Below are 44774 nucleotides of genomic sequence, written 5' to 3'. Positions count from 1 at the left end.
CGGTGACGGGCCGATGCTCGCTGCTGCGCCAAGCGTCGATCAGCCAGGAGCGACCACCGCTGGCGACTTCGTCGCGGACGCGGTGGTCGCGCAAACGCGAGCCGGGCCGCGAACGGCGCATGCTCGGGCGCCTGAGCCAACGGTTCGTATTCCCGAGCGAAGGCCTGCCGAGGTGTGCGAATGACCTCAGGCGTGGCTGCCCCACGGGCCGCTGCCGCGGCATAGGGTCGGGATCATGAGCGAGGAGACGCAGTACCGCATCGAGCACGACACCATGGGCGAGGTCCGGGTTCCGGTGGACGCTTTGTGGCGGGCGCAGACCCAGCGGGCCGTGGAGAACTTCCCGATCAGCGGACGCGGCTTGGAGCGGGCACAGATTCGCGCGCTCGGCTTGCTGAAGGCCGCGTGTGCCACGGTCAACCGCGATTTGGGGCTGCTCGATCCCGTGAAGGCCGATGCCATCATCGCCGCGGCGAACGAGATCGCGCGTGGCGAACACGACGATCAGTTCCCGATCGACGTCTTCCAAACCGGTTCCGGCACCAGCTCGAACATGAACGCCAACGAGGTGATCGCCTCGCTCGCCAAGGCGAAGGGCGTCACCGTCCACCCGAACGACGACGTGAACATGTCCCAGTCGTCCAACGACACCTTCCCCACCGCAACGCATCTCGCCGCCACCGAAGCGGTCATCACCGATCTGGTTCCCGCGCTGGAGCATCTGCGGCTGGCGTTGCTGGACAAGTCCACGGAATGGCGCACCGTGGTGAAGTCCGGCCGCACGCACCTGATGGACGCCGTCCCGGTGACCCTCGGCCAGGAGTTCGGCGGCTACACCCGGCAGGTCGCCGCGGGCATCGACCGCATCATGGCCACGCTCCCGCGGCTCGGCGAGCTGCCCATCGGCGGCACGGCGGTCGGCACCGGGCTGAACGCGCCCGAGGGTTTCGGCGCGAAGGTCGTCACGGAACTCGTGCGCGCCACCGACATCGATGCGCTGCGCGAGGCCGAGGACCACTTCGAGGCGCAGGCCGCGCGCGACGGTCTGGTCGAGGCGTCCGGCGCGCTCCGCACGATCGCGGTGAGCCTGACCAAGATCGCCAACGACATTCGCTGGATGGGCTCTGGTCCGCTCACCGGCTTGGCCGAGATCCAGCTGCCGGATCTGCAACCGGGCAGCTCGATCATGCCCGGCAAAGTGAACCCGGTGCTGCCCGAGGCGGTGACCCAGGTGGGCGCGCAGGTGATCGGCAACGATGCCGCGGTGGCGTTCGCGGGCGCGAACGGCGCATTCGAGCTGAACGTGTACATCCCGGTGATGGCGCGCAACCTGCTGGAGTCGATCCGCCTGCTGGCCAACGTCTCCCGGCTGTTCGCCGACAAGTGCGTGCGCGGCCTGGTCGCCAATGTCGAGCACCTGCGCACGCTCGCCGAGTCGTCGCCTTCGATCGTGACGCCCCTGAACTCGGCGATCGGCTACGAGGAGGCGGCGGCGGTCGCGAAGGAAGCGCTGCGGGAGAAGAAGACCATCCGCCAGACGGTCATCGACCGCGGCCTGCTGGACGAGAAGCTGACCGAGGAGGAACTCGACCGCCGCCTCGACGTGCTCGCCATGGCGAAGGTGAAGGAGCAGGACTGACCCGCGCCGAAACGAACGCCACCTCGGTAGCCGGAAGGCTGTCGAGGTGGCGTTCGTGCGCTGCGCCCGGGGATGCGGATCAGTCGCGCAAGTGCGCGAGCTCCTCGCGCGCCTGCTCCCCTTCCGGACCGAAATCGGTGCGGGTGAAGATGTTCCACCGCTTCAGCAGCGGGGCGAACACCAACTCACCCTCCTTGGCGCGGTCGTAGATGCCCGCCTCGGCGAGCACCACATCGCTGTCGCGGCCGTCCGGCAACGTCACCGTCGGGACCTCGAAGCCCGCGACCCGGTCGGCGATGGCCCGCACGGTCTGGTCCGGCGCCAGATCGAGCGCGGCGGAGACCAGGTCGGCGAAGAACACCGACTGCAGTTCGTCGTCCAGCGCGATGCGCTCGGCGATGGCGGTGACCAGGGGGTTCTCCTCGAGCGCCGCGATGTTGCGGTGCCGGATCGCGCTGGCGGCCTCTTCGAACGCGCAGGTCGCCAGCACGTCGAGCAAGTGCATCGCCGGGCGGCGGAAGCCCTTGGTCATGTGCTCCATGCGCAGCCGCTCCAGTTCCACCGGATCGACGGACCTGGTCACCATGAGGTAGTTGCGGATGGTGATCTCGTGGCGGTTCTCCTCGGCCGTCCAGCGGCCGACCCAGCGCCACCACGCGCCGGTGCGCAGGTACTTGCCGATCTCGCGGTGATACGAGGGCAGGTTGTCGGCGATCAGCACCGAAACGGTCAACGCCAGCTTGGCGGTTTCGCCGAGCTCGGACTGCTCCGCCGCCCAGTCGGTACCGCCGAGGAAGGCGAAGTTGCGCCCGTCGTCCCACGGCACGAAATCGTGCGGCTGCCACCCATCGGCGGCGTCCACGTGCTTACGCAGCAGCAGTTCTACGTCCACCGCGAGCGATTCGAGCAATTCGCGATCGGTCAGGAGAGTTTGCACCGAGATAACCTAGCGGCTTGGCCCGCGGAGCGGGGCGGATGGATGGGATTCACAGGCAACCGAGACCACACCGCGATCCCGGACGCCGAGTATCTGGTTCCTACTTCGGCGTGACCGTGATAGTACCGTTCACCCAGGTGATGGTGCCGCCGGTGAAGTCGCTCTGCTTGCCGCCGGGGATGTCCTTCTCGTCGCTGATCGGGTAGCCGAGCTGTCCCTGCGCGCCGCCGTTGTCTTCCCAGGCCTTGCGGATCTCACCCCAGACGACGTGCGCTTCGCCCTCCTTGGGTTCGTAGATCGTGCCGCCCGTGAAGTCCTGGTAGTGCCCCTCGTCGGGTGCGTCCTCTTCGGCCTGCAGCGGTGCGCCGAGCGGACCGGTCGGGCCGCCGAGCTGCACATACTTGTCGTAGATGGCGCCGGAGACGGCGATCTCCCCCGCCGGGGTCGCGATCTTGGTCGTCGCCTCGGCCGCGCCCGTGGTCGTCGGGCCGGCGCCGGTGTGCGTGGTCATCCCGGCGGTGGTGGTGGGGCTCGCGATCGAGGTGACCATACCGGTCATGCTGGCCATACCGGTCTTGGCGCCGTTGTCTTTGTTGTCGTCGCCGCCGCAGCCGGCCAGGACCAGCCCTGCCGCGGCGAGTACTGCGGTGAATCCAGCCGTTCGTCGAGCGAAGTGGTGCATGTCCATCCTCTCGCTGTGGGCTGCCGGCGCACCACGGATTCCGTGACGACGCCGCGCATAGTCTCGGCCGTTGGTCAGACGATGACCCGGTGACCGACGAGCGGCCACCGGGTCATATCGAACTGCTATCGCGGCCGATGATACCCACCGGACATGCGGTGAAACACGCCGTCGAACGGCGTCGCGGGATCAGGCGTTGGGGCCGTACTCCTCCAGCATCTCGGTGACCAGCGCCGCGATCGGCGAGCGCTCGCTACGGGTCAGCGTGATGTGCGCGAAGAGCGGATGGCCCTTGAGTTTCTCGACCACCGCCGCGACCCCGTCGTGCCTGCCGACGCGCAAGTTGTCGCGCTGGGCCACGTCGTGGGTGAGCACCACCCGCGAGCCGGTTCCCAGACGGCTGAGCACCGTGAGCAGCACATTCCGCTCCAACGACTGGGCTTCGTCCACGATCACGAAGGAGTCGTGCAGCGACCGCCCGCGAATGTGGGTCAGCGGCAACACCTCCAGCATGTCGCGGCTGAGCACCTCCTCCATCACCTCGCGGCTGGCCAGCCCGTCGAGCGTGTCGAAGACCGCTTGCGCCCAGGGGCCCATCTTCTCGCTCTCGGTGCCGGGCAGATAGCCCAGGTCCTGGCCGCCCACCGCGTACAGCGGGCGGAAGACCACCACCTTGCGCTGCGTGCGCCGTTCCAGCACCGCCTCCAGGCCCGCCGTCAACGCCAGCGCCGACTTGCCGGTCCCGGCCCGGCCACCGAGCGAGACGATGCCGACGCTCTCGTCCAGCAGCAGGTCGAGTGCGATGCGCTGCTCGGCGGAACGCCCGTGCAGCCCGAACGCCTCGCGCTCGCGGACCAATTGCACCCGCTTGTCCGGCGTGATCCGGCCCAGCGCACTCGAGCTGACGCCGAGCAGCCGGACGCCGGTGTGGCAGGGCAGTTCTCGCGCTTCGTCGAGATCGATCACCGACTCGGCGTAGAGCTGATCGATGCGCGCCGTGCTGACGTCGAGCTCGACCATGCCGGACCAGCCCGAGGTCACCACGTCCTGCGCGTGGTACTCGTCGGCGTGCAAGCCCACCGCACTGGCCTTGACCCGCAGCGGAATGTCCTTGGACACCAACACCACTTCGCGGCCCTCGGCCGCGAGATTGAGCGCACAGGCCAGGATCCGCGAGTCGTTGGTGTCGGTGCGGAAGCCGACCGGAAGGACCGCGGGATCGGTGTGGTTCAGTTCCACCTGCAACGTTCCGCCCTCGGTGCCGATCGGCACCTGCTGATCCAGCCTGCCGTGTTGCAGGCGCAGATCGTCCAGATTGCGCAAAGCTTCTCGCGCGAACCAGCCCAGCTCGTGGTGGTGCCGTTTGGCTTCGAGTTCACTGATGACCACCAGGGGTAACACCACGTCGTGTTCGCCGAACCGCGTGAAGGAACCGGGATCCGACAGCAGGACGGAGGTGTCGATGACGAAGGTTTTGCCGGGTAATTGCGAGGGGCGGGCCCCCTTCGCGGCGGCTCCGCCTTTCGCGGAGCGGGAGTTCGCCGAGGGAGCGGAAACGGAGCGTGCAGCAGTCACGGTGGGCTCCTCTGTGTTCATGCGGCAGTCGCACGAACGATCTCGCTGGACCGGTCCGTCCTGATGGACCCGACGTTGCCGTCAGATGCCACGAGGGCCGGGCTCCGGCCCCCTCGTACTGAGTAGCTCAGTCACGGTCAGGACCTCCCGTACGAGCCACACCGCCGCGGCCCGCACACCCGACGCTACCTCCGATTCCGGTGTCCGCGCTCGGGGACTGCGAGGCGTGTCCGTGAACATGTCGTAAACCCGCACGTCGCGAGGGTTCAGCGCAGCACGTCGAGCAACACCGGAACATGGCTGTGCGCCGGATCCTGTACGGCCGTGAGCAATGTCACCGGAGCTTCGGCTGCCAGGGCACGCAAATCCCGCAAATCTTGCTGAACCTCCGGCGCGGCGAGTTCGGCACGGTAGCGGCGGGCGAATTCCGGGCCGCGCGCGTCCCGGTCGGCGTGGAACCAGCGCCGCAATTCGGTGGTCGGGGTGAGCGCTTTGGGCCAGCGATCGACCCGCGCTTGCGCTTTGGTGATGCCCCTCGGCCAGAGCCGGTCGACCAGCACCCGGGTGCCGTCGTCGGGGTCTGGATCGTCGTAGACGCGCTTGATCCGGAAGCCGGGCCGGGGTTGCGGTGTCATAGCGGTTATCGCAGCACGACGTCCGGGCCGGGACGGGATTCGCCACGCGGTCGCTGTCGCCCGATTCGGCGGATAGAGTCGCTGGTATGTCCGGTAACGAGGATTTGGAGAAGCTGTCGTCGAAGGAGCTGCACGACCGGGCGATGAAGCTCGCCGTGCGGCGGGGGGATGTGAAGTTCCTGTGGCGGCTGCTCACGTCGATCCCGGCCGCGGAGGCCGCCGCGGGCAATGTCGGCGAAAGCGAGGCGGACATCAAGTACGTGCTGCCCATGCTCGACGACTACGTCCACGCCGGTGACGGCGCGGTGGCCGAGGTGCTGCGACCGGTCTATCTGGACTACCTGGCCCAGCACTCCTGAGACCAGGTCAGCGGCGGGTGAGCGCCGCGCGCCAGAGGCCGACAGCCGTGCCGCGCAGGAAGTTCGCCCAACCGAAGTGGTCGTGCCACAAGATGATTCGGCCGTCGCGTAGCCGGAAGGTGCCGGTCACCCAGAACCCGACGCGCACCGGACCGAAGCGCAGGTAGTCGGTGCGGTCGGTGAGCACGACGTCGCCGTCGGCGGCGATGTGGTGCATGTCCACTCCGAAGCCGAGCCAGTCGCGGCGCAGGCCGCGCAGCACGCCGCCGACCCGGCGGATGCCCTTCACATCGGGCAGCGAGGTGTTCTTCCAGACGATGTCGGGGTGCAACAGGTCGATCGCCTCCTCCGAGGCGCCCATTTCCAGCGCGGCGAAGAACTCCCGCACCGTGGTGGTCGAGTCCTGTTTCAGGTCGGGTTCGTCGGTCATGGTCCGAGCGTAGGCCGCTGCGGTCACCCGCGGCGCGCGATGAGCACGGCCAGTCCGTCGAGGATGCGCTCGATGCCGAACTTCAGCGCGCCGTCCCCGCCCGCGGCCGCGCCGCCCTCGGCGAACGCGGCGACCGCGGCCGGATATCGATCGGCCGCGGCGGCCACCATTTCGGCGAACTGAGCCGCTATCTGCTTCTCGAATTCGTCGGCGTCCGCCAGTCGCACCTGCTGCGCCAGGCTGCGGGCATGCCCGGTCAGCAGGACGATCGTGTCCAGCCGTTCGGCGGCGGTGAGCCCGGTCCCGGCGAGCGCGCCGAGCGCGGACTCCATCCATGCGACTTCATTCGGGCCGACCGGCCGCAAACCGACCGACACCTCCATCGACCAGGGGTGGGCGCTGAAGCGCGCGTAGATCGTCTCGCACCACACGCGCAGCAGGTCGCGCCAGTCGTTCTCCGACGCCTCCTCGCCCGCGCTCAGTTCCGGCGGCGCGCCCAGCGCCGTGTCCAGCATCAGTGCGACGAGTTCGGCCTTGCCCGGCACGTAGCGGTACAGCGACATCTTGGTGAAGCCGAGGCGCTCGGCCAGCCGCTGCATGGACAGGTTCGCCAGCCCTTCGGCGTCGGCCAGCGCGACGGCCTCCGCGACGATCCGCTCCAGCGACAGCGCGGGCTTCGGTCCGCGCTTGGGCCGCTGACCGGTACCCCAGAGCAGTTCCAGTGTGGTCGGTGTCGGCATGCCCGAAATCCTTCCGGAGAACGTCTTGACGTGAAACTGTGTCTACCATACGCTAATCAGCGTCCATCGGATACAGTTTCCATCGGACGCAGATTTGAGACGAGGAGAACTCCATGCGCAACACCACCGTGCTCATCTCCGGCGCGAGCGTCGCCGGACCCGCGCTGGCCTACTGGCTGCACCGCTACGGCTTCGCGGTCACCGTCGTCGAGCGCGCTCCGGCGTTGCGCCCCGGCGGTCAGGCGATCGACTTCAAGGGCAGCACCCACCGCACCGTGCTGGAACGGATGGGCGTGCTGGACGACATCGAGCAGCGCAAGACGGGCACGACCGACACCGTCTTCGTGGACGAGCGGGGCGCCGAGCTGGCGCTGATGTCGGGTGATTTCACCGGCGGCGATGTGGAGATCCTGCGCGGCGACCTTGCCGAGATCTTCTACCGGCGCACCGCCGACCGTTGCGAATACCTGTTCGGCGATTCGGTCACCGCGCTCACCGAGACCTCGGCCGGCGTGCACGTCGAGTTCGAGCACGCGGCCGCCCGCACCTTCGATCTGGTCTTCGGCGCCGACGGCATCCACTCCCGGGTCCGCAGGTTGGCGTTCGGTCCCGAGCGGGACTTCGTGAAGCACCTGGGCTACTACTACGCCGTCGCGGGCGCCAGCCCGTGGAGCGGCAAGACCACCGGACCGCGCGAGCGGGTGGTCGCCCGCGGCCACAACGCTCCCGGCCGACTCGCGGTCAGCGGCGGACCGAAGGCGCAGCAGATGTACATGTTCGCCGCGCCCGAGCTCGACTACGCCCGCGACGACATCGCCGCTCAGCAGCGCATCCTCGCCGAGACCTTCGCCGGAGTCGGGTGGGAGGTGCCGCGAATGCTCGCCGAACTCACCCAATTCGGCGACTTCTACATGGACTCGATCAGCCAGGTCCAGATGCCCGACGGTTACACCAAAGGACGTGTCGCGCTGGTCGGCGACTCCGGGTACGGGAACACCCTCGGCGGCTTCGGCACCGGGCTCGCCGTGGTCGGCGCGTACGTCATCGCGGGGGAACTGGCCTTGGCGGGCGGCGACCACACTGTCGCCTTCGCTCGCTACGACGAGCACATGAAGCGCTACGCGAAGATCGCGGGCAACAGCAACGCGGGTCGCTTCCTGGCCCCGAAGACCGCGCGGGGCATCAAGATGCGCAACTGGTTCCTCGGTTCCCGGATGTTCGCGCTGATGGCGAAATTCGGCGACAACGCCGCCAACGACATCGATCTGCGGGACTACCCCGCGCTGGTCGCCGCGGCGAACGCGCGCTGACCGCTCGTCAGCGGCCTTGACAGCGATCGGCCCCGCCGCACCCGCCGGGGCCCGGCACAACATCCCAGTTGGGAACCGTCGCGCGGCCGACGACGAGCGGCGCGACGGGGCGACCAGAGGATTCGGCTGTGTTTCGATGGAACCGGAGCGAGACGGGTTGCGTCTATAAGGTCAGACGGCACTGACGGAAGGGGCGGCAATGGCGGACAGCCCGTTTCCCGGGTACATCGAAGCTGCGAAAACCGGGGCGTTGCGGGTGCGGATGGACCCGCAAGCCTTCGTGGACATCGACCGGGCCTGCCAGGAGTTGATCGACACGCTCGTCGCGGCACAAACCGACGCGCGCGAGCTCGGTGAGCGGCAGCGCTGGGGGCTGGGCGAAGACAATCCGAAGCTGACCTCCGCCCTCGAACTGGTGCGGCTGTTCCGCGAAAAGGCCTTCGGTGGCCCGAACAACGCCTTCGACACCCTCACCGAGTACATCTCCGTGGCGCAAGAGATCAAATCCATGTTCGAAGCCATCCGCGACGGCTACGTTCGGACCGATACGGAATTCGCGGCGGCACTGCGGGAGCTCAGCGTATGAAGGCCGGAACAGCCTTTCGAGCAATCGGATTCGTCGCGGGAGCGGCGAGCTCGGTCCTGCTCTCCGGATGCGGCGGGACGACATCGAACGATCCGGCCACATCGGCCACCGGCGCGACCGAGTCCCGTTCGAGCGCATCACCACAGACGAACGCACAGCCCGCGTTCGATCCCTGCACCGCACTCACACCCCATTTGCTCGCGGAGCGCCAGTGGGACTCGAGACCCCCGGAACCCAAACAGGACAGCCAGGGCGGCGTCACTTGGAGGGGGTGCCGGTATGTCGCACGGGCCGGGTACGGATTCGTCGTCGAGACCACCAACGGCACCATCGAACAGGTACGCAGCAAATACCCTGCTGCCGTGGATATCTCGGCGGGCGATCGGAAAGCCGTCCGCTACGAAGCCCGTCCGGACGTACCGGGCGGCTGCACGATCAACGTCGAAATGAGGTCCGGCTCGCTCTACATCCTGACGAATGTGCCGCAGACGTCGGCGAACAAGCACCTCGTCGCCTGCGATATCGCCACCGATATCGCCAGAGCAGTCGCACCGCTGCTGCCCGCGGGCAGCTGAACACCGGGGGAAGCGATCATGAGACAGACCGACGGACGCGCGATCACCGATCCGGAGAACGCGCAGAGTTTCTCACACGCGGAGATCAAACAGGCTGCCGAGGCGATGAATCCGGCCGCGCTCGACGGTGCGTTCGCCGCGTGGTCGGCCATCGCCGCTGCGGTGACGAACGCGGGCCAGCGCTTCGAGGACGCGATCAAGAACGCGGTGGAACAGCACTGGGAGGGGGCGGCGGCCGACAGCGCGGTCCGCGGCGTGCGAGATTACGCGGCGCGGGTGGGCGAACTCGGTGACGCACTCGGCGCGCAGAGTCTGCCGCTGTCGGCGGCGGCGGACGCCGCGGCGAAGTTCAAGCTGTCGGTGCCGGATGTGCTGGACACCTCGAATGGCACGGCCGATCCGGCACAGCGCAATTCGCGGGAGGAGCAGGCCCGCGACGAGATGAACACCCAGTACATCCAGCCGTACGGGGCCACCGCTCCGGCTATCCCGACGCTCCCGCCCCCGGTCGCTCCGGCCGCCGCGGCGCCGATCGGTGCCGAAACCGGCACGGGCGTGGAGACGAGCGCGGACGTCGGCTCGCAGGCCGTGGCGGGCGCCCGGTCCACGGACAACTCCCCATCCGGCAGCTCGCCTTCGGCCGCGGACACCGCCTCCCCCGCCGGTTCGGCGGACGACGGCGAGCAGGCGGACCAAGCGCAGCCGGAAGCCGAGAACACACCGCAAACCGTCACGTCTCAGGCGGTTTCCCAGAGCCAGGACGCCACGCCGACCACTCCGGCATCCACCGCCGCGAGGACGCCGACGTCCACTTCGGCCACATCGGTCGCGCCCTTCTCCTCGCCGCCGCCGCAAACGACGCCCACCACCGTCGTCCCGACCTCGTTCAACGGCAGACCGAACGGCACGCCGAGCAAGCCGGCCACCCCGGGCACGACCGGAACCCCGAACGCCTCGGACAACCAAGCGCGCCCGGGCACCTCTCGGCCCGCCCAGCCCACCGTCCCCGCCGCGGCGAACGGGCAACCCGCCGCACCGGGGCGCCCGGGAGCGACGGGCGCTTCGGGGTACCCGGGCATGATGCCGCCGGGGATGCGCGGCAGGCGCACGGACGACGACGAGCACAAGTCGCCGAAGTACCTGCGCACCGAGGAGCACGCGAAAGAGTTGCTCGGCGAGGTGAAACCGACGGTGCCGCCGGTACTCGGTGAGCAATGACGGCGCAGTGGTCACTGTCGGCCGAGCAGTTCGCCGCGGCGTGGTTCGCAACGGGCTTGGACCGCATGCCGTTTCCGTTCCGGTTCACCAGCCGCTTCCCCGGACTCAACGAGTACCAGGCGTATCAGCAGCAGTTCCGCGCCGAGCTCGGGCGGGACGAACGGCTGCCACTGCGCAGCGCGATCAGCACGCTGGCCGTTCCGGACTGGCGTATCGAGCTGTTCGGCTACGACAACACGCGTGCGGGCGTCGAACTGCGCGCCGTCGCCTGCGGCACCCGTTCCGGCTCCGGCGTGCTCGCCGTGCAGTCGCCCGCGCCGGACGGCGGCCGAGTCCGGTTGCGCCGCTGCCGGGTCGATCAGCTCGCCACCGAAGTGGTGCGCTTGCTCCCGGACGCCACGGCGGGAACGGTGGGTGAGAAGAGCTTCCTGCTCGACGATCTCAACGACGAGCGCCCCGATGTGTTCGGCAACGCGCCCGCCAGCCAGGCGAAAGAGCGTTACCGGCGCTTCTGGCGGCAGTCGTGCGCCACCCGCGGCACCGCCGTCGTGCTGCTCGGGCCGCGCAACGCCGAACCGCTGCGCACCGGCCGCCTCCGCTGGATCGACACGCCCGACGGCCGCTACTGCGAAGTGCCCGCGAACCGCGCCCTGATGATCCGGCCGGGTACCAGCGCCGATATCGCCCGGTACCTGGACGAGGCGATCGTGCGGGCGAAGGCGCGCATGGACAGGTAGTACCGGATCACCGCGCCGCGAGGTGGGCGGTGACGAGGGTGTCGAGCAGCACGTCGAGATCCGGCCACGGAAAACTCGGGCGATCCTGGCGCAGCATCACCAGACCGTGCAGGGCCGCCCACAGGCAAGCCGCGGTAGCGGTGGGATCGGCGCTGCCGGTGGCCGCCACCGCATCCACCAGGTGACGAAAAACCGGCAGGCCGGGCAATTGAGCATCGGTCGGTTCCCAGCCCGGGGTGCCCGCGGTCGCGAACAACACGCGGTAATGGCCGGGATGGTGCAAGCCGTATGCGCAGTAGGCCCGGCAGATCTCGCGCAGCCGAGTGGCAGCATCGCCGTCCGGCAGGGCCGTCAGCACGGCGCCGAACTCGGCGAAGCGAGCCTCATAAACCGCCGTCAGCAGTTCCCGTCGATCCGCGAAGTGCAGGTAAATGCTCTGCGGCGCGATGCCCACCGCGCGCGCGACGGCGCGCATCGATAGCGACTCCTGACCGTCCAGCGTCTCCAGCAGGCCACTCGCGGCCTCGATCAAGTCCTCGCGCAGTTTGCTTCCCGCACCGCGGGGGTTTCGATTCCTCTTCGGTGGCGGCACCTTGACAGATTAACAAGACGGGTGTCCACTAACAACTGTCAGCAGACACCCGTCTAGTCAGGAAATTCGATGTCGGTCAGTGTGACTCGCGTAGTGCATGCCAGCGTTCTGCTCGACTTCGGGGGAGCGAGAATTCTCACCGACCCGTGGCTGTCCGAGCGGCCCTTCTATCGGCAGGGTGAGCCGCGCAGCATTGCCACCGCCGCGGACCTGCCCGAACTGTCGGGCATCGTGATCAGCCACGGCCACTACGATCACTGCGATCTCGGCGCACTGGCGGCCTACCCCGACAAGTCCGTCCCGTTCGCGGTCGTCCGCGGCCTCGCATCCCGGGTCCGTGCCGCCGGATTCCGCAATGTCGTCGAGTTGGATCCGTGGGAGCAGACCCACCTCGGCCCGATCGAGGTCACCGCGGCGCCCGCACGTCACGGCGTACCGGAGATCACCTTCGTCCTGCGCGCCGACGGCACGAGCGTCTTCTTCGGCGGCGACACTTTGCGCATCGCCGAATTGGATGAGGTGGCCGTGCGCTATCCGGAACTCGACCTGGCGCTGCTACCGGTCAACGGTTTGCGCATCCGCCCCGCGTTCAACCGGCAGGTCGTCATGGACGCCGCGCAGGCCGCCGAACTCACCCGAGCCCTGCGCCCGCGCCTTGCCGTTCCCATCCACTACGCGTTCACCAGCGGCCCGATCGGCGACCGCGTGATGACGAAGGCCCAGCGCGACCCCGGGCTCTACATCGACGCATCCGCCGCTATCGCACCGGACACGTCCGTCCACGTCCTCGCCCCTGGACAACCGTTGATCGTGTCGTCCTGAGCGCTCGGCGATTCAGCCCAGCAGGCGCCAGTCCTCCAGGCCGTCGTACAGCGGGACGTCCTTGGCCAGCTTGCTCACCCGGGCGCGCAACGCGTCCAGGTCGGCGCCACCGGCCAGCGCGCTCGCGATGATGTCGGCGACCTCGGCGAACTCGGTGTCGCCGAAGCCGCGGGTGGCCAGCGCGGCGGTGCCGATGCGCAGGCCGGAGGTGACCATCGGGGGACGCGGGTCGAACGGAACGGCGTTGCGGTTCACCGTGATACCGATCTCGTGCAGCAGGTCCTCGCCCTGCTGGCCGTCGAGTTCGGAATTGCGCAGGTCGACCAGCACCAAGTGCACGTCGGTGCCGCCGGTGAGCACGCTGATGCCCTTGCCCTTGACGTCGGCGGCGGTGAGCCGCTCGGCCAGGAGTTTCGCGCCGGACAGGGTGCGCTCCTGGCGATCCTTGAACTCCGCGCCCGCGGCGATCTTGAACGCGACGGCCTTGGCGGCGATGGCGTGCATGAGCGGGCCGCCCTGCTGGCCCGGGAACACCGAGCTGTTCAGCTTCTTGGCGTACTCCTGCTTGGCCAGGATCAGGCCGGAGCGGGGACCGCCGAGGGTCTTGTGCACGGTCGAGGACACCACGTCGGCGTAGGGCACCGGCGAGGGGTGCAGACCGGCGGCGACCAGACCGGCGAAGTGCGCCATGTCCACCCAGAGGTAGGCGCCGACCTCGTCCGCGATCGAGCGGAACGCCGCGAAGTCCTGGTGGCGCGGGTAGGCCGACCAGCCCGCCACGATCACCTTCGGACGCGCCTGCAAGGCGATGTCGCGCACCTCGTCCATGTCGACGCGGTGGTCTTCCTTGCTCACTCCGTACGAGTGCACCTCGTAGAGCTTGCCGGAGAAGTTCAAGCGCATGCCGTGGGTGAGGTGACCGCCGTGCGCGAGATCGAGACCGAGCAGCTTGTCGCCCGGGTCCATCAGCGACATCAGCACCGCGGCGTTCGCCTGCGCACCGGAATGCGGCTGCACGTTGGCGAATTCGGCGCCGAACAGCGCCTTGGCACGGTCGCGCGCCAAGGTCTCCACCACGTCGACGTGCTCGCAGCCGCCGTAGTAGCGCCGCCCCGGGTAGCCCTCGGCGTACTTGTTGGTCAGCACGCTGCCCTGTGCCTGCAGCACCGCGCGCGGCACGAAGTTCTCCGAGGCGATCATCTCGAGCGTGTCGCGTTCGCGGGCGAGCTCGCCTGCCATCGCGGCAGCGAGCTCCGGATCGAGCTCACCGAGAGACTGGGAATTGACAGAGGCGGTCGTCTGCGTCACGTGCCTCAGTCTATGGGCCGTCGGCGTTGTCCTCGAGCAGGGGGTTCACCCCTCTCGGTCGGCACAGGCTCGGCACGCGGTCCGCCGGACCACACTCGATCCGGTGGACAGGCGCTCAGCGGGACGCGCCGCCCTCCGGCAAGTAGTTCTCCAACAGCACCGCGAGATGCCGCTGGGCGTCTTCCAGCGGCCGGGTGGACTTCATCGCCCGCGACTGGACGATGGCTCCCTCCAGCGCGCTGAACACGAAACTGCCGAAGGAGCGCGCCTCTTCGGCGGACATACCCGCATCGGCGAGCGCCGAGCCGAGCCGCTCGTGCCAGTCGGCGAACACTTCGCCCGCCGCGGCCTGCACTCGCGGCTCGGACTCGGCCAGCGCCGCCCCGAGGATCGGGCACCCGGCGCGGTATCCGGTCCGCTCCAGTGTGGTGACCCACCAGCCGAGCAACGAATCGAACCAGCCCGGAGGCGGCGCGGCGGTGATCTTCTCGACCACTCCGGCGATCCGGGCTCCCGCGACCCGGGTGGCGGCCTCGACCAACTCACCTTTGCCTGCGGGAAAGTGCTGGTAGAGCGAGTTGCGCGAGGCCTTGCCGCGTTCGAGTAAGGCGGCCAGTCCGGCGGCGTGCACGCCCTGCTCGCGAACGAGTTCGATGGCGCTTTCGATCAGCCTGGTGCGCGGCCCTGCGGTCATGCGAGTTCCTTGCTCACTGTTGCGTGAACCGATCGGTCCATGTTGCAATCATGTCAGATGTGGACCGATCGGTTCATCGAAAGGATGCGATTCATGTCCGAAACCACCGTCGACCCGACTCAGCTGTCCGGTCTGGAACTCCTGCGTGTCGCGATGACCAGAACGGATCGCCCGCCGTTCATCGGTGACCTGCTCGGCATGGAGGTCGATGAGCTCGAGCACGGCAAGGTGGTCTTCGCGCTGCGCACCCGGCCCGATTTCGCCAACCCGCTCGGCACCACACACGGCGGCATCTGCGCCACCCTGCTCGACTCGGTGATGGGCTGCGCGGTGCACACCACCCTGGAGCCAGGCGTCGGCTACACGACGCTGGAACTGAAGATCAACTACATCCGGGCCGTGCCCACCGACGGACAGCGGCTCACCGCCACCGGCACCACGATCCACCTCGGGCGCACCACCGCGACCGCCGAGGGACGCGTGGTCGACGAGCAGGGCCGCCTGGTCGCGCACGCCACCACCACCTGCGCCATTTTCCGCCCACATCGATCCTGAGGAGAACTGTCATGGCGGGACGAACACCGAGCGCCGCGGTACGCAAATTCCGGCGCGAACGCCTCATCGGCCGCTACCTGGTGAACCCGGCCGTCGGCCTGCTCGACCGGCTCGGCATCCGGTCGCCGCTGATCGCCGAACTGGAGACGGTCGGCGCGAGATCCGGTCAGCCCCGGCGGGTGCCGGTCACCGCGTCGATCGACGAGACCGGCGCGTGGCTGATCTCGCAGCACGGTTATCGGTCCGGCTGGGCCCGCAACATCGCCGCCGACCCGCACATCAGGCTGCGGCTGGGCACAGAGTGGCGCACCGGAACGGCCTCCTTCGTGCCCGAGGACGATGTGGTGGCTCGCTCGCGCACCTTCGCCAAGGGCCGCGTCTCGGCCGCCGTCGCCGAGCGAACGATGAAAGCGCTGGAGAGCGATCCGATCTCGGTGCGCATCACCTTCGCCGGAGCTTGACCGCGCACCGGAAATCCGCGACCGCTCGACAGACGCGGCGGCCGTGCGCGGACGATCGCGCCGAGGCCGCGACGTACGGCCGGGCCACCGATTCGGTTCCGTGGTGAGAGTTCGCAGCATCTCCACGGGCGGACAGAGTTGCGCGGCGATCCGGTAGCCTCACGCCGCCGCGCGTACCGCCCCGGGAGTGAGTGGCTCGTCGAGCAGCCTGCGGAAACGGTCGGCCCGGTCCTCGGCGTCGGCCGCGCGATCGAGCCAGCCGCCCAGCAACCGGTATCCCTCGACGTAGGTGGAGATGTAGGCCCGCCACAGCGGCGAGGACAGGAAGCGCAGCGACTGGCGCGCCCGCTCCGGCGTCGTCAGGCTCCAGGTCTGCAAGAACTCCGCCACCTCGTCGTGCGACCGGCCCCGGTCGTGCAGCAGCAGCGCGGCGTCCTGGCGCACGCTCAGCAGGTCTGCCGAGGCGTTCGAAAGGCGTTCGGCACGTTCGCCATCGAAGCGCAGCCCGAGATCCGCGTAGATCTCCTGCGCCCACTTGCCCCAGCCAGGGCCGACGATCGAACGCAACGCCAGATCGGCGAGCCCCTCGGCCATCAGGCACTGCGGCGTGTTCACCAGGAACAGCGTCTGCTCGGCCTGACCGGCGGCGACCAGCCCGGCTTCCTTGCGGCAGTGCTCGGTGTGGTGCCCCGGGTAGGACTCGTGCGCGATCAGCTGCGGCAGGTGCGCCATGTGCTGCTTCAGGTCGGAGTTGATCGCGACCCGGGAGTGGTAGTTGCCCAGGTAGTAGTTGAACCCGGACCAGGGCTTGTCGCCGACCACCTCGTAGGTGACGTGCTCGTGGTCGGGTAGCGGGTAGCGGGCGCGAACCAGCTCGCGCAACGCGCTGGAGAACGCCTCGACGCACACCGCCAACCGCTCCGGCGGGATCTCGTCGGCCTTGCGATGGGCGGCCACCCGCTCGGCCAGCGGACCGTCCCCGGCGAGCACCTCGTCCATCCGCCGGTGCGCGTCGCGGTAGTCGTCCACGTCACCGGGCGCGATGTCGACGTCGAAGTAGGCGCGCACCTCCTCGATGAAGCCGATGTCATCGCCCGCGAATTTCCGTCCGGAGCACTCCAGCGCGCGCAGGTGCACGTCGAGGAACTCGGCGCGCTCGGGCGCGAATCCGGCCTCCGGCACCGCGGCGCGCAACTCGGCGGCACGGCGAGCCAGCTCGCGCGGCTGCGGTGCGGGCGCGTTCCGCACCTCGCGGCGCAGCGCCGGATCACCGGTGTAGGCGTCGACGAATCCTTCCTCCAGCCGGTCGAAGGCGAGGCCGAGCCGCAGGTATTCGGTCACGAGCGGATGCGCTTCCATGCCAGCCGACATTAGCGGCTCACACCTGTGTCATCGAGTCGGTTACCAGCCGGTAGTGGTACCCCGCTCGGCCCACGATGCTGACGCAGAGCAGAATTCGCCTATGCGGCGACAGCTAGACCGAATCTCACCGGATCCGCACGGTAACCGTGCGTGTTTGCTGAAACGGAGTGTCGGGTAAATGGCACGAATGAGCGAGCCGAGTCCCTACGTGGAATTCGACCGGAAACAGTGGCGGACCCTGCGTAAATCGACTCCCCTGGTGCTCACCGAGGAAGAACTGGTCGGCCTGCGCGGTCTCGGGGAACAGATCGATCTCGAAGAAGTCGCGGAGGTGTATCTCCCGCTCGCTCGTCTCATCCACCTGCAGGTGGCCGCTCGTCAGCGACTGTTCGCCGCGACCGCGACATTTCTCGGCGAAACCCATCCCGACCAGCAGGTACCGTTCGTGATCGGCGTCGCGGGCAGCGTCGCGGTCGGCAAGTCCACCACCGCGCGCGTACTGCAAGCGCTGCTGGCGCGCTGGGATCACCACCCGCGGGTCGACCTGGTCACCACCGACGGATTTCTCTATCCCACCGCGGAACTCACCCGGCGCGGCCTCATGCACCGCAAGGGTTTCCCGGAGAGTTACGACCGCCGCAGCCTGCTGCGATTCGTCACCGAGGTGAAATCCGGTGCGGCCGAAGTCTGCGCCCCGGTGTATTCGCACATCTCCTACGACATCGTGCCGAGCAAGCTGCACTGCGTGCGCCAACCCGACATTCTGATCGTGGAGGGGTTGAACGTGCTGCAGACCGGTCCGCGCCTGATGGTGTCGGACTTGTTCGACTTCTCGATCTACGTCGACGCGCGTATCGAAGACATCGAGAAGTGGTACGTGCGACGGTTTCTCACCTTGCGCAAGACCGCATTCGCCGACCCGAACGCGCATTTCCACCACTACTCCGGATTCACCGACGAGCAGGCGACCGCCGCCGCGCAGGAGATCTGGAACAACACCAACCGGCCGAATCTGGTGGAGAACATTCTGCCCACCCGCCCGCGCGCGACCCTGGTGCTGCGCAAGGACGCCGACCACAGCATCAATCGGCTGCGGCTACGGAAATTGTGATTCCGATTACAATTTCCACGCATCGTCGAGTCGCTGCGCGACATCGATATCGCGGACCGCGGCGATGTGCGGCTTACGGATCTCCGCGGAGATATAGCGGGCGACGAAACGCCTGATCTCGTGATCGACGCCGGCGAGGACGCGCAGCAGTTGCCCGCGCCGCGTGGCGGCGGCGACATCGATGTGCACGTCGGCAGGCCGCGGCTCCGCGATATCGATCACCACCCGCAGGGGCGCCGCCGTGCGTACCGTCAGGCGCAGGTGCACGGTGCCCTGTACGTGGAACCGGTGCCGGTCGACCGCCAGGTGCAGCAGCAGGTCGACCTCCAGCGGGATTATCAATTCGAACGCGATGGTCTCGTCGTCGCGACGGCTCAGCCTGGACGACCCGAGCCTGACCTTGGCGGTCACCTTGGCGAGTCGGCCGGGACCGACCCCGATGGGGCCGAAATCGAATGCGCTGCCGGTCAGCTGGTCGAACGCGCCCGCGATGCGCGCTTCGGAGGCGGCGTACTCCAGGAAGCGTCTACCGAAGTCCGCATAGCTGATCGAGTCGTCCGGTTCGCCCAGCGCGGGCCAGCGGTCGAGCGAGCTCATGAGACCGGACGGTACGCGAGAAGAACGATACCGGAGCGGGATTCAGCGCACCGACATCGAGTCAGACGCCGAAACGGCGATGACGCGCGGCGAAGTCGCGCAGCGCCCGCAGGAAATCCACCCGGCGGAACTCCGGCCAGTACGCCTCGGTGAACCATATCTCCGAGTATGCGCTCTGCCACAGTAGGAACCCGGACAGCCGCTGCTCGCCGGAGGTGCGAATCACCAGGTCCGGGTCCGGTTGGCCGGAGGTGTAGAGGTGCTGGCCGATGGCGTTCACGGTGATCGACTGGACCAGGTCCTCGCCGGTCTCGCCCGCCGCGATCTCCTGGCGGACCAGCGAGCGCACCGCGTCGGTGATCTCCTGTCTGCCGCCGTAGCCGACCGCGACATTGACGTGCACTCCGTTGCGGCCGTCGGTGCGCTCGGCCGCGGTGCGCATCCGCTTGGCGATCAGTTCGGGGAAGCCGTCGAGCGAGCCGACGATGCGCACGCTCCAGTTCTGCTCCGGCGCCGACAGCTCCTCGACCACGTCGGTGATGACCTCGAACAGCGTCTCCAACTCATCGGGATCACGCTGGAGATTCTCGGTGGACAGCAGGTAGACGGTCACCATCTCGATGCCCTCGGCCGCACACCAGCCGACCAGCTCGGCGATCTTCAGCGCGCCGACCCGATGGCCGTGACTGACGTCGGTGAAACCGTTCTCCCGCGCCCACCGGCGATTGCCGTCACACATCACCGCGACGTGCCGGGGATGCTGCTTGCCGGCCAGCTGCCTGGACAGCCGGGCCTCGTAGATGCGATACGGCAGACCCCGCACCTGACTCGGAAGTTCCACGCGGGCAACCCTACGCCTCGGCGACACGAACGCGGCATCGACCGCGATACGCCGGTACAGTGGCCAGGAGCACGCAAGTTACGGTTGCGTAGGTTACTGACGGGTTCAACTACCTCGTCTGCACTCGGTCCGGCGTTGGGCCGCGGAAAGACTGCTCCGGCTGTTCCCTTAGGAGGTACTCGTGTCCGAATCGGTCGGCGCCGCCGATGCGGCAACGGTCACACCGGTCCCCGCCACGGCGGGCGAAGCACTCGCCGAGGCGCTGGTCAAACCGCGCATGCGGGGCTGGATCCACACCTGGGCCGTCGGCGTCGCGGCGATCGCGGCCGTCGTGCTGATCGCCACCGCGGGCACGGTCTCGGCGACCGCGGGATGGTCGACGCTGATCTACGGGCTCACCGTGTGCGGGCTGTTCGGCGTCAGCGCGGTCTACCACCGGGTGACCTGGCCGACCGCCCGCGCTCGCATCCGGATGAAGCGAGCGGACCACTCGATGATCTTCCTGTTCATCGCGGGCAGCTACACCCCCTTCGCCCTGCTCGGCCTGCCCGGACGAACCGGGCAGACGCTGCTGGTCGTGGTCTGGGCGGGCGCGCTGGCCGGAGTGGCGCTCAAACTGCTGTGGCCCGGCGCTCCCCGCTGGGTCGGCGTTCCGCTCTATCTGTTGCTGGGCTGGGCCATCGTGCCGGTGGCCGGACAACTGAACGGCCAGATCGGCATCGCACCGCTGATTTTGTTGCTGATCGGCGGCCTGTTCTACAGCGGCGGCGCGATCCTCTACGCCACGAAATGGCCGAACCCGTGGCCGGGGGTTTTCGGGCACCACGAGTTCTTCCACGCGGCCACGGTGCTCGCGGCGTTGACCCACTACGCGGCGGTCTGGCTCGTCGTCCTGCGCTGAGCGCATAGAGTCGACCCGGAGGGCGGACGAGAGGGCGGCGCAGGCGATGGAACGGTCATCGAGATCGCGAGCCCTATGATCGCGAAGCTCGTCGTCTGGGCGCTCAAAGCGCGGGGTGGTCTGGCCGCTCTGGTCACCACGGCGAATCTCAGCGGCCTCGCGGTGATCGTCACCCAGCTGTGGCTGAACGGGTTCCTCGGCAGGCTGGGCACGGATTGGCTACGGGCACTGGCCTTCGTCGGCATCTATCCGGCGGCGGGATTCCTGGCGGGCATCGTCCTGGCGGTGCGCGACCGCAAGGTGTACTTCGGCTGGCTCGACGCCGGGCGCAAGCCCACGGAGGTGGAGGCGCGGCGCCTTCTGCACCTACCCGTCGCGATCAGCATGCGCGCGATCGCGCTGTGGATTCCGGGGGTGATCGTGGCGACCGCGGTCTTCGCGCGGCTGAGCCCGGACAACGACCCCGGCGTGACGGCGTCGCTGTTCACGATCGGCGCCTTCGAGTCGGCGGCGGTCACCTTCCTGATCGTGGACCGGTTGATCCGGCCGACGATCCCGGTGGTCGCCCGGGTGCTCGGCTGGACCATGCACTGGAGTTCCTCTGTGCTGGTGCGGGTCGTGCTGACCTGGGCGGTGGCGGCCGCGCTTCCGCTGCTCATGCTGATCGTCGTGCTGGCCGACCCGGTAGCGGCCGCGCCCGACCGGGTCCGCACCGCCATCTACCTGTCCGCGGTCGGCATCGGAGTGGGTGCGCTGGCCACGGCGTTCCTCGCCCGCGCGGTCGCCGCGCCGATGCGCGTCCTGCGTCGCGCGCTGGACCGCATCGCGCAAGGCGATCTCGGCGTCCGGGTGCCGATCGGCAGCACCAGTGAGATCGGCCGGTTGGAGCATTCGGTCAACGAACTGGCGGCGAACCTGCGCGAGCGCGAGCGGATGCGTGAGGTGTTCGGCAGGCACGTCGGGGCCGAGGTGGCCGAGCGCGCGCTGGCTCGCGGGGCGGATCTCACCGGCGACGTGCGTGAGGTGTCGGCGCTGTTCGTCGACGTGACCGGGTCGGTGGAGCTGTCCACCGGGTTGCCGCCGCAGGAGTTCGTGGCCAAGCTCAATCGGTTGCTCGCGATCGTCGTCGCGGCGACCGAGGAGAACAACGGACTGGTCAACAAGTTCGAGGGCGACGCGGCGCTGTGCGTCTTCGGAGCGCCGATCGCGTTGGGCGACAACGCGACTCCGGCGCTGCGGGCGGCGCGCCGCATCCGGGACGAGGTGCTCGCCACCGGAGAACTCGACATCGGGATCGGCGTCGCGCGCGGCGGGGTCTTCGCGGGCGACGTCGGCTCCGACACCCGCCTGGAATTCACGGTGATCGGCGACGCCGTCAACGAGGCCGCCCGCCTCACCACGGCGGCCAAGGAGGTGCCGCGGCGAATCCTGGTGAGCCAAGCGGTGATCGAAGCCGCTACGGAACACGAGCGCGCCAAGTGGACGTTCTACGACACCATCGTGCTACGCGGCATGAAGAACCCCACGTTCTGCTGGACCGACATCGACACCTCCGGCGCCCGGCCCGAACACATCGAAACCCGCACCGATCAGCTGGACGGCCACGACCTGCCCGCCGACACCAACCCGGTCATCGAAATCCACACCGCCGCAGAGCCGCCCCGTGGCACCGAGTTGCCGGACGCCGAGTTCGACGCCCCGCCTCGGCGCTAGTCCACTCAGCTGGGTGAACAGCGAAGCACCCTCGGCACGGCGGTTCAGCGGCCGTCTCGATGGCGACATGACCGAACGCGCGTGCACCGACCGCATCGGGCCCGCTCGGTTGCGTTCGGCGGTACGAACGTCGTCGTGCGCCCACCTGGCATCGTGTCGCGATGGTCTCGGCCGTCGGGCCGCCGGTGCACCGCCCGGGCCGCCAGGGGCCGACCACATTTCCGGCCACGCCCTCCGTCGACGGGGCGTCCGACTCGAACCGTCTATCGCCAACCGGCCGATGGTGGCCGGAGGTGCTGTCGTCAGTTTCGCCGAAGCGCCATCAGGAGCTCGTCGGGCGTGGAGACCGGGAGGTCGCAGACGGAGCCGCGGCAGACGTACGCGGCCGCGGCGTTGCGGACCAAGGGCCGATCGGCCAGCAGCGGGACGGCGTTCGGGGCCCCGGCAAGGACGACGGAGCCGCCGGGTGCGGCCGCACGGGCCGCGGCGAGCAACTCGGTGGGCTGGGCCGCCGATTCGGCGGCGATGGCGACCTGCAGCGGGCCGCGCAAGGCCGCCTCGGCGACGGTGAGCCACTGGCCCGCCGAGCGCGGCGCGCGTGCCAGCACAATCGCGCCGCGCTCGAGGGTGCGGTCGGCCAGTTCCCGGTAGCGGGCGGCGCCTTCCGGGTCGCTCGCGGCCGCGGCGGTGAGCAGCGCTTCGGCCAGCGCGGAGGCGCCTGCGGGGGTGGCTCCGTCGATCGGGTCGCGGGGGCGGGCGACTAGGGTTTCGGCGTCGTCGGCGGTGTCGAACCAGCCGCCCGGCTGATCGGGGTCGGCGAAGTGTTCGATCGCGGTATCCAGCAGGCGTTGGGCGTCGTCCAGCCAGCCGAGGTCGCCGGTGGCCTGGTGCAGCGCTAGCAGGCCGGTGACCAGCCAGGCGTGGTCCTCCAGGATGGCGGGCGCCGCGCCGACGACGCCGCCGAGCGATGCACGTCGCAGCCGACCGTCCACCACGTGCTCGGCCAGCAGGAATCGCGCGCATCGGACGGCGGCGGCGGTCCACTCCGGTTCGTCCAGCGCGCCCGCGGCCTCGGCGAGCGCGGTGATCGCCATACCGTTCCATGCGGTGACCACTTTGTCGTCGCGTTCGGGTTGTGGGCGTCGATCGCGGGCGGCGATCAACGCGGCACGGACGTGTTCCAGCCGCGCGTGGTCCTCCGCCGTGGCGGGTTCGGCGTACCTGGTCAGCACCGAGGTGCACTGTTCGAAGTTTCCGGCGGTGGTGACGCCGAAGAACTCGGCCGCCCACGCCCCGTCGATCGGACCGAGCACGCCGGCCAGCTCGGCGGGCGTCCACACGTACGTCGCGCCTTCGACACCGGGCTTACCGGGCTCCAAGTGCGTGTCGGCGTCCAGCGCCGAGGCGAAACCGCCCTGCGGGGTCCCGAGGTCATCGAGGAGAAACCGCACGATTTCCCGGGTGACCCGGTGCGACAACGATTCCGGAAGCTCGGACCCGCTGCGGCGGGCGAGGTGCGCGTAGGCGCGTAACAGCTGCGCGTTGTCGTAGAGCATTTTCTCGAAGTGCGGCACCACCCATGCCGCGTCGACCGAATACCGCGCGAACCCGCCGCGCAGCTGGTCGTAGATGCCGCCGCGCGCCATGGCCTCGGCGGTGCGGGCGACCACCTGGAACACCGCCGGGTCACCGGTCCGCTCCCAGTGCCGCAACAGTCCCTCGAGCAGCGCCGAGGGCGGGAATTTGGGAGCGCCGCCGAATCCGCCGTGCTCGGCGTCCTCGTCGCGCAGCACGGCGGCGACGGCATGGGCGAGCAGCTCCGGGGTGATCGTCAGGTCCGCGTCGGGCAGTCCCGCCGCTTGGTCGCGCAGCGCAGCAGCCACCTGCGCGGAGGCCTGATTCACTTCGTCGCGCCTGGTGCGCCAGGTCTCCGTGACCGCCGTGAGCAGCTGGGTGAAGGACGGCATGCCGCCGCGCGGGAGCTTCGGGTAGTAAGTGCCGCAGTAGAACGGTTCGCCGTCCGGCGTCAGGAAACAGGTCATCGGCCAGCCGCCTTGCCCTGTCATCGCGACCGTCGCATTCATGTAGACCGCGTCCAGGTCTGGTCGCTCCTCCCGGTCCACCTTCACGCAGACGAAGTTCTCGTTCATCTGATCGGCGGTGGCCTGGTCCTCGAACGACTCGTGCGCCATCACGTGGCACCAGTGACAGGACGCGTACCCCACCGACAGCAGAACGGGCACGTCCCGCTCCCGCGCTTCGGCCAGTGCCTCCGCGTCCCACTCCCGCCAGTGCACCGGGTTGTCCGCATGCTGCCGCAGGTACGGGGACGTCGCCTCTCCGAGCCGGTTCATGGCTCCACCGTACGACCCTTCCCGCCGCCGTGTGGGTACGTCGTCCTTGACTCTCCCGCGGCGGGAGACGACACGGTCGAGGAATGAAAATCGATCTGGCCCGAACCGATGGCCACTACTACGGAGCGAGCACGCGACCTGTGGTCCGGACATTCAGCGCATACGACTACGTGACGGTCGAAGGAATCGGGGACCCTGACGGCCCGGTCTACGCGGCGGCGGTGCAAACGCTCTACCGGGCCGCGTACGGCGCGAAGAAGGCGGCGAAAGCCGCAGGGCAGGACTTCGTCGTGCCCAAACTCGAGGGCCTGTGGTGGGTCGAATCCGACGCTCCGCCACTGACGGTTCCACGCGACCAATGGCACTGGAAACTGCTGATTCGCATGCCGGAAGTGGTGACCGCCGACATGGTGACCGGCGCGTCCTTCGAACGACTCACCGAGGGCGAGGCGATCCAGGTCCTGCACCTGGGCCCGTACGCGACCGAGCCCGAGACCCTGGCTCGCATGGACGCCCTCATGGCGGCCGAGGGATGGGCGCACCACGGCCGCCACCACGAGATCTACTTGTCCGACCCGCGCCGGACACCGAACGAGAGGACGAAAACCATTCTGCGTCAACCGGTTCGCCGCACGCTCACGTCTCAGTAAGGAGCCGGCGCGCTCGGCTCGGCACACCACGGCCCCGACGGGCCGGGGCCAGAACGTCAGAGCCAGGTCGAGCAGATGCCGGTCCCACGAGCGGACCGCGAGGTCGGCCAGAACGCCGGAAACCGTAATGGTGTCGCGCCTGGCCGGCGCGGCAAGCGTCTGGTTGTCATCGGCCCAGAAGGTCACCACCACCATCGGCCATACGCCGCCCGGCTTTCCGGTTCCATAGCAAATTGAGCTGCGCCGGTTGCATAGGACCGATTGCCGAACCGGGTGCGCAGGCAACGGATACTTCCGATACACGCGATCGGTTGCGGGTTCGAGTCACGTCCGGATCGTTTCGATCCGGTAGCTCAATTGGTAGAGCAGTCCACGGCAGGGTTTCCGGATCCACAGGGCTCGGTTCGCTCGAGCCGGTATACCCGTCGCCGCCCAGAACTCGGGCGCCCGAACTTCGCGCGGGAAGCGGCTGGGCATATCGTCTGCTTTCCGCGGAACTGCCTGCCGGAACAACTCGTCGAAAATCTTCGGCACAGTTGAAGGTTTCGACACACCCGCCGAAAACGACGGACTACGTGCGCGCCAGTACCTCGCGTCCGACGTACGCCAACAGTCTGCGGTGTGCCGGTTCGTCGTCGGCGACCAGCACCTCGGGACCGAAAATGCCGGGTGCGCGGAAGGAATCGATGCCACCCGCGGCATGCATGGTGGCGAGCAATTCGCCACACAACCCGTCGTCGGCCAGATCCGGCCGATCGATGGCCACCGCGATATCCACCCCGTGCACGAGAATCTCGGTGAGATGCACCAGCGCGGCCGCGGGGCCGGGCAGTTCACCGAGCGAGATGCCCACCGTGCCGTCCAGCGCATCGGGCCGGTGCCAGGCCGCGCGGTCCACCTCGGCCGCCGCGGCGTACGCGCCCTGCGGATCACCGCCGAGCCAGTCGGATTCGTGGTCGGCGCCGGTATCCATGCCGCTCAGGGCCGCCGCGAAGATGTGCATACCGCCGACCGTGTGGTTGAGAACGGTGCGGACATCCCAGTCCCGGCACGGCGTCGGCGTCGTCAGATCCGCTCCTCCCACGGCGGCGACGATCGCTCCGGTCGCATCCAGTGCACGGTCGATCTGTCCGATCACGTTGTCCATGAGCTTCCTTCGGTCGAGCGGTTTGGCTGAATTGGTAACACAGGACACCGACAAGCGCGCGGCAATGCGAACTCCACCTTGCGTCGAGATAGTTGCCGACAGTGTGCTTCTCGTGACCGCGAAGGAAAATGCGCGGGCCGGACGGCCCCGCTCCCCTCGGTGGTGCGCCCGGTGCGCAGGCACTTCCACTTCTAATGGACAGGTTGCGGGTTCGAGTCCCGCCCGGACCCCATGGTCCGGTAGCTCAATGGCGGAGCGGTACGTTCCGTCGCCGAATTTCATCTCGGGCGCACTACCACCGAATTCGCGCACCCGCGAAGCGGACCGTCTCGCTCGGGCAAAGATTCGGCGCGTCTCCGGTGCGCAGGCAACGGTTACTTCGGGTTCAATTCCTACCGAAACCATTTCGGTCGCTCGATACGGCGAGCAGCCCGTCGCCGCTTTTCCTCGGCCATTCCGCTCCGAAAAAATGGGGTGCGGCAATTCCTTTCGTCTCGGGTACCGCTCTACACGTGGAACCTGGCCGGATACCGCTACGGGCACGCCCTCAGCGGCACCCCGCACCGGCACGCCTTCGGCGGCCTGACCGACGTGGCGTTCCGGATGATCCGGCTGTTGGAGGCGGGACGCGACGCCGACTGGCCGTTCTGAACGGCGGCGGGGCCGAGATCGCCTCCCGACCTCGGCCCGTGGGTCCACCGGACCACCGGCACGCCTTCGGCGGCCTGACCGACGCGGAGCTCCGGACCATCGCGCTGCTGGCAGCGGGACGCGACCCCGACTGGCCGTTCTGCTCCGCGGCCTACCCGAACACCGGATAGTTGGCCCGGATGACGCCGTGCGGGTCGCGGGCACGCTTGACCTCGCGCAGCCGGTTCAGCGTCGCGGCGTCGAAAGCGGCGTCGGCCGTCTCGCCGGGCGTGAGGAAGGTATACGGCTTGTGGCCGCTGATCTGCCCGCTCACCGCGCCGACGATGGCGGTGCGCCGCGCCTCGACCGCATCGCGCAGGTGCTGCAGCCCGAGACCAAGGCAGTAGAGCAGGTACGGCTCCGCGATCGGGCCGCGCGCGCCACCATCGGGCCGGGCTTCGGCCAGGGCGCCGCCCAGGTGCCGGATCTGCACATTGGCCAGCGGGGCGACCGGTTCCTCGATCAGGGTCTTGACCACGGCGTCGCCGAGATCGGTGAGCTGCTCCGCACGGGACAGCGACGGGCTCGGGTCCGTGGGTTCGGCGGTGACCGCGCCGATGTCGGCGGCCCCGAACACGCCGCGCTTGTCGAGAATGAGATCTCCGATGGCGTCCAGGGCGGTCAGCAGCGTCCGTCCACGATCAGGATCACCCAGATACACCGCGTCCACGCCGACCATCGGCGGTGCGTCCGGGATCTGCAAACGCTGGAACCACACCGACAGTTCGTGCGGAGCCGCCGCGGTGATCTCCTGGAATGCGTCGAACACCTCGCGAATCCGCGTTTGCGGCCACAGCATGCGGCCGCCGAACAGCTCCGGCGCGGGAAACAGATCGAACTCGAGCGCCGTCACGACGGCGAAGTCGCCGCCACCGCCGCGCAACGCCCAGAACAGGTCCGGATCGTCCTCGGCCGTGACCCGGCGCGCAGCGCCCTCCGCGTCGACGATCTCGAACGCGCGCACCGCGTCGGCGGCCCAGCCGTGCTTGCGGCCGAACCAGCTCATGCCGCCGCCGAGGGTGTAGCCGGTCACGCCGACGACCGGATTGCTGCCCGCGAGCCCGGTCAGCCCGTGCCTGGCCGCGGCCGCCTGCACCCGACCCCACGACACTCCGGCGCCCACGCGCGCCACCCGACGCCGGGGATCGATCTCGATGCCGTCCAAATACCCGGTGCGCAGCAGGATCGCCTCGGGCACGCCACCGGACGCGCCGTGTCCGGTCGGTTGGATGACCACCGGCACGCCCGCGCGGCCCGCGTACCGGACCACGGCCGCGACGTCACCGGCGTCTCCGGCCCGCACCACGGCGGCCACCGGTTGGTCGACGGTCGTCGTCCAGGGCCGCGCCGCGGTTTCGAAGCCCTCGTCACCGGCCACCAGCACGCGGCCGGGCAGCGTGGCCCGCAGTTCGTCGAATGTCATTGCTCGTCCTGACTCTCAGCGTTCGGAAGCAGACGCGCGCGGGAACCGGGGTGTCGGCTTTCGACGAAAGGCCGTGGTTCGCGCCGCGACTACCTCATTGACGAAAGAGAGCGCGGAAAGGTAACAACGAGCAGGTCAGCGAGGGTTTCGCCGCTCAGCCGGATTCGGCTCGCCCTTCGGGGTCGGCGCCCTTCGATTCCTCGGCACGGCGGGTGATGCCGTGCTCGGTGCCCTCGTCGGCCTCCTGGTCCGGTTCCGGGTGCTCGGGCTCGAAGGTCGCAGGCAGGCCCTTGATGTGCCGGTTCATCGACCGGACCAGCAGGAAGGTGCCCGCGAGCAGAATCAGGATGATGACCAGGCCGAGCGGCGACGCCTTGCCGAACTCGGGGCCGGTCGGCGTTCCGGGTGTCTGGGCGAGCAGGACGAACGTCACGACCGCTCGTCCTCGATGCCCGCGAACAGGTCGGTCTCCGGCAGCTCGGTGCGCACGCGGGTCTTGGCCAGCTCGAACTCCTCGGTCGGCCACAACCGCTGCTGCATCTCCATCGGAATGGCGAAGAACGCGCCGTTCGGATCGATCTGCGTCGCGTGCGCGCGCAAGGCGTCGTCGCGCTGCGGGAAGTACTTGGCGCAGTCGATCTGGGTGGTGATCCTGGCGAACATGTCACCGCGCTCGGCGGCGTACTTGCGCATCCGGTCCAGCCACTCCTGCAGCGGGAACGGTTCGCCGAGGCGCTCGTACTCCGCGGCGAAGATCTCCATCCGCTTCATGCTGAAGCCGTGGTCGTAGTACAGCTTGAGCGGCGTCCACGGCTCGCCCGCGCCGGGAAAGCGCTCGGGGTCGCCCGCCGCCTCGAACGCCGCCATCGACACCTCGTGGCAGCGGATGTGGTCGGGGTGCGGGTAGCCGCCGGTCTCGTCGTAGGTGGTCATCACGTGCGGCTTGAACTCGCGCACCACGCGCACCAGGGCCTCGGTGGCCTCCTCCAGCGGAACCAGCGCGAAGCTGCCCTCGGGCAGCGGCGGGAGGGGGTCGCCCTCGGGCAGGCCCGAGTCGACGAAACCGAGCCAGTGCTGGCGCACGCCGAGCGCACGGGCCGCGGCGGCCATCTCCTCACGGCGGATCTCGTGGATCCGCTCCAGGACGCCGGGCGTGTCCATGGCCGGGTTCAGGATGCTTCCACGCTCTCCGCCGGTCAGCGTCACGACGAGGACGTCGTGTCCTTCGTCGGCGTAACGGGCGGTCGTCGCGGCACCCTTGCTGGATTCGTCGTCTGGGTGGGCGTGCACCGCCATGAGGCGAAGGCCACTCACGTCTCGTTCTCCGTCGCTCTCGGTCGCGGGTGTCGGGGCTTCGTTACCTATAGTTCCATTCGACCCACATTTGTTCCGACGTACCCCCCGGGAGCGACCACGATGAGCCAGCCCGCGCCGGAGAGCGGCGGCGACGCGAAGGCGGCGTCTCCCGGCGGACCCCCGCCCGACCGCTACGGCACCGGGCCACGCAAGCCGCGCCGCTGGATCGTGCCGGTGCTCGGCGTGCTGGTGGTGCTCGCGGGACTCGGCGTGGCCTACCTGGGCTATCAGAAGTACGGGCCGGAGGACATCGAGGCCGAGCAGCTCGGCTACGTCGTCGTCGACGACTCGACCATGACCATCCACCTCAAGGTCACCCGGGCCGACCCGCAACAGCCGGTGGTGTGTTTCGTCCGCGCGATGGCTCGCGACGGCTCCGAACTCGGCCGCAGGGAAGTGCTGATCGAGCCGTCGAGCAGCGGGACGGTCGAGTTGACCACCGTCGTGCGCTCGTCCGCGCGTCCCGTGTCGGGCAGCGTGTACGCGTGCAGCGATCGGGTACCCAGCTATCTGCGAGTTGGCTGATTTCCGCGCATAAACCGGCGATTTGCCCGCGAAATTAACTCCGACCTGCACATTTGTGAATCATGCTAAAATGGCGTGATACACGGTTCCGGAGCTCGGAGCCGTGTTTGCTGCATTGGCGGCCAGCGCTGAGGGTTCGGGCTTGCGATTTCGCCCGTGACCGGGGCCTGTCGGGGTTCGATGAACTTCCCAGGATCGCTCTAGCCGTCGACTGGCGCGTGCCCGCTTCCGGGTGGGCACACGCCGGTGCTCAGGGAATCCCGGCCTGCCGGGAACAACTACTAGGGAGTGATCGAGATGACTGAGACGCAAGTGACCTGGCTGACCCCGGAGTCGCACGACAGGCTCAAGAGCGAACTCGACGCGCTCATCGCCAATCGTCCGGTCATCGCCGCCGAGATCAACGAACGCCGGGAAGAGGGCGACCTCAAGGAGAACGGCGGGTACCACGCCGCGCGCGAGGAGCAGGGTCAGCAGGAGGCGCGCATTCGCCAGCTGCAAGAGCTGCTGAACAACGCCAAGGTCGGCGTCGCACCGACCAAGTCCGGCGTGGCGCTTCCCGGGTCGGTCGTCAAGGTCTACTACGACGGCGACGAGACGGACACCGAAACCTTCCTGATCGCCACCCGCGAGGAGGGTCTCCGCGATTCCAAGCTGGAGACGTACTCGCCGAACTCGCCCCTCGGCGGCGCGCTCATCGACGCCAAGGTGGGCGAGACCAGGGAATACACGCTGCCCAATGGGAACACGATGAAGGTCACCCTGCTCAGCGCCGAGCCCTACCACAGCTGACGCTCTCGGTCGCGCCGCCACGGCGGGCCGATACCCCCGCGGACACGAGCGGCCGCGCCCGATCATCGGGTGCGGCCGCTTCCTCATGTCCGTGAACCTAGCTCAATGCCTGCTCGATGTCCGCGAGCAGGTCGCTGACATCCTCGATGCCGACCGAAAGCCGCACCAAGTCCGCGGGCACCTCCAGCTCGGAACCTTCGGTGGAGGCGTGCGTCATCGCGGCCGGATGCTCGATCAGTGACTCGACACCGCCCAGGGACTCGGCGAGGGTGAAGACCTCGGTCCGCGCGCAAAACTTCCGCGCGGCTTCGACGTCACCATTGAGGCGCACCGAGATCATCCCGCCGAAGCGCCGCATCTGCTTCGCCGCGACGGCATGGCCCGGGTGCTCCGGCAGGCCGGGGTAGATCACATGCGAGATCGACGGGTGCCCGGACAGGAACTCCGCGATGGTCTCGGCGTTGTCGCAGTGCCGATCCATCCGCAGGGCGAGGGTCTTGGTGCCGCGCAGCGTGAGGAACGCGTCGAACGGGCCGGGCACCGCGCCCGCGCCGTTCTGCAGGAACGCGAACGCCGCGTCGAGTTCCGGATCGTCGGTGATCAGCGCGCCGCCGATGACGTCGGAGTGGCCGCCGAGGTACTTGGTGGTGGAGTGCACCACGATGTCGGCGCCGAGCAGCAGCGGCTGCTGCAGGTAGGGCGTCGCGAAGGTGTTGTCGACGACCAGTTTCGCGCCCGCCGCGTGCGCGACGTCGGCCAGCGCGGGGATATCGCCGATGCTCAGCAGGGGGTTGGTCGGGGTTTCGATCCACACCAGCTTGGTGTTCGGCCGGATCGCGGCGCGCATCTCGTCCACGTTGAACACGTGCGCGGGCGAGTGCTCGATCCCCCACTGGCTGAAGACCTTGTCGATCAGCCGGAAGGTGCCGCCGTAGGCGTCGTCGGGGATCACGATGTGATCACCCGGACGCAACGTGGCCCGCAGCGCACAGTCGGTCGCGGCCATGCCGGACGCGAACGCCCGGCCGTAGCGGCCCGATTCCAGCGCGGCGAGGTTCGCTTCCAGTACCGACCGCGTCGGGTTGCCGGTGCGGGCGTATTCGAAACCGCCGCGCAACCCGCCCACGCCGTCCTGGGCGAACGTCGAGCTCGCGTAGATGGGCACATTCACCGCGCCGGTCTGCGGATCGGGTTCATACCCGGCGTGCACGGCCCGTGTGGAGAATCCCAGCTCGCTCATGGGGCTCAGCCTAATCGGGGCGATTCCCGGGCAACTTCCCGGTGTAGGCATATCGCCGCTGCGTACGCAGGCGAAACGGACGAATCCGCACAACGGCGTCGGCATAGCGGGACAGCGCCCCTCGATCCGATCGAATTACACCGACGTCACCACCAGCACGGAAATCTTGCACCGAAGTAAGGGGCGTGAGTTCGGTCTCACTATTTCGCCGCCCCTTTAGGCTGAGTCCATGGTCACTGTGGAAGAACTGTTCGCCACCGACACGCTGCTGTCCGACGACGAGCGCGAGATCCGGGACACCGTCGCGAGCTTCGCGACGCAGCGACTGCGCCCGCACGTCGCGGAGTGGTTCGAGGCGGGCACCTTCCCGGCCCGCGAGCTCGCCCCTGAGCTGGGCGCGCTGGGACTGCTCGGCATGCATCTGGAGGGGTACGGCTGCGCGGGCATGTCGGCCACCACCTACGGTCTGGCCTGCCAGGAGCTGGAGGCGGTGGACTCCGGCATCCGCAGCATGGTCTCGGTCCAGGGGTCGCTGGCGATGACCGCCATCCACGAATTCGGCTCCGAGGAACAGAAACAGCAGTGGCTGCCGGAGCTGGCCGCCGGCCGCGCGCTCGGCTGTTTCGGGTTGACCGAGCCGGACTTCGGTTCGAATCCGGGCGGCATGCGCACCCGGGCGAAGCGCGACGGCTCCGATTGGGTGCTGAGCGGCTCGAAGATGTGGATCACCAACGGCTCGGTGAGCGATGTCGCGGTGGTCTGGGCGCAGACCGAGGACGAAGGCAGGCAGGTGATCCGCGGATTCCTGGTCCCGGCCGGGACGCCCGGGTTCACGACGCGGGAGATGCACCGCAAGCTGTCGCTGCGCGCGTCGGTCACCGCGGAACTGGACCTGGACGAGGTTCGCCTGCCCGCGGACGCGGTGCTGCCGGGGTCGAGGGGACTGGCCGCGCCGCTGGCCTGCCTGAGCGAGGCGCGCTTCGGCATCGTCTTCGGCGCGCTCGGCGCGGCGCGCGAGTGCCTGGCGGCCACCATCGAGTACGCCAGGACCCGCGAGGTGTTCGACAAGCCGCTGGCCGCCTACCAGCTCACCCAGGCCAAGCTGGCCGACATGGCGCTGGAGTTCGGCAAGGGCCAGCTGCTCGCGCTGCACATCGGACGGCTGAAGGACCGCGGCGCGGTCACGCCGGAGCAGGTGAGCGCGGGCAAGCTGAACAGCACGCGCGAGGCCATCGCGATCGCCCGCGAGTGCCGAACCATCTTGGGCGCCAACGGCATCACGCTCGACTACCCGGTCTTGCGCCATGCGAACAATCTGGAGTCGGTGCTCACCTACGAGGGCACCGCGGAGGTACACCAGCTCGTGCTGGGCCGGGCGTTGACCGACGCGAACGCTTTCCGCTGACGAGCCGTTCGGCGGCGGAGCCGCGTAGCGACCGCGCGCTCCGCTGATCCGCCCCGTCCCGGCGTGATGCCGCCGGGCGTGGTGCGGAACGCGGCGAAAAGGGTGCGGATGGATTGCCGGATGCCGTTCGCCGACGGCATCCGGGCGAATCCGCCCTTTCCGCGCCGGACCACCGTTCTGTAGCCGATCGGACGCCGACTCGGTCACGACGCGGATCACGATCTCCGAGAACGGATTCGGGTCTGCGCGAGCCGCGTATGGACACTACTGTCGGTGCATGTCGTCGATCCGCGCCGCCGAGATTTTCGCGGCACTGTCGCTGACCACCGATCTCGCCGCCGGTATGCCGTTCGAGAAGGGGCTGGCCACCTGCCTGGTCGCCACCGACCTGGCCGCGCGGATCGGGCTGCCGGAAGCCGATCGCCGCGCGGTCTTCCATGCCGCCCTGCTCGTCGATCTCGGATGTACCGGCCGCGCCTCGGAGAACGCGCAGGCGTATGCCGACGACATCGCCTTCCAGCGCGCCTGCCACGTGCTGGATCCGGGCGATTCCGCCGTCTTCACCGAGCAACTGCGCCGATTCGGCGGCTGGGCGCCCGCCGCCCAATCGGCGCTGCGCAATCGGTTCGTCGCCCGGTTGCGGTCCGGCGCCACGCAGGCGCTGCGCTCGTCGAGCGAGGTCGTCGAGGCGCTCGGATCGCACCTGGGTCTGCCGGATGCCTCGGTCCGCGCCCTGACCGAGGTGGAGGAACGCTGGGACGGACTGGGTGCGCTGAACCGGCTGCGCGGGGAATCCATTTCGATCGCGGGCCGCGTTCTGCACGTGGCCGAACAGGCGGTGCTCGCGCTGGACGCGGTCGGCGATGAACTCGCGACCGTCTCGGGGCACGGCAACGCGCATCCGGCCACCCCGCACGACAGAACACGCTCCGCTCTGGGCACTGTGGCGAGACGGCAGGGCGTCGTTCTCGACGAGTTGCGGCGCCGGGCCGGCGGCCATCTCGACCCCGACCTGGTGGCCGTCTGCGATGCCGATGCCATCCGCGCGGTGCTCGACGTTCCCGACCTGCTGGCCGCCGTCCTCGCCGCGGAACCGGGGACGCGGTCTTCGCTTCCGTCCGCCGAACTCGACCGGCCCGGTCTGGCGCTGGCCATGATCGTCGACTTGAAAGGCCGTTATCTGCTGGGGCATTCGGCGCACGTGGCCGGCCTCGCCGATGCCGCGGCCGTCCGGATGGGCGTGCCCGCCGACGAAAGAGCGGCACTACGCGCCGCCGCCCTGCTGCACGATCTCGGCCGGGTCGCGGTGTCGAGCGCGGTCTGGGACCGTCGCGGCCCGCTGGGACCCTGGGACTGGAAACGCGTTCGGCTGCAGAGTCTTCGGACCGAGCGCATCCTGCGCCGCTGCCCCGGGCTGGCGGCGTTGGCCGATCTCGCGGCGGGTCACCACGAACGACTCGACGGCAGCGGCTACCCGCGGGGCAAGCGCGACCTTCCACCCGGTGCTCGATTGCTCGCGGCCGCCGATGTTTTCGCGGCCTGCACCGAAGCGCGGCCCTATCGCCCCGCCGCCCGGCCCGAGGAAGCCGCTGCCCAACTGGCGGCCGAGGTCGCGGCGGGCCGACTGGACGGCGATGCCTGTGCCGCCGTCGTCCGTGCCGCCGCGGACGACACCACCATCCCCGCTGTCCACGGCCTGTCCGAGGCCGAGACCGACATCCTCCGGCTGAGGGCCCGCGGCCGCTGCGGCCGGGAGATCGCCGCGGAACTGCTGTTGCCCGAGCGCGCCGTCACCCACCATCTGGCCGAAATCCGCTCCAAGACCGGCCGCCACACCCGGGCGGGCGCGGCCGTCTTCGCGATGACCCACCAGATCCTCCCCGGCTGAGTCGCTCGCGCACGGATACGTCCGCGCACCCGCGACGACCTGTGCTGAGCTGCGCCGGGCCCGCGAAACCGCACCTCACAGGCGTGTGCGGGCGGAAGCTAGCGCATTGTTACGTCTTGTCATTCAAGTGCCATGTGGGTGTCACCGGTAGGCCAGCGAAAGCGCGCATCCTTTAGAGGGACCCGGCATTGGGGCGATGCCTCCACCACCACACCATCGGAGGTGCACGATGCACAGCTTGTCGATCGACCGCGGCGTACGGCGGTCCGTTCCGAATGCACTGGGAGCCTGCCATGTTCGTGCGTGACCATCTGCCACGACGCTCGCACGGCGTCGTACGGCCGCTGCCGGATCAGCGCGAACTGGTCGCCGCCTTCGGCGGGCACCCGAGCGAGTCGGGCGAAGACCACCCCCTGGTCGGCTGGGCCAGGACGCTGGCAGCGCTGCACCGGCAGCGCCACTCCGATCCGCTGGCCGCCGCTGGAATAGATTGCCGCCGCGCCGAACTGGTGGCCACGATCGATGCGTGGGTGGTCGACCGACTGCCCCGAAGGCGTGCGACCGACCATTTGCGCAGCGAATCCATCGGCGCCACGGTCGACCGCATGGCCGCCGCCCACGTCCACGCCAGCCATCTGCTGCACACCGCCGAGAAAGTGTCCGACACCCGGGTGCACGCAGCCTGGTACCGACTGGCGCTGCTGGCCGACGAATGGACCGACCTGATCACCGGCGGCGTCCGCGAAACGGTCCGCGGCAGGAGACCGGCATAGGCGTTCGGCCGGAAGCCGCCGTGACTCGGCTTCCGGGTTCGCCGCTCGCCGTGGTCTCGTCTACTTCCCGATGTTGCCCGTGCTGAGGAAACCGAGCAGGTCGTGGCGGGTGATCACGCCGACGGGCTTGCCGTCCTCGACAACCATCAGCGCGTCGGTGTCGGAGAGCGCCTTCGTCGCGGCGGAGATGGGCTCGCCCGAACCGATCAGCGGGAACGAGGGGCTCATGTGCTGGGCCACCGAATCGGTCAGGTTGGCCCGGCCCTCGAAGACCGCCGACAGCAGGTCGCGCTCGGACACGCTGCCCGCGACCTCGCCCGCCATGACCGGCGGCTCGGCGCCGACCACGGGCATCTGGGAGACGCCGTACTCGCGCAGGATCTCGATCGCGTCGCGCAGCGTCTCCGACGGGTGGGTGTGCACCAGGTCCGGCAGCTCGCCGGACTTGCCGCGCAAGACGTCGCCCACGAGCGGTTCGGCCGTGCCGTCCAGCCGTTCACGCAGGAACCCGTAGGAACTCATCCACTCGTCGTTGAAGATCTTCGACAGGTAGCCGCGTCCACCGTCGGGCAGCAGCACCACGACCACCGCGTCCGGGTCGCGCCGCGCCACCTCGACGGCCGCGACGACCGCCATGCCGCAGGAACCGCCGACCAGCAAGCCTTCCTCGCGGGCGAGCCTACGGGTCATCTCGAAGGAATCCGCGTCGGAGACCGCGATGATCTCGTCCGGCACGGCGGGGTCGTAGGCCGACGGCCAGAAGTCCTCGCCGACGCCCTCGACCAGGTACGGCCGCCCGGTGCCGCCCGAGTACACCGAACCCTCCGGGTCGGCGCCGATGATCCGCACCTTCCCGCCGGAGACCTCCTTGAGGTAGCGGCCGGTGCCGGTGATGGTGCCGCCGGTGCCGACACCCGCCACGAAGTGGGTGACCTTGCCGTCGGTGTCGCGCCAGATCTCCGGGCCGGTCGTCTCGTAGTGGCTTTCCGGGCCGCCCGGGTTGGAGTACTGGTCGGGCTTCCACGCGCCGTCGATCTCACGAACCAGGCGGTCGGAGACGCTGTAGTAGCTGTTCGGGTGGTCCGGCGGCACGGCGGTCGGGCAGACCACGACATCGGCGCCGTAAGCCCGCAGCACGTTGCGCTTGTCCTCGCTGACCTTGTCCGGGCAGACGAACACGCACTTGTAGCCGCGCTGCTGCGCGACCAGGGCGAGGCCGACACCGGTGTTGCCGGACGTGGGCTCGACGATGGTGCCGCCGGGCCGCAGCTTCCCGGACCGCTCGGCGGCGTCGATCATCTTCACCGCGATCCGGTCCTTGGAGCTGCCGCCCGGGTTCAAGTATTCGATCTTGGCAGCGACCAGCCCCGCGTTCGGTCCCACGACCGAGTTCAACCGGACCAGCGGCGTGTTGCCGATGAGATCCACGACATGATCCGCGATGCGCATGGCCCCCATAGTTGCAGACGCACTAACTGTGAGTTCGCGCACGCCGTGTGCAGCGGCCGCGGACTACCGGCGAACCGGGGCCCGCGGCCTTAGGATCGCTGCCATGAGGCAGCCGAACATCGCCCGCGCCGCAATGCTTCTGGCCGGATCGGCAGTGGCCCTAGTGGTCGGATCCGGCGCTCCAGCGGAGGCGGCCACCGTCGAATTCCCGCAGGTGCCGACGCTCGCGCGCGGCGGCCTGTGCTGGACAAGCATCCGCACCTGGGCCGACACCGGCCCGGAATGGCCCGGGCGCGCCATCCTCAACGTGCGCGCGCTGCCCGTGAACGGCATCGGGCCGGGCTCCTACCCGCTGGCGCCGCTGTGCGAGGTCCGCACCACCGTGGCGTGGCGCAACGTCACCACCGGCGCGACGGGCAGCTACGACAACATCGTGGTCACCGGCATCTACGGCAGCATCCAATACGCGCTGTTCCAGGACACGGGCCCCGGCCTGGTCGAGGTCACCATCTCCACCGACGCGGCGAGCATCCCGGCCCGCGGCAGCTTCGTCGTACCGGGCTGACCTCGGCGGATCGCGACGCGCACATTTCGGGCCTGCCTTGCGGCGACCCCGCCGTCGCGGGTCCCGAGCTGACCCGAGCGGGTGTTATCCACACACGTTTGCCGACGACAGTGCGGGGTCAGAGGACCGCAGGGCAGCTGCGCCCCCTACTCAGCAGCAGCCGAAGCCAGGTCCTCGGTCCTGCTGCGACGCGCTGCGCACACGCGACGGTCCGCGATCACAGAACGCTCCACGCGCACCGGATTCTCGATGGCCGACTCGGCGACCGTCCGGCTGCTGCTGATCGTCGGTGGCCTATCGCCCGACCATCCGTCGACGCACCCGCGACGCCTGGAAGCCCGCAACGGCTGCCGGAGCGCCTATGTTCGCCGCTGGTCGACTCGGCGGATTTTCGTAAAATTCCTGGCGTGAGCGCACCTCAGTTTCGCTGGCGCGCGGCCGCGCTGACCGGTGCCGCGGCCGTGCTCGCCGGTTCCGGCGCGGGGACCGCGTGGTGGGCGACCTACCGTCTGCTCATGGCGCAGGCGGGCGTCGCGCGCGGAATGATCGGCCGGGACACCTCGAAGCCGCCGGAAGCCGACGGCATCTACACCGCGGGCTGCGCGGAGCCCGAGCCGTGGCGTGCGGGCAAGCACGCCGACCTCCATCTGATGATCTTCGGCGACTCCACCGCGGCGGGCCTCGGCTGCGCGGTGGCCGACGAGGTGCCGGGCGTGCGCCTGGCCCGAGGACTCGCCGAGGCGACCGGGCAGCGGATCCGCCTGAGCACCAAGGCGATCTCCGGCGCCACGTCCAAGGGTCTGGCCGGGCAGGTGGACGCGATGTTCGTCGCGGGCCCGCCGCCGGATGCCGCGGTCATTCTCGTCGGCGCCAACGATGTCACCAAGAAGCACTCGATCCGCGCCTCCGCGCGCAGGCTCGCCGCCGCGGTCGCCCGGTTGCGCCGCGCCGACGCGGTGGTGGTGGTCGGCACCTGCCCGAATCTCGGCACTGTGGCGGCCATTCCCCAGCCGCTGCGCACCGTCGTGCAGAACTGGAGCGTGCGGTTGGCCAAGGCGCAGCACGTGGCGACGACGGTCGCGGGCGGGCAACCCGTCCGCATGGGTTACCTGCTCGCCCCCGAGTTCCGCGCCGCGCCGGAGCTGCTGTTCGCCGCCGACGGCTTCCACCCGTCGGCGGCCGGCTACGAACTGGCCGCAGCGCAATTGCTCCCGGCGCTGCTGGAGGCACTGGGCGGGACAGGCGCTTTCGGTACTCCGCGACGGGACGTAGATTCGGTACGAACCCGTGAGTAACAACTCCGGTTCGCCAGAACCGTCCGACCCAAGGAGTCCTCATGCCTGAGGCCGTCATCGTTTCGACCGCACGCTCCCCGATCGGCCGGGCCCGCAAGGGTTCGCTGGTCGACCTGCGGCCCGACGATCTGACCACGCAGATTGTGCGGGCAGCGCTCGACAAGGTGCCTGCCCTGGACCCCGCCCAGATCGACGACCTGATCCTGGGCTGCGGCTCGCCTGGCGGTGAACAGGGCTTCAACATCGCCCGCGTCGTCGCCGTCCAGCTGGGCTACGACTTCGTGCCGGGCACCACGGTGCACCGCTACTGCGCGTCGTCGCTGCAGACCACCCGCATGGCCTTCCACGCGATCAAGGCGGGCGAAGGCGATGTGTTCATCTCCGCGGGTGTGGAGACCGTGTCGCGCTATGTGAACGGTTCCGCCGACAGCTGGCCCAACACGCAGAACCCGCTGTTCGCCGAAGCGCAGCAGCGCACCGCGAAGACCGCGGAGGGCGGCGCGGGCATCTGGCACGACCCGCGCGAGGACGGCCTGATCCCGGACGTCTACATCGCGATGGGCCAGACCGCCGAGAACGTGGCGACCTCCACCGGCATCACCCGCGAGGACCAGGACCGCTGGGGCGTACGGTCGCAGAACCGCGCCGAGGAGGCGATCAAGAACGGTTTCTTCGAGCGCGAGATCACCCCGGTGACGCTGCCCGACGGCACCGTGGTCAGCAAGGACGACGGCCCCCGCGCCGGGGTCACCTACGAGGCGGTGTCCGCGCTGAAGCCGGTGTTCCGCCCGGACGGCACCGTCACCGCGGGCAACTGTTGTCCGCTCAACGACGGCGCCGCGGCGCTGGTCATCATGAGCGACACCAAGGCCAAGGAGCTGGGCCTGACGCCGCTGGCGCGGATCGTTTCCACCGGCGTGTCCGGTCTGTCGCCGGAGATCATGGGTCTCGGCCCGATCGAGGCGTGCAAGCGCGCGCTGGCGCTGGCGGGCAAGACCATCGACGACATCGACCTCGTCGAGATCAACGAGGCGTTCGCGGTGCAGGTCCTCGGCTCGGCACGGGAGCTGAAGATCGATGAGGACAAGCTGAACGTCTCCGGCGGCGCGATCGCACTCGGACACCCGTTCGGCATGACCGGCGCCAGGATCACCACCACGCTGCTCAACAACCTGCAGACCTACGACAAGCAGTTCGGTCTGGAGACCATGTGCGTCGGCGGCGGCCAGGGCATGGCGATGGTCATCGAGCGTTTGAGCTGACCCGCGGACGAAAGGGCGGTCGCCGGATATCCGGCGACCGCCCTTTCGTCGTATCGGCTAGTCGTTCTGGAAGTAGCTCAGCAGCCGCAGGATCTCCACGTACAGCCACACCAGGGTGACGGTGAGGCCGAGTGCGACGCCCCAGGCCGCCCGCTCCGGAGCCTGCGCGCGGATCAGCTGATCGGCGGCGTCGAAGTCGAGCAGGAAGCTGAACGCGGCGATGGCGATGACCACCAGGCTGAACACGATCGCGAGCGGACCGCCGTCGCGCAGGCCGAGGCCGCCGTCGATGAAGAAGCTGGCGACGAGGTTGCCCAGCATCAGGACCAGGATGCCGATCATGGCGCCGACGATGATCCTGGTGAAGCGCGGCGTCACGCGGATGGCGCCGGTCTTGTAGACCACGAGCATGCCCGCGAAGACACCGAAGGTGCCCAGCACCGCCTGACCGATCAGCGCGCTACCGCCGACCCCGCCGAACTCGATATTGGTGAACATGAACGACAGGGCGCCGAGGAAAAGGCCCTCCGCGACGGCGTAGGACAACACGATCGCCGGGTTGTCCATCTTGTTCGCGAAGGTCGCGATCAGCACGAGCACCAGGCCGACCAGGCCGCCGCCGATCACGAACAGCGGCGCGAGCGAGGTGTTGGCGTTGGTGAGGCCGTAGGAGACGATCGCGGACAGCGCGAGCACCGCGAGGGTGATGCCCGTCTTCGTCACCACGTCGTCGATGGTCATCGAGCGCGTGGTGGGGGGAGCCTGCTGGTACTGGCCGTACTGCTGTGGGTATTGGCCGTACTGGTTGCCGAACTGGCCGGCGGAGGTCACGCCGGAACCGAAGCTGGCGTATCCACCGCCCTCCTGCCTTGGCAGGTTCCTGAAAACCGGATTGCTCGTGGTACGCATGTGAACGGCGTCCCTTTCTGGAGTCGTTGCCGCTGTTCATCGAGTTGCTTCACTCGATATCCAACTGCCCTGTCCAACGTTTGTCATCCGTCGCGAGTTCCCGGGGAGTCGCACAGAGCCGGACAATTCGGACTCTACCTTTGTCGCGGGTCGTGCAGACCACGCACCGACCGAGTCACGGTGAATTTCCGGTTGCGGCCCATCACTTCTGTCCGGCCCACCATCCGTTCGACTACGGCCCGATAGTTCAAATGCGAGTTGTACACCGTCCACAGCTCTCCACCCGGGCGCAACACCCGCCCGGTCTCGGCGAACATTTTGATGGCCGATCCGGTGTGCACGGCCGCGCCGATATGGAACGGCGGATTGCACAGCACCAGGTCGGCGCTGTTGTCCGCCGCCGAGGACATGGCGTCGTCACGCACGACGCACACTCGGTCGGCGACCCCGTTCGCCTCGGTGGTGGCCCGCGCCGAGGCGACCGCGGCGGCGGATTGGTCGGTGGCGATCACCTTGATACCCGGCCGCGCCTTGGCCAGCGCGACGGCAAGGATGCCGGTGCCGCAGCCGAGATCGATGGCGTCGCGCGCGTCCGGCTTCATCAGTCTCAGGTGCTCGAGCAGGAACCTGGTGCCGATGTCCAGGCGGGCTCCGGAGAACGCCGCGCCGTGCGCGACCACGTCGAGACCGAGTTCGTCCAGCCGGTCGCGCACCGGGAACGGCCGACCGGCTACGGGCTTGGGTCCGGCCACCAGCAGGGTCCGCGACTTCTGCCTGCCGCGGCTTGCGCGCACCTCGGAGAACGACTGCGCCAGAACGTCGTTCATCGACTTGGTCAGATATTTGTCCCGCCCGCCCGCGAACACCTCGACCGCCGGATCCGCGTAGCGCGCGATCGTGTCGGCGACCTCGGCCAGACCGGCCAGCATCCGGGGCAGGCGAAGCAGGACCACCTGGGCATCACGCAGCAACTCGGGGCCGAGCGGGTGCGCGGTGTAGCGATCCGACAAGCCCACCGCGCGGGCGTTGTTCGCGAGGGCGAGTTCGCCGGTGAGCAAGTCCTGATGCACCCGGACGTCGCGCAGATCGTGTCCCGCGATAGCGCCGAGGGTCAGTGCACCATAGGCGTCACCGATGATGGCTACTTTCCCGCTATTCACAGTCGCGAGGGCGTCGGCCGCGACGTCGAGGATCAGCCGATCGGCGGCGTCGACGGCGTAGAGGTTCAGCGCCTCCACGTCCGGATACCGCCGCAACCGGCCAAGTACGTCCTCGACATTTCCCACGCCTCAAGTGTGCTAGATCGTTGCCGCATGGTCGCGCCCACCCCGCCCTATCGATTCCGCCGGATTCCCGGCACGGCGCTCCGCACGCTGAATCCGGTCAGGACAAGCGGTTTCGCGGACGCATCGGTGAATACGGCATTCGATCAACCGCCGATCCCCTCGGGCTCGACGGAGGGGCGATCCGGCGCAGGCACTCACTCCGCCGGCGACGGCAGGAGTCTCGCACACAGGACATGAACCATGGCAATCAAATAGCAATTAATCGGGCTCGGCAGACCGACCATTCGAGGTGCACGAGTGTTCGCACCTCCGCGTAGCTTGCGGCGGGCCGATGGCGAATGCGCCGCAACGCTCTCCGGTTACGCCGTCCGAGGCCTTTCGCTGAGTAGCATCGGGCCATGCGCAACAGGATGGTGCTCATGGTCGCGGTCGCGACGGCACTGCTCGCGGGCTGCGGGGACGGCGAGTCGGCACCGGGCCCACCGGCCGCGTCGAAACCCGCCACGTCGGTCGCGGTAGCGCAGGCCCCAGCCCCCGGGGACACCGCACCGAAGCAGGGCAAGCCTTCCGGCGACGCCGCGCTCACGGTGACCGATGTGCGGCTGGGAAGTCAGCCCGGTTTCGATCGCGTGGTCTACGAACTCGGCGGGGCGGGCACGCCCGGTTGGATCGTCCGGTACACCGACCGGGCGGTGCAGGACGCCAGTGGCAATCCGGTGGACGTGGCGGGCCGGTCGATTCTGGAAGTACGAATCCTGGGCTCGGCTTACCCGTTCGACAGCGGCGTGACACCGTACGAGGGCCCGGACCCGGCCGTCGACGCGGCGGTCTCCGGCATCGCGGGCGTCTACCGGACGACGGTGTTCGAGGGCGTGACGCAGTCGTTCATCGGCGTACGGGCCGACCGGCCCTCCTTCACCGTCACCACGCTGCCCAACCCGACCCGATTGGTCGTCGACGTCGCGAGCTCCTAGATACCGGTACCGCCAACGGGTATATCGAGAGCGGGGGCTAGACTCGGTACTCGTGGTCGACCGCCGCGCACTTCCCGCCGCCGGGCTCGCCCAGCTCCTAGGGGTGCTGGCGTTGGTCGCCGGGGTCGTCGCGATGCATTCGGCGGTCTTCGGGTTCTCCGGCCACGCCCACGCGGCCGGCGTGCACACCCTCGCGGCCGCCTCCGACGCGGTAGCCGACGGACTCGAACGAGCTGCCGCCGCGCCCGGGTTTCCTCATCGACACGCGACACCGCAATCCTCGGGCGGCGCTCCGAGCGGCCACGATCGACCTCAGGACAGGGCGCACCGCGACGACCGGCAACGCGGCCAGGAGTTATCGGGCACACCGGGCGCATCCGCACCGGTGGTCGCTTCCCGCGACTCGACTAC

General features: G+C 69.0%; 47 protein-coding genes. 26 read left to right on the top strand and 21 right to left on the bottom strand.

What is annotated here, in order from left to right:
• Positions 1-235: 235 nt before the first annotated feature.
• Positions 236-1639: a class II fumarate hydratase gene (locus AB0L97_RS14410; RefSeq protein ID WP_364429105.1), complete on the top strand. Its 1404-nt coding sequence runs from the start codon at positions 236-238 to the stop codon at positions 1637-1639.
• Positions 1640-1718: 79 nt separating this feature from the next.
• Here AB0L97_RS14410 and AB0L97_RS14405 read toward each other — a convergent pair whose 3' ends face one another.
• The 4 genes from AB0L97_RS14405 to AB0L97_RS14390 all read right to left on the bottom strand — a co-directional run bounded on the left by AB0L97_RS14405 (position 1719) and on the right by AB0L97_RS14390 (position 5468).
• Positions 1719-2576, bottom strand: a complete 858-nt coding sequence (locus AB0L97_RS14405) for an acyl-ACP desaturase (RefSeq protein ID WP_355078608.1) — start codon at positions 2574-2576, stop codon at positions 1719-1721.
• 100 nt (positions 2577-2676) lie between these two features.
• Positions 2677-3258, bottom strand: a complete 582-nt coding sequence (locus AB0L97_RS14400) for an esterase (protein WP_364429101.1) — start codon at positions 3256-3258, stop codon at positions 2677-2679.
• 189 nt (positions 3259-3447) lie between these two features.
• Positions 3448-4833, bottom strand: coding sequence for a PhoH family protein (locus AB0L97_RS14395; RefSeq protein WP_355078606.1), 1386 nt, complete (start codon positions 4831-4833; stop codon positions 3448-3450).
• A 266-nt stretch (positions 4834-5099) separates the two neighbouring features.
• Positions 5100-5468, bottom strand: a complete 369-nt coding sequence (locus AB0L97_RS14390) for a DUF488 family protein (protein ID WP_355078605.1) — start codon at positions 5466-5468, stop codon at positions 5100-5102.
• An 86-nt stretch (positions 5469-5554) separates the two neighbouring features.
• Between AB0L97_RS14390 and AB0L97_RS14385 the strand changes: the two genes are divergently transcribed.
• Positions 5555-5827, top strand: a complete 273-nt coding sequence (locus AB0L97_RS14385) for a hypothetical protein (protein ID WP_039800723.1) — start codon at positions 5555-5557, stop codon at positions 5825-5827.
• Between the two features lie 7 nt (positions 5828-5834).
• Here AB0L97_RS14385 and AB0L97_RS14380 read toward each other — a convergent pair whose 3' ends face one another.
• Together AB0L97_RS14380 and AB0L97_RS14375 are read right to left on the bottom strand one after the other, a co-directional pair.
• A complete protein-coding gene (locus tag AB0L97_RS14380) occupies positions 5835-6257 on the bottom strand; it encodes a limonene-1,2-epoxide hydrolase family protein (RefSeq protein ID WP_364429096.1) in 423 nt (140 codons plus the stop codon).
• 23 nt (positions 6258-6280) lie between these two features.
• Positions 6281-6997 (bottom strand): TetR/AcrR family transcriptional regulator, encoded by a 717-nt coding sequence (locus AB0L97_RS14375; RefSeq protein ID WP_355078603.1) that lies wholly within the window; start codon positions 6995-6997, stop codon positions 6281-6283.
• Between the two features lie 113 nt (positions 6998-7110).
• Between AB0L97_RS14375 and AB0L97_RS14370 the strand changes: the two genes are divergently transcribed.
• The 5 genes from AB0L97_RS14370 to AB0L97_RS14350 all read left to right on the top strand — a co-directional run bounded on the left by AB0L97_RS14370 (position 7111) and on the right by AB0L97_RS14350 (position 11423).
• Positions 7111-8307, top strand: coding sequence for an FAD-dependent monooxygenase (locus AB0L97_RS14370; RefSeq protein WP_364429092.1), 1197 nt, complete (start codon positions 7111-7113; stop codon positions 8305-8307).
• A 199-nt stretch (positions 8308-8506) separates the two neighbouring features.
• Positions 8507-8893 carry a hypothetical protein gene (locus tag AB0L97_RS14365; RefSeq protein WP_364429089.1) on the top strand — a complete coding sequence of 129 codons (387 nt, stop codon included), beginning with the start codon at positions 8507-8509 and terminating at the stop codon, positions 8891-8893.
• Positions 8890-9468 (top strand): DUF3558 domain-containing protein, encoded by a 579-nt coding sequence (locus AB0L97_RS14360; protein ID WP_355078600.1) that lies wholly within the window; start codon positions 8890-8892, stop codon positions 9466-9468. Before AB0L97_RS14365 ends, AB0L97_RS14360 begins: the two co-directional genes overlap by 4 nt.
• 18 nt (positions 9469-9486) lie before the next feature.
• The gene (locus AB0L97_RS14355; protein ID WP_355078599.1) at positions 9487-10686 is read left to right on the top strand and encodes a hypothetical protein; all 1200 of its coding nucleotides are present in this window, start codon (positions 9487-9489) and stop codon (positions 10684-10686) included.
• On the top strand, positions 10683-11423 hold the full coding sequence (locus AB0L97_RS14350) for an ESX secretion-associated protein EspG (RefSeq protein ID WP_355078598.1): 741 nt from the start codon (positions 10683-10685) through the stop codon (positions 11421-11423). The genes AB0L97_RS14355 and AB0L97_RS14350 overlap by 4 nt, the downstream gene beginning before the upstream one ends.
• Before the next feature lie 7 nt (positions 11424-11430).
• Here the strand turns inward: AB0L97_RS14350 and AB0L97_RS14345 are convergent, their stop codons facing one another.
• Positions 11431-12015, bottom strand: coding sequence for a TetR/AcrR family transcriptional regulator (locus AB0L97_RS14345; protein WP_356966761.1), 585 nt, complete (start codon positions 12013-12015; stop codon positions 11431-11433).
• 69 nt (positions 12016-12084) lie between these two features.
• Between AB0L97_RS14345 and AB0L97_RS14340 the strand changes: the two genes are divergently transcribed.
• Positions 12085-12837 (top strand): MBL fold metallo-hydrolase, encoded by a 753-nt coding sequence (locus AB0L97_RS14340; RefSeq protein WP_364429082.1) that lies wholly within the window; start codon positions 12085-12087, stop codon positions 12835-12837.
• A gap of 12 nt (positions 12838-12849) precedes the next feature.
• Here AB0L97_RS14340 and glyA read toward each other — a convergent pair whose 3' ends face one another.
• On the bottom strand, positions 12850-14145 hold the full coding sequence (gene glyA, locus AB0L97_RS14335; RefSeq protein ID WP_355078595.1) for a serine hydroxymethyltransferase: 1296 nt from the start codon (positions 14143-14145) through the stop codon (positions 12850-12852).
• Positions 14146-14260: 115 nt separating this feature from the next.
• Positions 14261-14839, bottom strand: coding sequence for a TetR/AcrR family transcriptional regulator (locus tag AB0L97_RS14330; RefSeq protein ID WP_364429078.1), 579 nt, complete (start codon positions 14837-14839; stop codon positions 14261-14263).
• A 93-nt stretch (positions 14840-14932) separates the two neighbouring features.
• On the opposite strand from AB0L97_RS14330, the gene AB0L97_RS14325 reads away from it, so the two are divergent.
• Together AB0L97_RS14325 and AB0L97_RS14320 are read left to right on the top strand one after the other, a co-directional pair.
• The gene (locus AB0L97_RS14325; RefSeq protein ID WP_355078593.1) at positions 14933-15394 is read left to right on the top strand and encodes a PaaI family thioesterase; all 462 of its coding nucleotides are present in this window, start codon (positions 14933-14935) and stop codon (positions 15392-15394) included.
• An 11-nt stretch (positions 15395-15405) separates the two neighbouring features.
• Positions 15406-15855 carry a nitroreductase family deazaflavin-dependent oxidoreductase gene (locus AB0L97_RS14320; RefSeq protein WP_364429074.1) on the top strand — a complete coding sequence of 150 codons (450 nt, stop codon included), beginning with the start codon at positions 15406-15408 and terminating at the stop codon, positions 15853-15855.
• Between the two features lie 159 nt (positions 15856-16014).
• Here the strand turns inward: AB0L97_RS14320 and AB0L97_RS14315 are convergent, their stop codons facing one another.
• On the bottom strand, positions 16015-17214 hold the full coding sequence (locus AB0L97_RS14315) for a DUF885 domain-containing protein (protein ID WP_364429071.1): 1200 nt from the start codon (positions 17212-17214) through the stop codon (positions 16015-16017).
• Between the two features lie 181 nt (positions 17215-17395).
• Between AB0L97_RS14315 and coaA the strand changes: the two genes are divergently transcribed.
• Positions 17396-18328 (top strand): type I pantothenate kinase, encoded by a 933-nt coding sequence (gene coaA, locus AB0L97_RS14310; RefSeq protein WP_364429068.1) that lies wholly within the window; start codon positions 17396-17398, stop codon positions 18326-18328.
• A gap of 6 nt (positions 18329-18334) precedes the next feature.
• On the opposite strand, the gene AB0L97_RS14305 is transcribed toward coaA, so the two are convergent.
• Both AB0L97_RS14305 and AB0L97_RS14300 read right to left on the bottom strand, forming a co-directional pair.
• A complete protein-coding gene (locus tag AB0L97_RS14305; RefSeq protein ID WP_364429065.1) occupies positions 18335-18925 on the bottom strand; it encodes a hypothetical protein in 591 nt (196 codons plus the stop codon).
• Between the two features lie 61 nt (positions 18926-18986).
• Entirely contained in the window at positions 18987-19766 is a 780-nt protein-coding gene (locus AB0L97_RS14300) for an isoprenyl transferase (protein WP_355078588.1), read from the bottom strand.
• Positions 19767-20028: 262 nt separating this feature from the next.
• On the opposite strand from AB0L97_RS14300, the gene AB0L97_RS14295 reads away from it, so the two are divergent.
• Complete coding sequence (locus AB0L97_RS14295; RefSeq protein ID WP_355078661.1) at positions 20029-20667, top strand: hemolysin III family protein; 639 nt, start codon at positions 20029-20031, stop codon at positions 20665-20667.
• Between the two features lie 75 nt (positions 20668-20742).
• Positions 20743-22380: an adenylate/guanylate cyclase domain-containing protein gene (locus tag AB0L97_RS14290; protein ID WP_355078587.1), complete on the top strand. Its 1638-nt coding sequence runs from the start codon at positions 20743-20745 to the stop codon at positions 22378-22380.
• A 302-nt stretch (positions 22381-22682) separates the two neighbouring features.
• Here AB0L97_RS14290 and AB0L97_RS14285 read toward each other — a convergent pair whose 3' ends face one another.
• Positions 22683-24734, bottom strand: coding sequence for a thioredoxin domain-containing protein (locus AB0L97_RS14285; protein ID WP_364429060.1), 2052 nt, complete (start codon positions 24732-24734; stop codon positions 22683-22685).
• An 83-nt stretch (positions 24735-24817) separates the two neighbouring features.
• Here AB0L97_RS14285 and AB0L97_RS14280 point away from each other — a divergent pair, with 83 nt between their 5' ends.
• Positions 24818-25384 (top strand): GyrI-like domain-containing protein, encoded by a 567-nt coding sequence (locus AB0L97_RS14280; protein ID WP_364429057.1) that lies wholly within the window; start codon positions 24818-24820, stop codon positions 25382-25384.
• A 571-nt stretch (positions 25385-25955) separates the two neighbouring features.
• Here AB0L97_RS14280 and AB0L97_RS14275 read toward each other — a convergent pair.
• Complete coding sequence (locus AB0L97_RS14275) at positions 25956-26531, bottom strand: TIGR03086 family metal-binding protein (protein WP_355078583.1); 576 nt, start codon at positions 26529-26531, stop codon at positions 25956-25958.
• Positions 26532-27005: 474 nt separating this feature from the next.
• Here AB0L97_RS14275 and AB0L97_RS14270 point away from each other — a divergent pair, with 474 nt between their 5' ends.
• Positions 27006-27182 (top strand): hypothetical protein, encoded by a 177-nt coding sequence (locus AB0L97_RS14270; RefSeq protein ID WP_355078582.1) that lies wholly within the window; start codon positions 27006-27008, stop codon positions 27180-27182.
• A gap of 151 nt (positions 27183-27333) precedes the next feature.
• On the opposite strand, the gene AB0L97_RS14265 is transcribed toward AB0L97_RS14270, so the two are convergent.
• From AB0L97_RS14265 to mca, 3 genes are all read right to left on the bottom strand, one after another.
• The gene (locus tag AB0L97_RS14265; protein ID WP_364429052.1) at positions 27334-28644 is read right to left on the bottom strand and encodes an FAD-binding oxidoreductase; all 1311 of its coding nucleotides are present in this window, start codon (positions 28642-28644) and stop codon (positions 27334-27336) included.
• Positions 28645-28798: 154 nt separating this feature from the next.
• Positions 28799-29077, bottom strand: coding sequence for a hypothetical protein (locus tag AB0L97_RS14260; protein WP_356966784.1), 279 nt, complete (start codon positions 29075-29077; stop codon positions 28799-28801).
• On the bottom strand, positions 29074-29958 hold the full coding sequence (gene mca, locus AB0L97_RS14255; RefSeq protein WP_356966785.1) for a mycothiol conjugate amidase Mca: 885 nt from the start codon (positions 29956-29958) through the stop codon (positions 29074-29076). The genes AB0L97_RS14260 and mca overlap by 4 nt, the downstream gene beginning before the upstream one ends.
• A 102-nt stretch (positions 29959-30060) precedes the next feature.
• Here mca and AB0L97_RS14250 point away from each other — a divergent pair, with 102 nt between their 5' ends.
• Complete coding sequence (locus tag AB0L97_RS14250; RefSeq protein ID WP_355078578.1) at positions 30061-30525, top strand: DUF4307 domain-containing protein; 465 nt, start codon at positions 30061-30063, stop codon at positions 30523-30525.
• A 297-nt stretch (positions 30526-30822) separates the two neighbouring features.
• Positions 30823-31317, top strand: coding sequence for a transcription elongation factor GreA (greA, locus tag AB0L97_RS14245; protein WP_028477722.1), 495 nt, complete (start codon positions 30823-30825; stop codon positions 31315-31317).
• A gap of 97 nt (positions 31318-31414) precedes the next feature.
• On the opposite strand, the gene AB0L97_RS14240 is transcribed toward greA, so the two are convergent.
• The gene (locus AB0L97_RS14240) at positions 31415-32557 is read right to left on the bottom strand and encodes a cystathionine gamma-synthase (protein ID WP_355078577.1); all 1143 of its coding nucleotides are present in this window, start codon (positions 32555-32557) and stop codon (positions 31415-31417) included.
• A gap of 229 nt (positions 32558-32786) precedes the next feature.
• Here AB0L97_RS14240 and AB0L97_RS14235 point away from each other — a divergent pair, with 229 nt between their 5' ends.
• From AB0L97_RS14235 to AB0L97_RS14225, 3 genes are all read left to right on the top strand, one after another.
• On the top strand, positions 32787-33962 hold the full coding sequence (locus AB0L97_RS14235; protein ID WP_355078576.1) for an acyl-CoA dehydrogenase family protein: 1176 nt from the start codon (positions 32787-32789) through the stop codon (positions 33960-33962).
• Between the two features lie 277 nt (positions 33963-34239).
• A complete protein-coding gene (locus tag AB0L97_RS14230) occupies positions 34240-35850 on the top strand; it encodes an HD domain-containing phosphohydrolase (protein ID WP_364429043.1) in 1611 nt (536 codons plus the stop codon).
• A 293-nt stretch (positions 35851-36143) separates the two neighbouring features.
• Complete coding sequence (locus AB0L97_RS14225; RefSeq protein WP_355078574.1) at positions 36144-36623, top strand: DUF4254 domain-containing protein; 480 nt, start codon at positions 36144-36146, stop codon at positions 36621-36623.
• A 60-nt stretch (positions 36624-36683) separates the two neighbouring features.
• On the opposite strand, the gene AB0L97_RS14220 is transcribed toward AB0L97_RS14225, so the two are convergent.
• Positions 36684-38072: a cystathionine beta-synthase gene (locus AB0L97_RS14220; protein ID WP_195082524.1), complete on the bottom strand. Its 1389-nt coding sequence runs from the start codon at positions 38070-38072 to the stop codon at positions 36684-36686.
• Positions 38073-38175: 103 nt separating this feature from the next.
• On the opposite strand from AB0L97_RS14220, the gene AB0L97_RS14215 reads away from it, so the two are divergent.
• The 4 genes from AB0L97_RS14215 to AB0L97_RS14200 all read left to right on the top strand — a co-directional run bounded on the left by AB0L97_RS14215 (position 38176) and on the right by AB0L97_RS14200 (position 41194).
• Positions 38176-38637: a hypothetical protein gene (locus tag AB0L97_RS14215; protein WP_356966792.1), complete on the top strand. Its 462-nt coding sequence runs from the start codon at positions 38176-38178 to the stop codon at positions 38635-38637.
• A 249-nt stretch (positions 38638-38886) separates the two neighbouring features.
• On the top strand, positions 38887-39048 hold the full coding sequence (locus AB0L97_RS14210; RefSeq protein ID WP_364429040.1) for a hypothetical protein: 162 nt from the start codon (positions 38887-38889) through the stop codon (positions 39046-39048).
• Entirely contained in the window at positions 39045-39932 is an 888-nt protein-coding gene (locus AB0L97_RS14205; RefSeq protein ID WP_364429038.1) for an SGNH/GDSL hydrolase family protein, read from the top strand. Before AB0L97_RS14210 ends, AB0L97_RS14205 begins: the two co-directional genes overlap by 4 nt.
• Positions 39933-39973: 41 nt before the next feature.
• On the top strand, positions 39974-41194 hold the full coding sequence (locus tag AB0L97_RS14200; protein ID WP_355078571.1) for an acetyl-CoA C-acetyltransferase: 1221 nt from the start codon (positions 39974-39976) through the stop codon (positions 41192-41194).
• Positions 41195-41251: 57 nt separating this feature from the next.
• Here the strand turns inward: AB0L97_RS14200 and AB0L97_RS14195 are convergent, their stop codons facing one another.
• Both AB0L97_RS14195 and AB0L97_RS14190 read right to left on the bottom strand, forming a co-directional pair.
• The gene (locus tag AB0L97_RS14195) at positions 41252-42103 is read right to left on the bottom strand and encodes a Bax inhibitor-1/YccA family protein (protein WP_355078570.1); all 852 of its coding nucleotides are present in this window, start codon (positions 42101-42103) and stop codon (positions 41252-41254) included.
• Positions 42104-42237: 134 nt separating this feature from the next.
• Positions 42238-43389, bottom strand: a complete 1152-nt coding sequence (locus tag AB0L97_RS14190) for a methyltransferase (protein ID WP_364429034.1) — start codon at positions 43387-43389, stop codon at positions 42238-42240.
• Positions 43390-43787: 398 nt separating this feature from the next.
• Between AB0L97_RS14190 and AB0L97_RS14185 the strand changes: the two genes are divergently transcribed.
• Together AB0L97_RS14185 and AB0L97_RS14180 are read left to right on the top strand one after the other, a co-directional pair.
• Entirely contained in the window at positions 43788-44363 is a 576-nt protein-coding gene (locus AB0L97_RS14185; RefSeq protein WP_364429032.1) for a hypothetical protein, read from the top strand.
• A 52-nt stretch (positions 44364-44415) separates the two neighbouring features.
• A partial coding sequence (locus AB0L97_RS14180) for a hypothetical protein (RefSeq protein WP_364429030.1) occupies positions 44416-44774 on the top strand: 359 nt, incomplete at its 3' end.

The organism is Nocardia sp. NPDC051911, assembly GCF_040681035.1.
GTDB lineage: Bacteria > Actinomycetota > Actinomycetes > Mycobacteriales > Mycobacteriaceae > Nocardia > Nocardia sichangensis.
This window is presented reverse-complemented; position numbering and strand designations above follow the sequence as displayed.

What these genes read in the sequence shown, in the direction of transcription:
- AB0L97_RS14410 (WP_364429105.1), top strand. Translation starts at nt 236, where the DNA reads ATGAGCGAGGAGACGCAGTACCGCATCGAGCACGACACCATGGGCGAG.
- AB0L97_RS14400 (WP_364429101.1), bottom strand. Translation starts at nt 3,258, where the DNA reads ATGCACCACTTCGCTCGACGAACGGCTGGATTCACCGCAGTACTCGCC.
- AB0L97_RS14390 (WP_355078605.1), bottom strand. Translation starts at nt 5,468, where the DNA reads ATGACACCGCAACCCCGGCCCGGCTTCCGGATCAAGCGCGTCTACGAC.
- AB0L97_RS14385 (WP_039800723.1), top strand. Translation starts at nt 5,555, where the DNA reads ATGTCCGGTAACGAGGATTTGGAGAAGCTGTCGTCGAAGGAGCTGCAC.
- AB0L97_RS14380 (WP_364429096.1), bottom strand. Translation starts at nt 6,257, where the DNA reads ATGACCGACGAACCCGACCTGAAACAGGACTCGACCACCACGGTGCGG.
- AB0L97_RS14375 (WP_355078603.1), bottom strand. Translation starts at nt 6,997, where the DNA reads ATGCCGACACCGACCACACTGGAACTGCTCTGGGGTACCGGTCAGCGG.
- AB0L97_RS14370 (WP_364429092.1), top strand. Translation starts at nt 7,111, where the DNA reads ATGCGCAACACCACCGTGCTCATCTCCGGCGCGAGCGTCGCCGGACCC.
- AB0L97_RS14365 (WP_364429089.1), top strand. Translation starts at nt 8,507, where the DNA reads ATGGCGGACAGCCCGTTTCCCGGGTACATCGAAGCTGCGAAAACCGGG.
- AB0L97_RS14360 (WP_355078600.1), top strand. Translation starts at nt 8,890, where the DNA reads ATGAAGGCCGGAACAGCCTTTCGAGCAATCGGATTCGTCGCGGGAGCG.
- AB0L97_RS14355 (WP_355078599.1), top strand. Translation starts at nt 9,487, where the DNA reads ATGAGACAGACCGACGGACGCGCGATCACCGATCCGGAGAACGCGCAG.
- AB0L97_RS14350 (WP_355078598.1), top strand. Translation starts at nt 10,683, where the DNA reads ATGACGGCGCAGTGGTCACTGTCGGCCGAGCAGTTCGCCGCGGCGTGG.
- AB0L97_RS14340 (WP_364429082.1), top strand. Translation starts at nt 12,085, where the DNA reads ATGTCGGTCAGTGTGACTCGCGTAGTGCATGCCAGCGTTCTGCTCGAC.
- AB0L97_RS14330 (WP_364429078.1), bottom strand. Translation starts at nt 14,839, where the DNA reads ATGACCGCAGGGCCGCGCACCAGGCTGATCGAAAGCGCCATCGAACTC.
- AB0L97_RS14325 (WP_355078593.1), top strand. Translation starts at nt 14,933, where the DNA reads ATGTCCGAAACCACCGTCGACCCGACTCAGCTGTCCGGTCTGGAACTC.
- AB0L97_RS14320 (WP_364429074.1), top strand. Translation starts at nt 15,406, where the DNA reads ATGGCGGGACGAACACCGAGCGCCGCGGTACGCAAATTCCGGCGCGAA.
- AB0L97_RS14315 (WP_364429071.1), bottom strand. Translation starts at nt 17,214, where the DNA reads ATGGAAGCGCATCCGCTCGTGACCGAATACCTGCGGCTCGGCCTCGCC.
- coaA (WP_364429068.1), top strand. Translation starts at nt 17,396, where the DNA reads ATGGCACGAATGAGCGAGCCGAGTCCCTACGTGGAATTCGACCGGAAA.
- AB0L97_RS14305 (WP_364429065.1), bottom strand. Translation starts at nt 18,925, where the DNA reads ATGAGCTCGCTCGACCGCTGGCCCGCGCTGGGCGAACCGGACGACTCG.
- AB0L97_RS14290 (WP_355078587.1), top strand. Translation starts at nt 20,743, where the DNA reads ATGATCGCGAAGCTCGTCGTCTGGGCGCTCAAAGCGCGGGGTGGTCTG.
- AB0L97_RS14285 (WP_364429060.1), bottom strand. Translation starts at nt 24,734, where the DNA reads ATGAACCGGCTCGGAGAGGCGACGTCCCCGTACCTGCGGCAGCATGCG.
- AB0L97_RS14280 (WP_364429057.1), top strand. Translation starts at nt 24,818, where the DNA reads ATGAAAATCGATCTGGCCCGAACCGATGGCCACTACTACGGAGCGAGC.
- AB0L97_RS14275 (WP_355078583.1), bottom strand. Translation starts at nt 26,531, where the DNA reads ATGGACAACGTGATCGGACAGATCGACCGTGCACTGGATGCGACCGGA.
- AB0L97_RS14265 (WP_364429052.1), bottom strand. Translation starts at nt 28,644, where the DNA reads ATGACATTCGACGAACTGCGGGCCACGCTGCCCGGCCGCGTGCTGGTG.
- AB0L97_RS14250 (WP_355078578.1), top strand. Translation starts at nt 30,061, where the DNA reads ATGAGCCAGCCCGCGCCGGAGAGCGGCGGCGACGCGAAGGCGGCGTCT.
- greA (WP_028477722.1), top strand. Translation starts at nt 30,823, where the DNA reads ATGACTGAGACGCAAGTGACCTGGCTGACCCCGGAGTCGCACGACAGG.
- AB0L97_RS14240 (WP_355078577.1), bottom strand. Translation starts at nt 32,557, where the DNA reads ATGAGCGAGCTGGGATTCTCCACACGGGCCGTGCACGCCGGGTATGAA.
- AB0L97_RS14235 (WP_355078576.1), top strand. Translation starts at nt 32,787, where the DNA reads ATGGTCACTGTGGAAGAACTGTTCGCCACCGACACGCTGCTGTCCGAC.
- AB0L97_RS14230 (WP_364429043.1), top strand. Translation starts at nt 34,240, where the DNA reads ATGTCGTCGATCCGCGCCGCCGAGATTTTCGCGGCACTGTCGCTGACC.
- AB0L97_RS14225 (WP_355078574.1), top strand. Translation starts at nt 36,144, where the DNA reads ATGTTCGTGCGTGACCATCTGCCACGACGCTCGCACGGCGTCGTACGG.
- AB0L97_RS14220 (WP_195082524.1), bottom strand. Translation starts at nt 38,072, where the DNA reads ATGCGCATCGCGGATCATGTCGTGGATCTCATCGGCAACACGCCGCTG.
- AB0L97_RS14215 (WP_356966792.1), top strand. Translation starts at nt 38,176, where the DNA reads ATGAGGCAGCCGAACATCGCCCGCGCCGCAATGCTTCTGGCCGGATCG.
- AB0L97_RS14210 (WP_364429040.1), top strand. Translation starts at nt 38,887, where the DNA reads ATGGCCGACTCGGCGACCGTCCGGCTGCTGCTGATCGTCGGTGGCCTA.
- AB0L97_RS14200 (WP_355078571.1), top strand. Translation starts at nt 39,974, where the DNA reads ATGCCTGAGGCCGTCATCGTTTCGACCGCACGCTCCCCGATCGGCCGG.
- AB0L97_RS14195 (WP_355078570.1), bottom strand. Translation starts at nt 42,103, where the DNA reads ATGCGTACCACGAGCAATCCGGTTTTCAGGAACCTGCCAAGGCAGGAG.
- AB0L97_RS14185 (WP_364429032.1), top strand. Translation starts at nt 43,788, where the DNA reads ATGCGCAACAGGATGGTGCTCATGGTCGCGGTCGCGACGGCACTGCTC.